52 protein-coding genes (2 of these 52 running past the window's edge) are annotated in these 56,872 nt (G+C 67.8%); 23 read left to right on the forward strand and 29 right to left on the reverse strand.

The window, feature by feature from the left end:
• Together AC07M8_RS11420 and AC07M8_RS11425 are read left to right on the forward strand one after the other, a co-directional pair.
• Positions 1–1,332, forward strand: the 3' portion of a protein-coding gene (locus tag AC07M8_RS11420) for an AMP nucleosidase (protein WP_495174457.1). Its footprint begins 120 nt before the window's first position; the window shows 1,332 of its 1,452 coding nt (coding positions 121–1,452); its start codon lies off the left edge, out of view; its stop codon occupies positions 1,330–1,332.
• Between the two features lie 88 nt (positions 1,333–1,420).
• Positions 1,421–2,020 (forward strand): hypothetical protein, encoded by a 600-nt coding sequence (locus AC07M8_RS11425; protein WP_495174458.1) that lies wholly within the window; start codon positions 1,421–1,423, stop codon positions 2,018–2,020.
• A gap of 179 nt (positions 2,021–2,199) precedes the next feature.
• Here the strand turns inward: AC07M8_RS11425 and AC07M8_RS11430 are convergent, their stop codons facing one another.
• Positions 2,200–2,961 (reverse strand): alpha/beta fold hydrolase, encoded by a 762-nt coding sequence (locus AC07M8_RS11430; protein WP_495174459.1) that lies wholly within the window; start codon positions 2,959–2,961, stop codon positions 2,200–2,202.
• A complete protein-coding gene (locus tag AC07M8_RS11435) occupies positions 2,942–3,388 on the reverse strand; it encodes a GFA family protein (RefSeq protein ID WP_495174460.1) in 447 nt (148 codons plus the stop codon). The genes AC07M8_RS11430 and AC07M8_RS11435 overlap by 20 nt, the downstream gene beginning before the upstream one ends.
• A 181-nt stretch (positions 3,389–3,569) precedes the next feature.
• Here AC07M8_RS11435 and AC07M8_RS11440 point away from each other — a divergent pair, with 181 nt between their 5' ends.
• Positions 3,570–4,193, forward strand: coding sequence for a YitT family protein (locus tag AC07M8_RS11440; protein ID WP_267393193.1), 624 nt, complete (start codon positions 3,570–3,572; stop codon positions 4,191–4,193).
• A gap of 48 nt (positions 4,194–4,241) precedes the next feature.
• Here the strand turns inward: AC07M8_RS11440 and AC07M8_RS11445 are convergent, their stop codons facing one another.
• Complete coding sequence (locus AC07M8_RS11445) at positions 4,242–5,312, reverse strand: aspartate-semialdehyde dehydrogenase (RefSeq protein WP_495174461.1); 1,071 nt, start codon at positions 5,310–5,312, stop codon at positions 4,242–4,244.
• 84 nt (positions 5,313–5,396) lie between these two features.
• Positions 5,397–7,649, reverse strand: a complete 2,253-nt coding sequence (locus tag AC07M8_RS11450) for a S9 family peptidase (RefSeq protein ID WP_495174462.1) — start codon at positions 7,647–7,649, stop codon at positions 5,397–5,399.
• Between the two features lie 178 nt (positions 7,650–7,827).
• Here AC07M8_RS11450 and AC07M8_RS11455 point away from each other — a divergent pair, with 178 nt between their 5' ends.
• The 4 genes from AC07M8_RS11455 (at position 7,828) to AC07M8_RS11470 (ending at position 11,550) form a co-directional block, all read left to right on the forward strand.
• Positions 7,828–8,487, forward strand: coding sequence for a DUF6975 family protein (locus tag AC07M8_RS11455; protein ID WP_495174463.1), 660 nt, complete (start codon positions 7,828–7,830; stop codon positions 8,485–8,487).
• Positions 8,488–8,682: 195 nt separating this feature from the next.
• The gene (locus AC07M8_RS11460; protein ID WP_495174464.1) at positions 8,683–9,531 is read left to right on the forward strand and encodes an AAA family ATPase; all 849 of its coding nucleotides are present in this window, start codon (positions 8,683–8,685) and stop codon (positions 9,529–9,531) included.
• A 232-nt stretch (positions 9,532–9,763) separates the two neighbouring features.
• A complete protein-coding gene (locus tag AC07M8_RS11465) occupies positions 9,764–10,303 on the forward strand; it encodes a CHAP domain-containing protein (RefSeq protein ID WP_495174465.1) in 540 nt (179 codons plus the stop codon).
• A gap of 71 nt (positions 10,304–10,374) precedes the next feature.
• Positions 10,375–11,550, forward strand: a complete 1,176-nt coding sequence (locus tag AC07M8_RS11470) for a vWA domain-containing protein (protein WP_495174701.1) — start codon at positions 10,375–10,377, stop codon at positions 11,548–11,550.
• A gap of 57 nt (positions 11,551–11,607) precedes the next feature.
• On the opposite strand, the gene AC07M8_RS11475 is transcribed toward AC07M8_RS11470, so the two are convergent.
• Both AC07M8_RS11475 and AC07M8_RS11480 read right to left on the reverse strand, forming a co-directional pair.
• Positions 11,608–11,772: a hypothetical protein gene (locus AC07M8_RS11475; protein WP_495174466.1), complete on the reverse strand. Its 165-nt coding sequence runs from the start codon at positions 11,770–11,772 to the stop codon at positions 11,608–11,610.
• A 94-nt stretch (positions 11,773–11,866) separates the two neighbouring features.
• Positions 11,867–12,952: an anhydro-N-acetylmuramic acid kinase gene (locus AC07M8_RS11480; RefSeq protein WP_495174467.1), complete on the reverse strand. Its 1,086-nt coding sequence runs from the start codon at positions 12,950–12,952 to the stop codon at positions 11,867–11,869.
• A gap of 166 nt (positions 12,953–13,118) precedes the next feature.
• Here AC07M8_RS11480 and rimO point away from each other — a divergent pair, with 166 nt between their 5' ends.
• On the forward strand, positions 13,119–14,459 hold the full coding sequence (gene rimO, locus AC07M8_RS11485) for a 30S ribosomal protein S12 methylthiotransferase RimO (protein ID WP_495174468.1): 1,341 nt from the start codon (positions 13,119–13,121) through the stop codon (positions 14,457–14,459).
• A 139-nt stretch (positions 14,460–14,598) separates the two neighbouring features.
• Here rimO and AC07M8_RS11490 read toward each other — a convergent pair whose 3' ends face one another.
• Positions 14,599–17,016 carry a membrane-bound PQQ-dependent dehydrogenase, glucose/quinate/shikimate family gene (locus tag AC07M8_RS11490; protein ID WP_495174469.1) on the reverse strand — a complete coding sequence of 806 codons (2,418 nt, stop codon included), beginning with the start codon at positions 17,014–17,016 and terminating at the stop codon, positions 14,599–14,601.
• Positions 17,017–17,185: 169 nt separating this feature from the next.
• Between AC07M8_RS11490 and AC07M8_RS11495 the strand changes: the two genes are divergently transcribed.
• The gene (locus AC07M8_RS11495; protein ID WP_495174470.1) at positions 17,186–18,556 is read left to right on the forward strand and encodes a serine hydrolase domain-containing protein; all 1,371 of its coding nucleotides are present in this window, start codon (positions 17,186–17,188) and stop codon (positions 18,554–18,556) included.
• Complete coding sequence (locus AC07M8_RS11500) at positions 18,553–19,920, forward strand: leucyl aminopeptidase family protein (RefSeq protein ID WP_495174471.1); 1,368 nt, start codon at positions 18,553–18,555, stop codon at positions 19,918–19,920. The genes AC07M8_RS11495 and AC07M8_RS11500 overlap by 4 nt, the downstream gene beginning before the upstream one ends.
• On the opposite strand, the gene AC07M8_RS11505 is transcribed toward AC07M8_RS11500, so the two are convergent.
• On the reverse strand, positions 19,908–20,654 hold the full coding sequence (locus AC07M8_RS11505) for an energy transducer TonB (RefSeq protein WP_495174472.1): 747 nt from the start codon (positions 20,652–20,654) through the stop codon (positions 19,908–19,910). The two genes, AC07M8_RS11500 and AC07M8_RS11505, sit on opposite strands and share 13 nt — an antisense overlap.
• 60 nt (positions 20,655–20,714) lie before the next feature.
• Complete coding sequence (gene tpiA, locus AC07M8_RS11510) at positions 20,715–21,467, reverse strand: triose-phosphate isomerase (RefSeq protein ID WP_495174473.1); 753 nt, start codon at positions 21,465–21,467, stop codon at positions 20,715–20,717.
• A gap of 125 nt (positions 21,468–21,592) precedes the next feature.
• On the opposite strand from tpiA, the gene AC07M8_RS11515 reads away from it, so the two are divergent.
• Both AC07M8_RS11515 and trpE read left to right on the forward strand, forming a co-directional pair.
• Positions 21,593–23,533, forward strand: a complete 1,941-nt coding sequence (locus tag AC07M8_RS11515; RefSeq protein ID WP_495174474.1) for a peptidylprolyl isomerase — start codon at positions 21,593–21,595, stop codon at positions 23,531–23,533.
• On the forward strand, positions 23,533–25,023 hold the full coding sequence (trpE, locus tag AC07M8_RS11520; RefSeq protein WP_495174475.1) for an anthranilate synthase component I: 1,491 nt from the start codon (positions 23,533–23,535) through the stop codon (positions 25,021–25,023). Before AC07M8_RS11515 ends, trpE begins: the two co-directional genes overlap by 1 nt.
• A 49-nt stretch (positions 25,024–25,072) precedes the next feature.
• On the opposite strand, the gene AC07M8_RS11525 is transcribed toward trpE, so the two are convergent.
• Entirely contained in the window at positions 25,073–25,507 is a 435-nt protein-coding gene (locus AC07M8_RS11525; protein ID WP_495174476.1) for a hypothetical protein, read from the reverse strand.
• A gap of 150 nt (positions 25,508–25,657) precedes the next feature.
• Between AC07M8_RS11525 and AC07M8_RS11530 the strand changes: the two genes are divergently transcribed.
• From AC07M8_RS11530 to lexA, 6 genes are all read left to right on the forward strand, one after another.
• A complete protein-coding gene (locus AC07M8_RS11530; RefSeq protein ID WP_495174702.1) occupies positions 25,658–26,242 on the forward strand; it encodes an anthranilate synthase component II in 585 nt (194 codons plus the stop codon).
• Positions 26,239–27,234 (forward strand): anthranilate phosphoribosyltransferase, encoded by a 996-nt coding sequence (trpD, locus tag AC07M8_RS11535; RefSeq protein WP_495174477.1) that lies wholly within the window; start codon positions 26,239–26,241, stop codon positions 27,232–27,234. Before AC07M8_RS11530 ends, trpD begins: the two co-directional genes overlap by 4 nt.
• Positions 27,231–28,007 (forward strand): indole-3-glycerol phosphate synthase TrpC, encoded by a 777-nt coding sequence (trpC, locus tag AC07M8_RS11540; protein WP_495174478.1) that lies wholly within the window; start codon positions 27,231–27,233, stop codon positions 28,005–28,007. The genes trpD and trpC overlap by 4 nt, the downstream gene beginning before the upstream one ends.
• Complete coding sequence (moaC, locus tag AC07M8_RS11545; RefSeq protein WP_495174479.1) at positions 28,004–28,480, forward strand: cyclic pyranopterin monophosphate synthase MoaC; 477 nt, start codon at positions 28,004–28,006, stop codon at positions 28,478–28,480. The genes trpC and moaC overlap by 4 nt, the downstream gene beginning before the upstream one ends.
• A gap of 57 nt (positions 28,481–28,537) precedes the next feature.
• Complete coding sequence (locus AC07M8_RS11550; RefSeq protein WP_495174480.1) at positions 28,538–29,728, forward strand: molybdopterin molybdotransferase MoeA; 1,191 nt, start codon at positions 28,538–28,540, stop codon at positions 29,726–29,728.
• Positions 29,729–29,798: 70 nt separating this feature from the next.
• A complete protein-coding gene (gene lexA, locus AC07M8_RS11555; protein ID WP_495174481.1) occupies positions 29,799–30,479 on the forward strand; it encodes a transcriptional repressor LexA in 681 nt (226 codons plus the stop codon).
• 298 nt (positions 30,480–30,777) lie between these two features.
• Here lexA and AC07M8_RS11560 read toward each other — a convergent pair whose 3' ends face one another.
• Positions 30,778–32,754, reverse strand: a complete 1,977-nt coding sequence (locus tag AC07M8_RS11560) for a ComEC/Rec2 family competence protein (RefSeq protein WP_495174482.1) — start codon at positions 32,752–32,754, stop codon at positions 30,778–30,780.
• A gap of 292 nt (positions 32,755–33,046) precedes the next feature.
• Between AC07M8_RS11560 and gltX the strand changes: the two genes are divergently transcribed.
• Genes gltX through AC07M8_RS11575 form a run of 3 tightly spaced genes read left to right on the forward strand, consistent with a single transcriptional unit; the run spans position 33,047 to position 35,979 of the window.
• Complete coding sequence (gltX, locus tag AC07M8_RS11565; RefSeq protein WP_495174703.1) at positions 33,047–34,474, forward strand: glutamate--tRNA ligase; 1,428 nt, start codon at positions 33,047–33,049, stop codon at positions 34,472–34,474.
• 12 nt (positions 34,475–34,486) lie between these two features.
• Positions 34,487–35,770 carry a citrate synthase gene (locus AC07M8_RS11570; RefSeq protein ID WP_495174483.1) on the forward strand — a complete coding sequence of 428 codons (1,284 nt, stop codon included), beginning with the start codon at positions 34,487–34,489 and terminating at the stop codon, positions 35,768–35,770.
• Between the two features lie 5 nt (positions 35,771–35,775).
• Positions 35,776–35,979, forward strand: coding sequence for a hypothetical protein (locus AC07M8_RS11575; RefSeq protein ID WP_495174484.1), 204 nt, complete (start codon positions 35,776–35,778; stop codon positions 35,977–35,979).
• A 3-nt stretch (positions 35,980–35,982) separates the two neighbouring features.
• On the opposite strand, the gene AC07M8_RS11580 is transcribed toward AC07M8_RS11575, so the two are convergent.
• Both AC07M8_RS11580 and AC07M8_RS11585 read right to left on the reverse strand, forming a co-directional pair.
• On the reverse strand, positions 35,983–37,347 hold the full coding sequence (locus tag AC07M8_RS11580) for a sensor histidine kinase (RefSeq protein ID WP_495174485.1): 1,365 nt from the start codon (positions 37,345–37,347) through the stop codon (positions 35,983–35,985).
• A gap of 2 nt (positions 37,348–37,349) precedes the next feature.
• A complete protein-coding gene (locus AC07M8_RS11585) occupies positions 37,350–38,450 on the reverse strand; it encodes a hypothetical protein (protein ID WP_495174486.1) in 1,101 nt (366 codons plus the stop codon).
• A gap of 334 nt (positions 38,451–38,784) precedes the next feature.
• Between AC07M8_RS11585 and AC07M8_RS11590 the strand changes: the two genes are divergently transcribed.
• Complete coding sequence (locus AC07M8_RS11590; protein ID WP_495174487.1) at positions 38,785–39,339, forward strand: hypothetical protein; 555 nt, start codon at positions 38,785–38,787, stop codon at positions 39,337–39,339.
• 4 nt (positions 39,340–39,343) lie between these two features.
• Here the strand turns inward: AC07M8_RS11590 and AC07M8_RS11595 are convergent, their stop codons facing one another.
• Entirely contained in the window at positions 39,344–40,525 is a 1,182-nt protein-coding gene (locus AC07M8_RS11595; RefSeq protein WP_495174488.1) for a hypothetical protein, read from the reverse strand.
• Positions 40,526–40,588: 63 nt separating this feature from the next.
• Positions 40,589–40,879 (reverse strand): Hpt domain-containing protein, encoded by a 291-nt coding sequence (locus AC07M8_RS11600; RefSeq protein ID WP_495174489.1) that lies wholly within the window; start codon positions 40,877–40,879, stop codon positions 40,589–40,591.
• Between the two features lie 82 nt (positions 40,880–40,961).
• On the opposite strand from AC07M8_RS11600, the gene AC07M8_RS11605 reads away from it, so the two are divergent.
• Positions 40,962–43,250, forward strand: a complete 2,289-nt coding sequence (locus AC07M8_RS11605; RefSeq protein ID WP_495174490.1) for a hypothetical protein — start codon at positions 40,962–40,964, stop codon at positions 43,248–43,250.
• A gap of 148 nt (positions 43,251–43,398) precedes the next feature.
• Here the strand turns inward: AC07M8_RS11605 and AC07M8_RS11610 are convergent, their stop codons facing one another.
• The 14 genes from AC07M8_RS11610 to nuoG form a co-directional block, all read right to left on the reverse strand.
• On the reverse strand, positions 43,399–43,554 hold the full coding sequence (locus AC07M8_RS11610; RefSeq protein ID WP_267393255.1) for a hypothetical protein: 156 nt from the start codon (positions 43,552–43,554) through the stop codon (positions 43,399–43,401).
• Positions 43,555–43,648: 94 nt separating this feature from the next.
• Positions 43,649–43,915, reverse strand: a complete 267-nt coding sequence (locus AC07M8_RS11615; protein ID WP_495174491.1) for a DUF1467 family protein — start codon at positions 43,913–43,915, stop codon at positions 43,649–43,651.
• 7 nt (positions 43,916–43,922) lie between these two features.
• The gene (locus tag AC07M8_RS11620; protein ID WP_495174492.1) at positions 43,923–45,560 is read right to left on the reverse strand and encodes a ribonuclease J; all 1,638 of its coding nucleotides are present in this window, start codon (positions 45,558–45,560) and stop codon (positions 43,923–43,925) included.
• A gap of 106 nt (positions 45,561–45,666) precedes the next feature.
• On the reverse strand, positions 45,667–46,476 hold the full coding sequence (locus AC07M8_RS11625; protein WP_495174493.1) for a type III pantothenate kinase: 810 nt from the start codon (positions 46,474–46,476) through the stop codon (positions 45,667–45,669).
• A gap of 32 nt (positions 46,477–46,508) precedes the next feature.
• Positions 46,509–47,213 carry a biotin--[acetyl-CoA-carboxylase] ligase gene (locus AC07M8_RS11630; RefSeq protein WP_495174704.1) on the reverse strand — a complete coding sequence of 235 codons (705 nt, stop codon included), beginning with the start codon at positions 47,211–47,213 and terminating at the stop codon, positions 46,509–46,511.
• A 2-nt stretch (positions 47,214–47,215) separates the two neighbouring features.
• Positions 47,216–48,661 (reverse strand): NADH-quinone oxidoreductase subunit NuoN, encoded by a 1,446-nt coding sequence (nuoN, locus tag AC07M8_RS11635; protein WP_495174494.1) that lies wholly within the window; start codon positions 48,659–48,661, stop codon positions 47,216–47,218.
• Entirely contained in the window at positions 48,661–50,190 is a 1,530-nt protein-coding gene (locus AC07M8_RS11640; protein ID WP_495174495.1) for an NADH-quinone oxidoreductase subunit M, read from the reverse strand. Before AC07M8_RS11640 ends, nuoN begins: the two co-directional genes overlap by 1 nt.
• Positions 50,187–52,316, reverse strand: a complete 2,130-nt coding sequence (gene nuoL / locus AC07M8_RS11645; RefSeq protein WP_495174496.1) for an NADH-quinone oxidoreductase subunit L — start codon at positions 52,314–52,316, stop codon at positions 50,187–50,189. The genes AC07M8_RS11640 and nuoL overlap by 4 nt, the downstream gene beginning before the upstream one ends.
• A 49-nt stretch (positions 52,317–52,365) precedes the next feature.
• Entirely contained in the window at positions 52,366–52,674 is a 309-nt protein-coding gene (gene nuoK / locus AC07M8_RS11650) for an NADH-quinone oxidoreductase subunit NuoK (RefSeq protein WP_495174497.1), read from the reverse strand.
• Entirely contained in the window at positions 52,671–53,282 is a 612-nt protein-coding gene (locus tag AC07M8_RS11655) for an NADH-quinone oxidoreductase subunit J (RefSeq protein ID WP_267393268.1), read from the reverse strand. The genes nuoK and AC07M8_RS11655 overlap by 4 nt, the downstream gene beginning before the upstream one ends.
• A 111-nt stretch (positions 53,283–53,393) precedes the next feature.
• Positions 53,394–53,879, reverse strand: coding sequence for an NADH-quinone oxidoreductase subunit NuoI (gene nuoI / locus AC07M8_RS11660; RefSeq protein WP_495174498.1), 486 nt, complete (start codon positions 53,877–53,879; stop codon positions 53,394–53,396).
• Complete coding sequence (locus tag AC07M8_RS11665; protein WP_495174499.1) at positions 53,876–53,998, reverse strand: hypothetical protein; 123 nt, start codon at positions 53,996–53,998, stop codon at positions 53,876–53,878. Before AC07M8_RS11665 ends, nuoI begins: the two co-directional genes overlap by 4 nt.
• Positions 53,999–54,009: 11 nt before the next feature.
• On the reverse strand, positions 54,010–55,029 hold the full coding sequence (gene nuoH, locus AC07M8_RS11670) for an NADH-quinone oxidoreductase subunit NuoH (protein ID WP_495174705.1): 1,020 nt from the start codon (positions 55,027–55,029) through the stop codon (positions 54,010–54,012).
• A gap of 26 nt (positions 55,030–55,055) precedes the next feature.
• A protein-coding gene (nuoG, locus tag AC07M8_RS11675; RefSeq protein WP_495174500.1) for an NADH-quinone oxidoreductase subunit NuoG crosses the window boundary here: on the reverse strand, positions 55,056–56,872 show its 3' portion. The gene runs 178 nt beyond the window's last position; the window shows 1,817 of its 1,995 coding nt (coding positions 179–1,995); its start codon lies off the right edge, out of view; the stop codon is at positions 55,056–55,058.

Here is a 56,872-nt window from a genome sequence, read left to right on the forward strand (position 1 = left end):
CGCCGCGATGGCTCGTTCGCCTACCCCGAGATCCACCTCACCTTCCGCGGCAGCGACGATCGCCCGGCGCCCTTGCGCTCGTTCGGCCGATTGGTGTCGCCCGGCGAGTATCGGATCAGCGTCACCAAGCCGGGGCTGTTCGCGGACTACCTCACCGAGCAATTGACGCTGTTGATCGAGGATTATGACGTCGATGTCGCGGCGGTGGAGGGGCGGCAGGAGATCCCCTTCCCCTATGTGCTCGATCCCGGCCATGCGCTGAGCCTCGACACTGTCTCGGCAACCGAGCTGGCGCGGCATTTCCCCGCCACCGAGCTTGCGCACATCGGCGACGAAATCGCCGACGGGCTGTGGGCGCCGCACGACGAGGTCCGCCCGCTGGCGCTGTTTGACGGGCTGCGCACCGATTTCAGCCTGGCGCGACTGCGCCATTATATGGGCACGCCCGCCGAGCACACCCAGCGCTTCGTGCTGTTCACCAACTACCATCGCTACGTCGACGAGTTCGTGCGCTGGGCCGCCTCGCAGCTGGGGCCGCGCGAGGATGGCAGCGCGAGCCGGTTCACCGCCTTGTCGGGCGCCGGCAACGTGATGATCGAGCGCGCCGAGGACGTCGACACGATCGTCTCCGACAGCGCGTGGCGGCGGCACCAGATGCCGGCCTATCATTTGATGGCCGACGACCGCACCGGCATTACCCTGGTCAACATCGGCGTCGGCCCATCCAACGCCAAGACGATTTGCGACCATCTCGCGGTGATGCGCCCCGAGGCGTGGCTGATGATCGGCCATTGCGGCGGGCTGCGCCCCAGCCAGCGGATCGGCGACTATGTGCTCGCCCACGCCTATCTGCGCGACGACCATGTGCTCGACGACGTGCTGCCGCCCGAGATCCCGGTGCCGGCGATCGCCGAGGTCCAGCAGGCGCTGGCGCGCGCCTCCGAGATCGTCTCCGGGCAATCGGGCGAGGAACTCAAGCGGCGGCTGCGGACGGGGACGATCGTTACCACCGACGATCGCAACTGGGAGCTGCGCTATTCGCGCTCGGCGCTGCGCTTCTCGCTGAGCCGCGCGGTCGGCATCGACATGGAATCGGCGACGATCGCGGCGCAGGGTTATCGCTTCCGCGTGCCTTATGGCACGCTGCTGTGCGTCTCCGACAAGCCGCTCCACGGCGAGCTCAAATTGCCAGGCCAGGCCAACCGCTTCTACGAGCGCGCGATCAGCGAACATATGCGGATCGGTATAGAAACCTGCGAGCAGTTGCGGCTCGAAGGCGCCAAGCTGCACAGCCGCAAGCTGCGCGCATTCGACGAGCCGCCGTTCCGCTGAGGCGCGGTCGGGCCGCCGGCGAGGATGTCGGGGAAACCATCGGCGGTTAATGCGTTACGGTAGCGAATCATTTCAGGGAGCTATAGCCGTGGCCGACGAGACCCCCGACACGCCCAAGACCGACACCCCCGCTACCCCGCGCCGGCGCGCGCCGCGCAAGGCGTCCACCGCGCGCAAGACCCCGGCGCGGTCGTCGGCCGGCAGCTCGCCGGTCGAAGCGGCCGAAGAGGCGGTAAAATCGGCGGTGGAGAAGACCGAGACCACGGCCAAGGCTGCCGTCAGCAAGGCGGAAGGCGCGTTAAGCTCGGCGGCGAAGGCCGTAAAGCCGCGCTCGACCAAGCGCGCGACGCCCCCGGTCGCATCACGCAAGCCGACGGCATCGGCGAGCAAGTCGGCAGGCGCCAAGTCGTCCGCCGCCAAGCCCGCGGCCGCGAAGGCACCGCGCGCCAAGACGAGCCGCAAGTCGCCGGCCCGCAAGCCGACCAAGGCCGGCAGCAACTGGGGCGTCGCCGCCATCGCCGGCGGCATCGCCGCAGCCGGCGCCGCGACCGCGGCTGCCCTGCTGGCGCTGCGGGGCAGCACGCCCAAGGTGCCGCTGCTCAGCGGCAGCGCGCATCAGCCCGACGGCACGGATTCGTCCAAGTCGTTCGAGGCCGGGATCGCCGACGAGAACAGCGTTCCGGAGTGAGATGGCGGGGCGACCGGTTCGGTCGCCTTGACGTCCATGGTGCTACGCGCCGCGGCGTGGCGGCGCGCGCGGCTTGTGGTGGGGCGCCTCGAGAAGACCCAGGCTTGCGCTGGAGTGACGAACGGGAGGAATGACCAGGTCGTTGCCGGTAAACGGCGGCTCACCATCACCGCCCTGCGCTATTCAGTCAGGAAATCCGCGATCTGCTGACCGAGCTCGGGCTTGGTAACTGCGCTCATGTGATTGCCGGGGATTACCGCGGCGCGAGCATGGCGCATCGCGGCGGCGAGATCGACGATCGAACCATTGTCGTCGTCATCGACGCCGGCGACCACCAGGCTTGGCACGGCGATCTGCCGGACCGCGTCGAGCGTGGTGTCGACGAAGGTGTCGAGCACGTGAAGCAGCGCCACCGGATCACCGCTTGTGGTCTTGAGGAACGCCTCGGTCAGCCACTCGCTGCTGCCGCGCTCGTGGCGGCCGAGATTGGTGAGCACATGGCGAAAGTAGTCGCCGCGGCCGGCGGTGTGGAGGATGCCGCGCAGCCCCATGCCGGACAACACCGCACGGCGCGGGGTGGCGCCGTTGGCGAGCATTCGCACACTGGTGCGGGCGCCGAGCGAGTAGCCGGCAAGATCATAGTCGGTGAGGCCGAGCTGCTCGACGAGCGCGAAGCCGTCGCGCATCAGCGCATCGGGCGGGTAGGCCGCGGCGTCATGCGGGCGATCGCTGGCGCCATGGCCGCGCAGATCGGGCATGATCACGCGAAAGCCGCGCGCGGCGATCAGCGCGGCATGGCCGTATTTGATCCAATTGACCTCGGCGTTGGAGAAATAGCCGTGGATGAGCACGAGCGGACGGCCCTCTCCCATCTCGCGCCAGGCGAGGCGGGTGCCGTCGAAGCTGGTGACGTAGCTCGGTTCAATCGGGGAGATGGCCAAGGGTCTCGATCCATTTGTTGCTGATGCGCTGGTTCTGGTCGGTCCGCTGCGTCGGAAGATCGCGCGTGTCCAGCCATTCCGGGTGCCAGCTCTCGACGCCCGAGTGGCTGACCGGGCGGAAGCGCGAGGGATCGTCGAAGCTGCCGACGGTCAGGTCCATCGCCGGATGATCGTCCGATTCATAGGTGAGCGGGGTGCCGCAGGCCGAGCAGAAGCCGCGCTGCGCGAACGGCGACGAGCGATAGCGCTCGGGCGGCTGGGTGGTCCAGGTGAGATCGGCGGTGTCGATGCCCTTGAGCGCGATCGAGATGCCGCCGGTGGCGCGCTGGCACATCCGGCAGTGGCACAGATAGGCGTCGGTATCGGCCACCCGCGCCGCATAGCGGATCCGGCCGCACTGGCAGCCGCCGGTCATGATCGTGGTCATCGCGTCCTCCTTGTCGCGAACAGGGGCCTGCTTGTACCGGACCGAGACGGCGGGCGGCGAGGAATTTGCTTCGCCCTGCTGCGGCAGGGCTGGATCGCGCCAGGCAAACGCGCCAGTAGTGATGGTTCGCCGGCAGAAGCGAGCGATCGGAGAGGTACTCGCCCCATATCACCGAGGTCCGATGCAGCCGCGCGCCGATTCCCTTCCCCTTGGACGTCCCCATAGCGTCGCCGAGGATGCCTATGCGCTGGTGATCGGCTGCGTGCTGCTGGTGCTGGGGCTGATCTTCCTCAAGGCGGCTGGGCTCGTCACCGGCGGCGTCGCGGGGATCGCGCTGCTCCTCTCCTATCTGGTGCCGCTGCCCGCGGGCGTGCTGTTCACGCTGATCAACATCCCGTTCTTCGTGTTCGCGCACAAGGTGATGGGCGGGCGATTCGCGGTGAAATCGATGCTGGTGAACCTCGGCATCGCCAGCTTCTCGGCGCTCTCGCGGGTATCGATCAGCGTCGTCGGCGTGCATCCGGCATTTGCGGCGCTGGTCGGCGGCACCGTGATCGGGCTCGGCATCCTGGTGCTGGCGCGGCACCAGGCGGGGGTCGGCGGCACCGGGGTGATCACCCTGTGGCTGCAGCGCACCCGCGGCTGGAACGCCGGGCGGACGCAGATCGTGCTCGACGTGCTGATCCTGGCGGCGGCGATCCCGGTGGTGAGCGGCAGGCAGCTTGCCTGGTCGGCGCTCAGCGCGGTGGCGATCAGCCTGATCCTGATCGCCTGGCACCGGCCGGGGCGGTACATCGGCCATTGAGCCGGCCATCGTCACCCCGGTGCAGGCCGGGGTGACGGTTGGCAACGCTCAATCGGTCGTGTCGTCTTCCAGCAGGTCGACGTCGAGCGCCGGCGTGTCCTTCTTGAGGTGGCGGCGGCCGAGCAGCTCGGCGATCTGCACCGCGTTGAGCGCGGCGCCCTTGCGCAGATTGTCGCTGACGCACCACAAGGACAGGCCGTTCTCCACCGTCGGGTCCTCGCGGACGCGGCTGATGTAGGTGGCGTCGTCGCCGGCGGCCTCGATCGGGGTGATGTAGCCGCCGTCCTCATGCTTATCGATCAGCATGATCCCGGGTGCCTCGCGCAAAATGTCCTTGGCCTCTTCGGCGCTGATCTCGTCGTGGAACTCGATGTTGACCGCCTCGGAATGGCCGACGAACACGGGGACGCGCACGCAGGTCGCCGACAGCTTGATCTTGGGGTCGAGGATCTTCTTGGTCTCGACCACCATCTTCCACTCTTCCTTGGTGGAGCCGTCGTCGAGAAAGCTGTCGATATGCGGGATTACGTTGAAGGCGATCTGCTTGGTGAACTTGTGCGCCACCGCGGGATCGCCGACGAAGATGTTGCGGCTCTGCTCGAACAGCTCGTCCATCCCGGTCTTGCCCGCGCCCGACACCGACTGATAGGTGGCAACGACGACGCGCTTGATGCGCGCGGCGTCGTGGAGCGGCTTCAGCGCCACCACCAATTGCGCGGTGGAGCAATTCGGGTTGGCGATGATGTTGCGCGCGGTATAGCTGTCGATCGCGGCGGCGTTCACCTCGGGCACGATCAGCGGCACGTCGGGGTCCATCCGGTACAGCGACGAATTGTCGATCACGGTGCAGCCGGCGGCGGCGAACTTGGGGGCATAGACCTTGGTCGCCTCCGAGCCGATCGCGAAGATCGCCATGTCCCAGCCCGTCGGATCGAAATGCTCGATGTTCTGGACCTTGAGCTTGCGATCAGTGTCGCCGTAATCGATCATCTCGCCCTGGCTGCGCGAGGAGGCGAGCACGGCGATCTCGTCCGCCGGGAAGTCGCGCTCGGCGAGGATGTTGACGACTTCGCGCCCGACGTTGCCCGTCGCACCGGCGACGACGATCCGGTAACCCATATTTCTTCTCCGTGGATGCGGATGCGCCGATAGACGCTCGGCTTCCGACATGAAACCCTTCGCCGCCTATCGGGCCGCGAACATTTATTTCGCGGGCTTGTTCTTCACGTTGCGGTCGAGGAACTCGAGGATGGTGTTCCAGACGTGCTGGCTGATCACCGGGCCGCCGACGCGGTGGGTGTAGCCGGGGTAGAACATCATTTCGAACGGCGTGTCCGTCTCCTGCATCCGCGCGACCAACTTGGTGCTGTTGTCGAGGAAGACGTTGTCGTCGGCCATGCCGTGGATCAGCAGCAGCGGGTCCTTGATGTTGGCGGCATCCTCGATCGCGGCCGAGGTGGCATAGCTCGCCGGGTCCTTGGCGGGATCGCCGAGGTAGCGCTCGGTGTAATGGGTATCGTACAGCTGCCAGTCGGTGACCGGCGCGCCTGACACCGCGGCGGCATAGACGCCCGGCGTCTTTTCCAGCATCTTCAGCGACATGTAGCCGCCGTACGACCAGCCATAGGTGGCGATCTTGGCGCCGTCGACGAATGGCAGCGACTTGAGGTAGTTGGCGCCGGCGAGCTGGTCCTCGACCTCGACCGTGCCCATCGCATGATAGATCGCATCCTCGAACGTCTTGCCGCGGTTGTACGAGCCGCGGTTGTCGATCTGGAAGAAGATCCAGCCCTGGTCGACCAGGAACTGCGGCAGCGCGCCCTGCCAGCCGCGGGTGACCTGCTGGCCGGTGCCGGGGCCGCCATAATGCTGGAAGAACACCGGGTATTTCTTGCCCGGCTCGATCTTGGGGGTGATCATCTCCCAATAGAGCGTAGTGCCGTCGACGGCCTTGATCGTCCCGAACTTGGTCTCGCGATGGCTGGCGAGATACGGGTAATAAGGGTGCCCTGGCACGACCGCATTCTCGTTGATCCAGGCGATCCGCTTGCCCTCGGTATCGGCCATATAGACCTGCGGCGGCTGGCTGGGCCCCGAGCGCGAGATGATGAAGCGGGTCGCGGCGGCGTCCATCGACGCGGCATGGGTGAAGCCGCGCTCGGTGAGGCGGGTGATGACGCCCGGATGGGCGATGTCGACCTGGTAGAGCTGCTGCTCGAGCACGTCGTCCTTGGTGCCGGTGAAATAGAGCCTGCCCTTGGCCTCGTCGACCCCGACCAGCCCGGTGACGACCCAGTCGCCCTTGGTGAGCTGGGTCCATTGCCCTGCCTTCCAACGGTAAAGATGGCCGAAGCCGTCGCGCTCGGAGCGCCAGATCAGGCTGCCGTCCTTCATGGCACGATAATCGTCCGACAGGTTGAGCCAGCTGCGCTCCCCCGATCTCTCGGTGAACATCACGTTCGCCTTGCCGGTGGCGGGATCGACGCGGAGCATGTCCAGCGTCTTCTGGTCGCGGCTCTGGCGCTGGACGAGCAAGGTCTTGCCGTCGGGCGTCCAGGCGACGCGGGCGAGATAGATGTCGGGGTCGGCACCGAGATCAACCTTCACCTCGCCCGAGCCATCAGGCTTCATCACATAGAGGGCGACGAGCGCATTGGGGGTGCCGGCGGCGGGATAGCGCTGGTCGTAGGTCTTGGTGCCGGCGGCGCCGATCGAGGCGCGGGTGGCGACATGGACCGGCGCCTCGTCGAACCGCTCGACGGCGATGTGGCGCTCGTCAGGGCTCCACCAATAGCCGGTAAAGCGATGCATCTCCTCCTGCGCGACGAAATCCGCCTCGCCGAAATGAACGGTGCCGCCGCCGCCGGTGGTGACGGCATGGGCGGCGCCGCCGGCGAGCGGCTGGGCGAACAGATTCTGATCACGGACGAAGCTGACATAGCCGCCGTGCGGCGACACGATCGGGTTGAGCTCGCCGCCGGGAGTGCTGGTGAGCCGGGTGACCGTGCCGTCGAGCGCGGCGAGATAGAGATCGCCGTCGAGGGGCACGAGGATGGTCTTGCCGTCGGGCGACCAGTCATAGGCGACGATGCCCTTGGAGCCGCCGATGCGCGCGCGCTCGCGCTGCATCTTCTCGGCCTCGCTGAGTTCGGCGCCAGAGCCGACCTTCTTGGAATCGACCAGCATGCGCTCGGCACCGGTGCTGGTGTCGCGCGCCCACAAGTCGCTGCGCTCCTTCTCGTCGGCGCGCGGCCGCAGGAACGTCAGCATCGAGCCGTCGGGCGACAGCTTGAGCGCGCGCGGCTGCGACCCGGACAGATCGGGGCTGCCGAACACCCGCGCCAGGGTAAGATCGCCGGTGGTCGCAGGGGCGGCGAGCCCCTGCCCTGCCCCGTCAGCGGCCATTGCCGACGTTCCAACCGAGGCCATTGCCAATGCCATCACCCATGCGCGCATCCCACGTCCTTCGCGACCCAACGTCCCGGCGTTCATAAGCCCCGGTTGGCCGACGTAAAGCCGGGTTCGGGATGGTTACCGCGCCGTACACCCTGTCTTTACGTGCTTCTGTATAGAAGCTGGCAGAGAGTGACGTTGCCGTCCGGGTTGGGGATGGCGAAGGATGAGCCGGGGTAGCATGTTGAACACTGTACAGACACGTCAGCACCATAGCGCCTGGGAGCTCGTCACCCGGCTGGGTGCCACGGACGGCAGTGCCGGCCACGCCCATCTCGCCCAGCTGATGGCGGCCAGCGCGCCGCATCGCGATCTCGCCGATGCGGTCCACGCCTTGTGCGACGTCCATGCCCAGCATCCCGGCATGCCCGCCGATGCGCATCTGTGCTGTGCCCAGCCGGATGCGTGCGAGTGGCTCGACGAGGTTGCCGCCGCCTTCGCCGGCGAACGCGCCTATCTTGCCCGGCTCGCCGCCGCCGCCGGGCCGCTGCCCTCGACCCCCGGCCAGGCCGAAAGCGAGGCGGCGATGACCGCCAGCCGCCATGCGCTCGAGATGCTCGCCCGTTCCGAGCGGCGCGGCTGCGCGACCGGCGCGGTGGCGGCGCTGGTGCTCGACTGGACGCCGATCCGCCATCTGCTCGATCGCACCGCGCAGCGCTTCGGTGTCGAACCGCCGCGCTGCACCTTGCCCCGCCACGCGACAACCGCGGCGAGCATCGAGCCGCTCGGCGCGACCCCGGCGACCGAACGCGCGATCACCTTCGGCGCCCAGCAGTTGTTCGCCCAGCATCGTGGGCTGTGGGACCTGCTCGAAGCCCGGGCGCACGCGCGCAACGGCTAAATGTGGCGGCGACTTGAGCCGGCCCACTTCCTCTTCGTCGTGGCTGCGGGTGCGAGTGTCTCTGTCCCGGTCATCCTCAAACGAGTTTGGCATGACGGCTAATATGGCGCGTTCGCCTCTGGTGTACCGCCGCCGCGTTCGCAGCTAGGACATGCCCATGGCGGCGACACGCGTCTGCCGCTGGTGGGGATGGTGATGAAGCGCTTCGACGGCACGCAACGCTATGTCGCAACCGAGGATCTCAAGGTTGCGGTCAATGCCGCGGTGACGCTTCGGCGGCCGCTGCTCGTCAAGGGCGAACCCGGCACCGGCAAGACGGTGCTCGCCTATGAGATCGCGCAGGCGGCACAGGCCGAACTGATCGAGTGGAACGTCAAGTCCACCTCCAAAGCGCAGCAGGGATTGTACGAGTATGATGCCGTCGCCCGGCTGCGCGACGGGCAGCTCGGCGACCCGCGGGTGCACGACATCGGCAATTACATCCGCCGCGGCAAATTATGGGAAGCGTTCACCCGGCCGACGCCCCCGGTGCTGCTGATCGACGAGATCGACAAGGCCGACATCGAATTTCCCAACGATCTGCTCCAGGAACTCGATCGGATGGAGTTCCATGTCTACGAGACCGGCGAGACGGTGCGCGCGGTCGAACGGCCAATCGTGGTGATCACCTCCAACAACGAGAAGGAGCTGCCCGACGCTTTCCTGCGGCGCTGCTTCTTCCACTATATCAAGTTTCCGGATCGCGCGACGATGCAGGCGATCGTCGATGTCCACTTCCCTGGTATCCAGCAGCTGCTCGTCTCGCGCGCGATGGACCTGTTCTACGAGGTACGCGAGGTGCCGGGGCTGAAGAAGAAGCCGTCGACCAGTGAGTTGCTCGACTGGCTGAAACTGCTGCTGCACGAGGACATGCCGCTCGCGGTGCTGCAGGACCGCGATCCGACCAAGGCGATCCCGCCGCTGCACGGCGCGCTGCTCAAGAACGAGCAGGACGTGATGCTGTTCGAGCGGCTTGCGTTCATGGCGCGCCGGCAAGGGCGGTGAGCCGGAGCATCCGCTAAAGCGCACACCATTGTTTGCTCCAGCCTCGGCCGCGGGTGCCCGATACCGTAGTGCCTAACAGCAGAGAACGTCAGTATTACTGAGGCTTGTTACGCTGCCGCAACGGCGGCAACATCTTGCCGCTTTCATCCTCGCTTTACCATTGTCGGCAACCCTGCAGTCACATGACGCCGGCTATCCCGCAGGAATGCGGAGATTTCTTTCCTCATGCGTGATGCGTGCAGCGGCAATGGCGGCGGCAACCTTGGTTGCCGCTCCCGCCAGTGCAACCGCGCTGCTCGACTATGTCGGCCAGTGCGTGCCGTTCGCGCGCGAGGCCTCGGGCATCCAGATCTATGGCGATGCGTGGACCTGGTGGGACAAGGCCGCCGGCCATTACGATCGCGGTCACGTGCCGCGCCCGGGATCGGTGATCGTCTTCGCGAAGACCGCGCGGCTGCCGCTGGGGCATGTCGCGGTGGTGAGCCGCGTCGTCGAGCGCCGGGTGGTGATGCTGACCCACGCCAATTGGTCGAGGCAGAACGGCGAGCGCGGCCATGCCGAGCAGGACGTAACGCTGTACGACGTCTCGCGCGACAATGACTGGAGCACCGTCAAAGTCTGGTATCGCGACAATGACGGGCTAGGTGGGAGCCTCTACCAGGTCGACGGCTTCATCTATGGCGGCCATCCGGCGCGCGGGCTGACCGCGAGCAACCCCGATTATGTCGGCGCGCTGATCGATGCCTATGTGCCGGGGATCGCCTCGCGCTGATCGACCGCGCCAGGGCTGTTCGCCCTCGTTTGGCTGTGGCATCCCTCAGGCTCCTCACAGCGCAGGCGCCGATGTTCCTCTCCTTCCTTGACGAGCTGCGCGCCGCGGGCATCGCCCCCAGCCTGAAGGAGCATCTGCTGCTGCTCGAGGCACTCCACGCCGAGGTGATCGAGCGCACGCCGGAGCAATTTTATTATCTCGCCCGCGCCACCTATGTGAAGGACGAGGGCCAGTTCGATCGCTTCGACCAAGTCTTCGCCCGGGTGTTTAGCGGCGTGGAGGGCAGCATCACCACGGCCGGCGACGTGCCGGTCGACTGGCTGAAGGCGATCGCCGAACGCTATCTCAGCGCCGAGGAACGGGCCGCGATCGCCTCGCTCGGCTCATGGGACGAGATCATGGCGGCGCTGCGCGAGCGGCTGGAGGAGCAGCACGAACGCCATCAGGGCGGCAGCAAGTGGATCGGCACCGGCGGCACCAGCCCGTTCGGCAACGCCGGCTATAATCCCGAAGGGGTCCGGATCGGTGGCGAAGCGCGGCACGGCCGGGCGCTGAAGGTGTGGGACCAGCGCGCGTTCCGCAACCTCGACAGCAGCCGCGAGCTCGGCACCCGCAACATTAAGGTCGCGCTGCGTCGCCTGCGACGGTTCGCACGCGAGGGTGCGGCTGACGAGCTCGACATCGACGGCACGATTCAGGGCACCGCGCGCCAGGGCTGGCTCGACGTGCGGATGCGCCCCGAGCGCCGCAATGCCGTCAAGCTGCTGCTCTTCCTCGACGTCGGCGGCTCGATGGATCCGTGGGTGACACTGTGCGAGGAGCTGTTCTCGGCGGCGACCAGCGAGTTCAAGCACCTCGAATTCTTCTACTTTCACAACTGCCCCTATGAAGGCGTGTGGAAGGACAATCGCCGCCGGTTCGCCGAGCGGACGCCAACCGCCGAGCTGCTGCACCGCTTCGGCAACGACTATAAGTTGGTGTTCGTCGGCGACGCGGCGATGAGCCCCTATGAGCTGACCCAGCCGGGCGGGTCGGTCGAGCACGACAACCCCGAGGCAGGCGCCACCTGGCTGCGGCGGCTGATCGAGACCTATCCAGCCGCGGTGTGGCTGAACCCGGTGCCGGCGGTGCAATGGGGCTATTCGGCGTCGACGACGATCGTCCGGGAATTGATCACGGACCGCATGTACCCGCTGACGCTCAGCGGGCTTGATGCGGCGATGCGCGAGTTGACGCGCAAGCGCTGACTAGCGGGCTGACGGCGGAGAAGTTGGCCCAACCCGCCGACCATTAACGACAGCCGCTCAGGCGGGGATGATCATCGCATTGGAGCGCAAGGCTTCGAGCTTGCGGGTATAGCTTTCGACCAGCAGCAGACGGCGCTCACGGGCTTCCGGCGTCAGCGCGCGACTGGCGGCGGTACGTTCAACACTCAGGCGGCGAAGATAGTAACGTACATCTGATTCCACCGACGTCCCTCCCCGGGTTATCGACTTGATCTATGTATATGACCATGATGCTACCAAACAATCGTTAACATCGTGCCCAGCGCCCATACGAGGCTTAAGTGCGGTGGATGCTGCCGCCGGGCAGCGGATGGGGCGCGCCGGTGGTGCCGGGGAAGCTGATCGGCAGCCCGGCGAGGGTGCGAACGGCCATATAGGCGAATCCTTCCGCCTCGAGCGCGTCGCCGTTCCAGCCGTGCGAATCGCTGGGTTCGGGAACGAGGCCGGTGCGCTCGGCGATCATCGCGAGCAGCGTCGGGTTGTGGCGGCCGCCGCCGGCGACCAGCAGGTGCCGCGGCCGCGCGGGAAGATGGGTGAGCGCATCGGCGACGGCGGCGGCGGTGAAGGCGGTGAGCGTCGCGGCGCCGTCGGCGGCGGACAGCCCGCGCACCGGCTGGATGGTGAAATCGCTACGATCGAGCGATTTGGGGCCGGGCGCGGCGAAGAACGGATGATCGAGCATCGCGGCGAGGATGCCTTCGTCCACCTGCCCGCTGGCGGCGAGCGCGCCCTCGGCATCGAACCGCGCGCCGGACTGCGCCTCCACCCAGCTGTCGATCAGGCCGTTCGCAGGGCCGGTGTCGAACGCGACCAGTTCGCCGCCCGCGCCGACATAGGTGATGTTGCCGACGCCGCCGAGGTTGAGCACCGCGACCGGCAGGTCGAGCCGGGCGGCAAGCGCGGCATGGTAGACCGGCAGCAGCGGCGCACCCTGGCCGCCGGCGGCGACATCGTTGCTGCGAAAATCGCTGACCACGGTGATGCCGGTGGCGCGCGCGAGCACGGCGCCGTCGCCAATCTGCCAGGTCCAGCCGCGATCGGGGCGGTGGGCGACGGTCTGGCCGTGATAGCCGATCACCGACACCTGCTGCGGCTCGACGCCGGCTTCGCGGAGCAGCTTGTGGACGGCAAAAGCATGGGTGCGATCGATCAGCTCGGCGGCGGCGACGAGATCGGGGCTGGCGCGCGGCTTGTCGAAGGTCAGCGCCAGCTGGGTAGCGGCGGCGAGCTGGGCGCGCGCGGCGTCCGAATAGGCCTCGCCGCGAAACGCCAGCGCACGCACCTGCGACTCGCCGTCGGTGTCGATCAGCGCGGCGTCGATGCCATCGAGCGAGGTGCCGGACATCAGGCCGATCGCGAGCATATGAGGTACCTTGGCTTGGTTGCGGAGAGGACCCCGCTACGCCGGTCCCATGGCCCTGCTCGTAGCGGCAAGCGATGCACTTGGACAGGCGCGGTGCGGCGAGCGGGGCGATCGTTCCGACGCAACTGGAAAAATGTCGCAATGTACCTTATGTGGGCGCGCTCTCATGGCAACCAAACTCCCCCTCCCGCCGCGCGTCGGCATGGTCTCGCTCGGCTGTCCCAAAAATCTGGTCGACAGCGAGCGAATCCTTACCCAGCTGCGGTCGGACGGCTATCAGATGTCGCCCGACTATGCCGGCGCCGATGTCGTGCTGGTCAACACCTGCGGGTTCCTCGATTCGGCCAAGGAGGAAAGCCTCGAGGCGATCGGCGAGGCGATCGCCGAGAACGGCCGCGTCATCGTCACCGGCTGCATGGGCAAGGAAGCCGAGACGATCCGCGCGCGCTTCCCGGGCGTGCTCGCGGTGACCGGCGCTCATCAATATGAGCAGGTGGTGGAAGCGGTCCATGCCGCCGCGCCGGCGAACCTGTCGCCCTATCTCGATCTGGTGCCCGATGCCGGGCTCAAGCTGACGCCGCGGCATTACAGCTACCTCAAGATTTCCGAAGGCTGCAATCACCGCTGCTCCTTCTGCATCATCCCCAGCCTGCGCGGCGACCTCGTCAGCCGCCGGCCCGACGCGATCTTGCGCGAGGCGGAGAAGCTGGTCGCCGCGGGCACCCGCGAGCTGCTGGTGATCAGCCAGGACACCTCCGCATACGGGCTCGACTTGCGCCATGCCTCATACCCGCTGAAGGCCGGCGGCGAGGTGCGCGCGCACATGACCGATCTCGCCCGCGAGCTTGGGCGGATCGCGCCGTGGGTGCGGCTGCACTATGTCTACCCCTATCCGCACGTCGACAACGTCATCCCGCTGATGGCGGAGGGGCTGGTGTTGCCCTACCTCGACATCCCATTCCAGCATGCCGCGCCTTCGGTGCTCAAGGCGATGAAGCGGCCGGCGAACGACGCCAAGGTGCTGAGCCGGATCCACGGCTGGCGCGACATCTGCCCGGACATCGCGATCCGCTCCACCTTCGTGGTCGGCTTCCCCGGCGAGACCGAGGCGGATTTCCAATATCTGCTCGACTGGCTCGACGAGGCGCAGCTCGACCGCGTCGGCGCGTTCCGGTTCGAACCGGTGGAAGGCGCCAGCGCCAACGCCCTGCCTGACCAGGTGCCCGAGGAGGTCAAGGAAGAGCGCTATGCGCGGATCATGGCCAAGACCGCGGCGATCTCGGCGGCGAAGCTCGCGGCCAAGGTGGGCCGGACGCTCGCGGTGATCGTCGACGAGGTCGGCGAGGAGGGCGCGACCGGACGGTCCTATGCCGATGCGCCGGAGATCGACGGCGAGGTGTTCCTGCGCGATGCGGCGCATCTCAGCGTCGGTGATATCGTGCCGGTCGAGATCGAGGATGCCGACGAGCATGACCTCTATGGGGTGCCGGTGAGCGCGGCCCACTGAACCCGCTGTCATCCTGAACTTGTTTCAGGATCCATGGCCCGAGCTGGCATCGGGCTTGCGGCCGGGTGTGGGCCATGGATGCTGAAACGAGTTCAGCATAACGGGAGTGGGGAAGCGGTTGCCCGCCTCCCCTGCCTAATCAGCTGTTCTTCGGCAGCGCCCAGGCAATCACCTGATCGCCGATCGGCGTTTTCATGAAGTGATGGCCACCGGTCATCAGCACGACATACTCGCGGCCGTTCTGTTCATAAACCATCGGCGTCGCCTGGCCGCCGGCGGGTAGCGCCTGCTGCCAGAGGATCTTGCCGGTCTTAAGGTCGATCGCCTTGAACAGATCGTCGGTGGCCGCGGCGACGAAGATCACGCCGCCCGCGGTGACCACCGAACCACCGTTGTTGGGCGTGCCGATCGTGAACGGCAGGTAGCTCGGGATCCCAAACGGCCCGTTCTTGCGCGCCGAGCCGAACGGCTTGTCCCAGATCGTCTTGCCGGTGGCGATGTCGATCGCGCGGATCCCGCCATAGGGGGGCTGCTTGCAGAGCATGCCGGTGAACGGCATCTGCCAGCCGGCGTTGACGTCCACCGCATAGGGCGTCTGTGCCTGCGGATCGCCGGCGCCCTCGGCATGCGGCTTGTCGCCGCGGCTGCCGTTGCCGCCCTTGTCCTGCTTGGCCAGCGCAGCATTCTGCTCGCGGGTGAACCAGCCCTTCTTGTCGGCCTCGGCACGGGGCACGAGGCGGACGTAATTGGGCATGTCGTTGTAGTTGGCGACGATCACGCCGCGCGCGGGATCCACAGCGACGCTGCCCCAATCGGTGCCGCCATTGTAGCCAGGATATTCGATCGAGTGACGGGCCACTTCGGGGGGCGTGAAGAACCCCTTGTAGCTCGCGCGCTTGAAGTTGATCCGGCAGATCATCTGGTCGATCGGCGACATGCCCCACATGTCATGCTCGGTCAGCGGATCCTTGCGCAGGGTCTGCCACAACGACACCATCTGGGTGGGCGAGCGCTGCTCGGGTTCGACACCGCCGCCGGGAGCCTTGATCATCGCGGTCGGGGTCAGCGGACGACCGGTCGCCCGATCGAGCACGTACATGTCGCCCTGCTTGGACGACACCAGCAGCGCAGGCGTGCCCTTATAGTCGATCAGCGTCGGCTGGCTGCCGAAGTCATAGTCCCACACGTCCTTGCGCACCGGCTGGAACTTCCAGCGCGGCTTGCCGGTGGTGACATCGAGCGCCACGATCGAGGTCCCGAAGTCATTCTCGATCGGCGAGCGCAACGTGCTCCAGTAATCGACCGTCGAGTTGCCCATTGGCAGGTAGACCAGGCCGAGCTGCTCGTCGCCGCTTGCCATCGTCCACATGTTGGGCGTGCCGCGTGACCATTCCTTGCCGGCCGGCGGGTAGCCGGTCCACTCCGGATGCTTCATGTCCCAGGCGAAGCGGAGCTTGCCGGTGACCGCATCGAAGCCCTGGATCACGCCCGAGGGCTCCCAGCGCTGCTGGCCATCGGTGGTCTGGTGACCGGTGACGGCGATCCCGCGGATGATCACCGGCGGCGAGTTGATCGAGACGAGGCCCGGGAACACATGGCCCATGCCGATCTTGGCATCGACCTGGCCGTTGGTGCCGAAGTCGGCGCACGGACGGCCGGTCTTGGCATCGACTGCGATCATGCGGGCATCGAGCGTGCCTTCGATGATCCGGGTGGCGCAGGCCGCGTCGGGCTTGGCACCGGGGACGGCATAATAGGTCACGCCGCGGCAGGCGGCGGTATAGGGGATCCACTCGTCGGCGACCTTGGGATCGAAGCGCCAGCGCTCCTTGCCCGTTGCCGCGTCCATCGAGATCATGATGCTCTTGGCGCTGCACAGGTACAGTGCATCGCCGACCTTGAGCGGGGTCGTCTCGGCGCCGTATTTGCCGATCCCGCCCGCGTCGGGCATGTCGCCGGTGTGGCTGAGCCACGCCTGCTCGAGCTTGCCGACGTTACTGGCGTTGATCTGGGTAAGCGGCGAGTAGCGTCGCGCCGCACCGGTGCCGCCGTAGGAGGGCCAATCGGCACCCGTCGCCTGCCCGGAAGGGTCCATCATCCCCAAGGAGTTCGGTGCCGGCAGCCCGGCGATCGCCTGCTCCTGCGTGCCGAGCACGGTGAACAGGATCGCGGTCGCCGCCACCACGCCGGCGATGCTGCCGCCAGCAAGCTTCCAGCGGTTGGCGGCGCGGGTCAGCGTCGGCATGACCAGCAGGGTGGCGATCAGCAGCACGATCGGTGCGATGATGCGCGGCACCAGCGCCCAGACCAGATTGCTGCGCGAATCGAAAAACGCCCACAGCACGGTAAGCAGGGTGATCGCGATATACAGATAGGCGCCGGCGAGGCGGCCGCGGATCATCAGCACCCCGGCGGCGAGCATCGCCACCCCGGTGATGAGGTAATAAAGCGATCCGCCCAAGGCCGCGAGCCAGGCGCCGCCGATGCCGAGCACCAGCCCGATCGCCGCTATCACCACACCCAATATGATTGCCGACCAGCTTCGCCGTTCGTGCATGCCGTTGTCTCCTTCTGTCGTCCCGGTGGCTGCCGATCGACGCTGGAGGGTCTTGATACGGCTTGCTTGCCAAAGCGAACCCCGTTTGGTCGGAACAGTTCCGTAACGGTTGCGCCAACGTTATGTTTCTGTTTTCGGTAGCGACATGATCGCTCGCCTTGCTCTAGCCATGCTGATTGCATTCCCCGCCCCTGCCCTGGCGCAGGCCCTGTCCGCCGACGATACCGCGCGCATCGATGCGCTGGTCGCCCGGTCGCTGCACGACACGGGCGTGCCGTCCGCCTCGGTCGCGGTGGTGCGCGGCGGCAAGATCGTGCTCGCCAAGGCCTATGGCAAGCAATCGGAAACCGCGAAGATCGCCGATCCCGCGGCGCTCTACCAAATCGCGTCCATCTCCAAGCAGTTCACCGCCGCCGCGTTGTTGTTGCTGGAGGACGAGGGCAAGCTCAGCCTCGATGATGCGGTGGGCAAATATGTGCCCGGTATCACCGATGGCGACACCATCACCATCCGCCAGTTGCTCAGCCATACCTCGGGCCTGCGTGATTATTGGCCGCAGGATTACAGCTTCAAGGCGATGGCGACGCCGGTCAGCCCGCGCGGGATCGTCGATCGCTGGGCCACCAAGGGCCTCGATTTCGCGCCCGGCAGCCAGTGGCAATATTCGAACACCGGCTATGTCGTCGCCGGCATGATCGTCGAGAAGGTGAGCGGCAAGCCGCTGCTAGATTTCCTCCAGGAGCGCGTGTTCCGACCGCTCGGCATCAAGGCGATCGATCAGGACAAGGCGATCGGGCCGGGCTTCCCGCAGGGGTACAAGCGCTATGCGCTGGGACCGGTACGGGTGGAGACGCCGGCGGCGCGTGGCTGGCTCTATGCGGCAGGCGAGCTGGCGATGAGCGCACAGGATCTCGCCAAATGGGATATCGCCCGGATGGACCGGACGTTGCTGCCCATCGACGACTGGGCGGCGCAGGAGACTGCGGTCAAGCTCACCGACGGCAGTTCGACGGGCTACGGCCTCGGCGTGTCGGTCGGCAGCAAGAACGGGCGCGGCTTCGTCGAGCATAGCGGCGAGGCGGTAGGCTTCTTGTCGGAGAACATCGTCTACCCGCAGGACAAGGTGGCGATCGTGGTGCTGGTCAACGCCTGGTTCGCCGATGCCCAGACCCGTATCGCCAACGACATCGCGCAGGTCGTGCTGCCCACCTCACCCGGCGACCCGGGCGACACGCGCGGGCTCGATAACGCCAAGGCGCTGTTCGCGCAGCTCCGCACCGGCACGATCGACCGCACGATGCTGACCGAGGATGCGAACTTCTATTTCACTCCGGCGGCGCTGGCCGATTACAAGACCAGCCTTGCCGCGCTCGGCGAACCGACCGGTTTCGTCCAGGTCGGCACCGCCAAGCTGCGCGGCGGCTTTGTCCATCGCGGCTATCGCATCAGCTATCCCGGCCGCACCCTGTCGGTGAGCACCTTCGCGCTGCCCGGAGTCGGCCAGCCCTATGAACAATTTCTGGTGAGCCCCGCGCAATGACCGATTTCGCCGCCCTGCTCCTCGCCGATCGCGGCCAGCCGGCGCACTCGATCGAACTGGTCGCGGCCGCCGATTACCCGGCGTGGCTCGCCGCCAGGCCGCCGCGGGTGCGGGCCGCGCTCGCCGCGCAGCGCTTCGCCGGCAAGGCGAGCACGCATGCCATCTATGCCGACGACGAGCTCCACGCCGCCGTGATCGCCGACGAGGCGGGCCCGTGGACGCTCGCCAAGCTGGTCGAGGCGCTGCCGGCCGGCACATATCGCGTGACCGGCGACTTGGGGGGCGCGGCGCTGGGCTGGCTGCTCGGCCAATACCGGTTCGAGCGCTATCGCGCCGCGGAGGATGCCGCGCCGCGGGTGTTGCTGACCCGCGACGCCGCGTCGCTCGACGAGACGGTGCGGCTGGCGGCGGCGACGGCGACCGTCCGCGACTTGGTCAACACCGGCGCGTCGGATCTCGGCCCGGCCGAGCTGGAGACGGTGGCGGAGGCGCTGGCCAAGCGGCACGGCGCGAGCCTGGCAGTGACGCGCGGCGATGCGCTCGCGCAGGGCTATCCGATGATCCACACCGTCGGCATGGCCGCCAGCAAGGACCGTGCGCCACGGCTGATCGAGCTCGAATGGGGCGATCCTGCTCACCCGCGGGTCGCGCTGGTCGGCAAGGGCGTGTGCTTCGACACCGGCGGGCTCGATATCAAGCCGTCGTCGGGCATGCGGCTGATGAAGAAAGACATGGGCGGCGCCGCGCACGCGCTGGCGCTGGCCGAGCTGGTGATGGCGGCGCGGCTGCCGGTGCGGCTTCACCTGCTGATCCCGGCTGTAGAGAATGCGATCGCGGGCAATGCCTTCCGCCCGGGCGACGTGCTCAGCAGCCGGCTCGGGCTGACGGTGGAGAATACCAACACCGATGCCGAGGGGCGGCTGATCCTCGGCGATGCGCTCGCCAAGGCCGCGGAAGGCAAGCCCGAGCTGATCCTCGACTATGCCACGCTGACCGGCGCGGCACGGGTCGCGCTCGGCCCTGACCTGCCGCCGCTGTTCACTGACGACGAAGCGCTCGCCGCCGACCTGCTCGCGGCGGGCGCGGCCGAGGACGATCCCCTGTGGCGGTTGCCGCTGTGGGACGGCTATGACGAGATGCTCAAATCCGACGTCGCCGACCTGGTCAACGCGCCCGACGGCGGCTTCGCCGGGGCGATCACAGCGGCGCTGTTCCTGCGCCGGTTCGTGCCGCGCGACATCGCCTGGGCGCACATGGACGTGTTTGCGTGGCGGCCGACTGCCAAGCCGGGCCGACCCAAGGGCGGCGACGCCTATGCGCTGCGGGCGAGCTTTGCGCTGCTAAAGGCGCGTTACCGGCGCTGATCGACGGGTCCCTCGCCGTTGATGTCCCATTCCTGTTCGCGCAGCACCGTCGAGGGCACCGGGCGGCCCTGGCCATCGCGCCACGGCCGGTAGCGGAAGCGCTGCTCGATGATCCGGCAGGTCAGCGCATCGATCTCGGCGTTGCCGCTCGAGCGCGCGATCCGGCAGTCGGACACATGGCCATCGGCCTCGACATAGAAGCGCATCGCCACCGTGCCGCGGAAGCCTTGCTGGCGCGCCCAGGGGGGCAGGTCGCCACCGCGAACGTTGCCGGCGATATGCCGTGGCGGCGTCTCGCGGCCACTGCCGTCGCCATCGCCGTCACCACCGGCGCCCGTGCCATCGCCCTCGCCGCCGGCCCCGGTACCCGGACCGAGCCGGTCGGCGGCACCTGAGGTCGACTGGATGCCGACCGACGGCAGCGGCGCGACCACGATCGGCGGCGGCACGGTGAGGATCATCGGCACCGGCGCCGTGATCTCGGTTGCCTTGGAGCGTAGGTTCGGGGGCGCGGCGGCACCGGCCGGGCGCTGCACCTTGCGCGGTGGCGGCACCGTCCTCACCGGCGGCGGCGTATCGGGCAGCACCACGAAGGTCGCGAGGGTACGATCGACTACGGCCCGCGGCCAATGCACCGCAAGCCCGAGCACCAGCACATAGCCGAGCGCGGCGACGACCGCGGCGGTCGCTAGCGCCGCACCGGTCCGTTCGCGAAGGCGTGGCGACAGCGTCATCGTTTCGACAGGTGGTTGGCGACCGCAGAAATTCAATGCGCCGCCTCCGGGGCGGTCGCGTCAGCCGATCGCGGCAGCGGCCTCGATGATCGGCACGAACGAGGCGGCGGCAAGGCTGGCGCCGCCGACCAGCGCGCCATCGACATTGTCGAGCGCCATGATCGCGGCAGCGTTGGTTGGGCTGACCGACCCGCCATAAAGGATGCGGATCGCCTCGCCGCGCTCGGCGCCGAGCAGCAGGCACAGCTTGGTGCGGATCACGCCGTGCATCGCCTCGATATCGTCGTGGGTGGGGGTGCGGCCGGTGCCGATCGCCCAGGTCGGCTCATAGGCGATGGTCAGCCAGTCCGCCGCGGCATCGTGCGGCACCGACAGCTCGATCTGCGAATCGACCAGGTTCGTTGCCCGGCCGACATCGCGCTGGCCTTCGTTCTCGCCGCAGCACAGGATCACGCCCAGCCCCTCGCGCCGCGCCGCCATTGCCTTGCCCCAGATGTCGTGGCTGCGTTCGCCAAAGGCGATGCGGCGCTCGGAATGGCCGACCAGGGTGAAGCTGGCGCCGGCTTCCTTGACCATCCCGGCGGAGACGCTGCCGGTGAAGGCGCCGGAGGCGGCGGCGTGGACATCCTCGGCGCCGATCCTGAATTGGGTGGCGCGGGCGGCGGCAGGCGCGATCAGGGTGAAAGGCACGGCGATCTCGACGTCGACCTGCGGATGGGCGAGCGCGGCCGCGGCAATCCCGTCGAGCTCGCCGAGCGCGGCCAGCGAGCCGTTCATCTTCCAATTGCCGGTCACCAACTTGCGTCGCGTCATGCCTACTCCCTTGCCGACCGGCCGTCGCGGGCCGCTCCGCGCTTCGATGACGACCCGCACGCTTGATGGCAAGGCGCGCGGCCCCTAAAGCACCCGTTCCACTGTCCGGGGCGATCGGTTCCTTCATGCTCAGCTTCTTCCGCCGCTTCACCCATTCGAAGCTTGGCGTGATCATCACCTTCATCGTCCTTGGCGTGATCGCGCTTGCCTTCGCGGCCGGTGACGTCACCGGTCTCGCTGGCAATGCCGCGGGCGGGCTGACCGGCAACAACGTCGCCACGGTAGGCTCCGAGAAGATCACCAGCGCCGGCCTCAAGGCGCGAGTGCAGAGCGAGCTCGAGGCAGCGCGCCAGCGCCAGCCGACCGCGACCATGGAGCAGTTGCTCGCGCAGGGCGGGTTGCAGGGCGTGCTCGAGCGCGAGATCAACACGCTGGCGCTCGAACAGTTCGCCAAGCGCAACGGCATGGCGGTGAGCAAGCGCTCGGTGGACGGCCAGATCGCCAGCATTCCCGGGCTGCAGGGCCCCAACGGCCAGTTCGATCCCGCGATCTACCAGCGGCTGCTCGGCGAGCGCAAGCTGACCGATGCGCAGGTCCGCAGCGACATCGCCCGCGACACGCTGTCGCAGGCGCTGATCCTGCCGACCATCGGCGCGACGCAGGTCGGCGAGCAGATCGCCCTTCCCTATGCCTCGCTGCTGCTCGAGAAGCGTTCGGGACAGGTCGGCTTCGTGCCGACCAAGGCGATGGCCGCCGGCGCCGCGCCGACCGATGCCGACATCCAGGCTTTCTATACCCGCAACCGCGCCCGCTATTCGCTGCCCGAGCGCCGGGTGATCCGCTACGCCCTCGTCACCCCGGCGATGATCGCCGCGCGCGCGGTGCCGACCGATGCCGAGATCGCCCAGGCCTATGCGCAGCAGCGCCCGCGTTTCGCGGCCAAACAGACCCGCACGGTCAGCCAGGTGGTGATCGCCGACCAGGCCGGCGCCAACGCGCTCGCCGCCAAGGTCAAGGCGGGTGCCTCAATCGCCGACGCCGCCCGCGCCGCGGGTCTCGAGCCGCTCACCCAGACCGGGATCGAGAAGCCCGCTTACGCGCAGACCGCGTCGCCGGCAGTCGCGGACGCAGTGTTCGCGGCGTCGCAGGGCGCCGTGATCGGCCCGGTGCGCGGCGCGCTCGGCTGGATCGTCGCCAAGGTTGACTCGATCAACCAGGTGGCGGGCAAGTCGCTGGAGCAGGCCCGGCCCGAGCTAGTCACCGCGCTCACCCAGCAGAAGAGCCAGGCCGCGCTCGGCGCGATCCATGATGCGCTCGACGATTCGCTGTCCAAGAACGCGACCTTCGACGAGGCGATCGCCGACCAGAAGCTGAGCCCGCTGACCACCCAGCCGCTGGTCGCCAACGGCACCAACCCGACGGCACCAGGCGTGGCCGCCGATCCGGCACTGGCCCAGATCGTCGCCGCCGGCTTCCAGGCTGCGGAAGGCGATGCCCCGCAGCTGGTGACGATGGGCCAGGACGGCAGCTTCGCGGTGGTTGCGATCGGCCGGGTGCTGCCCGCCGCGCCGCGGCCGATTGCCGAGGTGCGCGCCGCAGTCGCGCAGGATGTCGCCACCGATCGCGCGCGGGCCGCCGCCCGGGTGCTCGCCGCGACCATCCTCGCCAAGGTCAACCAGGGCACGCCGCTCGCCCAGGCGCTTGCCGGTACCGGTCGCGCGCTGCCGCCGACTCAGCCGATCACCGCCAGCCGCGGCGAGCTGGCCGATCAGCGTCGTGCCCAGCCGCCGCTGGTGATGCTGTTCAGCATGCGCCAGGGCACCGCCAAGATGCTCGAGGCGCCAGGCAATGCCGGCTGGTTCCTGATCAAGCTCGATCGCATCGAGCCCGGCAACGCCGCAGGCAAGCCCGACATCGTCAAGTCGACCCGCACCGATCTCGGCCGCGCGGTGGGCAATGAATATGTCCAGCAGTTCGCACGCGCGGTGCGGCTCAACGTCGGCAGCAAGACCGACGCCGCCGCCGTCGCCCGCGTCCGCACCGAGCTGAGCGGCGCCGGCAACTGATGACCCCAGCGGAGGTGGTCGCCGCCGGCCGGCCCGCGTTCGTGTGGCGCCAGCAGGTCGCCGACACCGAGACGCCGGTCGCCGCCGCGCTCAAGCTGATCGAGCCCGGGCGCGGCGATTTCCTGCTCGAATCGGTCGAGGGCGGGGAAACCCGCGGGCGTCACAGCCTGATCGGGCTCGCGCCCGACCTGGTGTTTCGCGCCCAAGGCCACGAGGCGACGATCAACCGCCGTTGGGCGCACGACCGCGACGCCTTTGAACCGCTCGCCCAGCCGACGCTGGAGGCACTGCGCGCGCTCGTCGCCGAGTGCCGTGGCGAGGTGCCGCCGGAACTGCCCCGCGCGCTCGCCTGTCTGGTCGGCTATTTCGGCTATGAGACGATCGGGCTGGTCGAGCAGTTGCCGCAACCCGATGCCGACCCGCTCGGCCTGCCCGACATGCTGTTCGTGCGGCCGACCACCATCCTGGTGTTCGATCGGCTCGCCGACACGTTGTTCCTGGTTGCGCCGGTGTGGCCTGACGCGCGCCGGCCCGCCGCGCTGCTGGTGACAGAAGCCGAGGAACGGCTCGACGCGGTGGCCGCGCGGCTGGCGACCGCCGCGCTGCCGGCGCCGCCGCTCGCCGAGCCGGTCGAGCTCGATTACACCCCCGCGATGGCGCCGGAACGCTATGCGGCGATGGTCGGCAGGGCGCAGGAGTACATCCTCGCCGGCGACATCTTCCAGGTGGTGCTGGCGCAGCGCTTCTCCACTCCGTTCGCGCTGCCGCCTTTCGAGCTTTATCGCTCGCTGCGCCGGATCAACCCCTCTCCCTTCCTCTACCATCTCGACCTGCCCGGTTTTGCGTTGATCGGCTCCAGCCCCGAGATCCTGGTGCGCGTGCGCGATGGCGCGGTAACGATCCGCCCGATCGCCGGAACCCGCCCGCGGGGGCGCACCGCCGCCGAAGACGAGGCCAATCGCGTGGAGCTGCTCGCCGACCCCAAGGAACGCGCCGAGCATCTGATGCTGCTCGATCTCGGCCGCAACGACGTCGGTCGCGCCGCGGCGCCTGGCAGCGTGCGGGTGACGAGCAGCTACGGCATCGAATTCTACAGCCATGTGATGCACATCGTCTCGAACGTGGTCGGCGAACTGTCGCCGTCACGCGACGCACTCGATGCGCTGTTCGCCGGCTTTCCGGCCGGAACCGTGAGCGGCGCGCCCAAGATACGGGCCTGCCAGATCATCGCCGAGCTAGAGCCCGAACGGCGCGGCGCTTACGCCGGCGGAGTCGGTTATTTCTCGGCCGACGGTTCGATGGATTCGTGCATCGTGCTGCGCACCGCCGTGGTGAAGGATGGCGTCATCCACGCCCAGGCGGGCGCGGGGATCGTCGCCGACAGCGTTGCAGTATCGGAGCAGCGCGAGTGCGAGGCCAAGGCAGGCGCGATCCTGGCCGCGGCGCGCGATGCGGTGGCGCGGGCGGCGACCGGGCGATTCGGACAATAGATCTTCGGGCGGGCTTGCTGCCCGCCCTCGCCTCGCCGGCGACCTAGGATCAGGGAACCTGGCTCGCGTCGGCCTGCTGGGCGCGGCGGTCGGCCGCCCATTGGCGGTTGGTCATCAGCGCGCAGCCGCTCTGGCCACCGCTGCCGACCGGCGAACAGGTGTCGGGCAGCCCGCCGGCAACCCGGCTGACCTCGTCGACGGTTGCGGCACGATTGGCCCAGCTCTGGTTCTGCGCGGGGATCGGCCCGCTGTTACGGAATTGCTTGGGGATGCGGTACGGCTGATCGAGCGTCGAACAGACGATGATCTCGGTGCTCGTGTTGGGCGGGCACTTCTGGCCGGCACCGAGCGTCACGCTACGGATGCGCTGCGGCGGGTTGCCTCCCTCGGCAGACACCGGATCGGCAGCGTTGGCGGTCGACGTCTGGGCAACGGCAACCCCGGGACATGCGATCAGCGCGGCGATCAGCAACGGGCGAAACATGGGTGGCTCTCCTTACAGGCCCTCCCAACGCGCGGGAGCCGGCCAGGCTCCCATGCGCTTAGCCGCGGCAACATTGCCAGGAGATTGCGCGGTTGCCGCGATTGCATGGCCAGAGATTGCACCGGCCGGCGCTTCGTTTATGGCGGCGCGATGATCCTCGTCGTCGACAATTACGACAGCTTCACCTGGAACCTGGTCCATTATCTGATGGAGCTCGGCGCCGAGGTGGAGGTCGTCCGCAACGATGCCATGTCGGCCGGCCAGGCGATCTCGTCGGGCGCCGAGGCGTTCCTGATCTCGCCGGGGCCGTGCACGCCCAATGAAGCCGGAGTGAGCCTCGACCTCGTCGCCGCCGCGGCCGATGCCGGTCGGCCGCTGCTCGGCGTCTGCCTTGGCCACCAGGCGATCGGCCAGCATTTCGGCGGGCTGGTGGAACGCGGCGGGCTGATGCACGGCAAGACCTCACCGGTGCTCCACGACGGCACCGGGCTGTTCGCGGACCTGCCCTCGCCGTTCACTGCGACCCGCTACCACAGCCTGATCGTCAACGACGTGCCGGCGCCGCTGGTGGTCAACGCCACCGCCGCGGACGGCAATGTCATGGGCTTCCGCCACGCGACGCTGCCGATCCACGGCGTCCAGTTCCACCCTGAGAGCATCGCAACCGAACATGGCCATGCGATGCTCGCCAATTTCATGCGGCTCGCCGGGCTGCCGGTCAAAGAGATCGCGTGACCACCTTGTCGCTATTGCCGGATCCGTCGACGCCGCTGTCGCACGAGAGCGCCGCCCAGGCCTTCGCCGACATCCTCGACGCCCGGGTGAGCGACGAGGCGATCGGCGAGTTCCTGCTTGCGCTGTCCGATCGCGGCGAGACCAGCATCGAGATCGCCGAAGCAGCGCGCGCGCTGCGCCAGCGGATGATCCCGATCGAGGCAGCCCCCGGTGCGATCGACGTGTGCGGAACGGGCGGCGATGGCCATCATACGCTCAACGTCTCCACCGCGGTGGCGCTGGTGGTCGCGGCCGCCGGCGTGCCGGTCGCCAAGCATGGCAATCGCGCCGCCTCGTCCAAGGCGGGCGCGGCGGATACGCTCGAGGCGCTGGGGCTCGATCTCGCTATCGCCGGCGCCACCGCCGAGGCGAGCCTGCGCGATCTCGGCATCGCCTTCCTGTTCGCCGCCAACCATCATCCGGCGCTGGGGCGGATCACCCCGCTGCGCCGGCGGATCGGCAAGCGCACGATCTTCAATCTGATGGGCCCGCTCGCCAACCCGGCGCGCGTCACCCGCCAGCTGATCGGCATCGCCCGGCCCGATTACACCTCGCTCTATGCCGAGGCACTGGCGCAACTCGGCACCGAGCGCGCCGCGGTGATCTCGGGCGAGGAGGGGCTCGACGAGCTCTCCGGCGCCGGGCCGAGCATCGCGGTGACGGTCGGCGACGTGGCCCTGCCCCGCACCATTACCCCCGACGACGCAGGGCTCGCCCGTCACCCGCTAGCCGCGATCCGCGGCGGCGATCCGGCCTATAATGCCGCGGCGCTGCGCGCGCTGCTCGACGGCCGGCACGGCGCCTATCGCGACGCGGTGCTGCTCAACGCCGCGGCGGCGCTGGTCGTCGCCGGCCACAGCCCGACGCTGGCCGCCGGTGCCGAGGCCGCGGCCCTTACCCTGGACCATGGCAGCGCCGCGGCCTTGCTCGATTCGTGGATCGCCTACCGATGACCATCCTTTCCCGCATCATCGAAACCAAGCGCGCCGAGGTTGCCGCGCGCAAGGCGACGACGAGCCTCGCCGATCTTGACGCGGGGATCGCCGCGGTGAGCAAGCCGCGGGGGTTCCGGGCAGCGCTCGATGCGCGCCCCGGCCACGCGCTGATCGCCGAGATCAAGAAGGCGAGCCCGTCCAAGGGGCTGATCCGCGAGGATTTCGATCCGCCGGCTCACGCCCGCGCCTATCAGGCGGGTGGCGCCGCCTGCCTGTCAGTGCTGACGGACGAGCAGTGGTTCCAAGGCAGCGACGACTATCTGGTCGCGGCACGCGCGGCGTGCACGCTGCCGGTGATCCGCAAGGATTTCATGGTCGATCCCTGGCAAGCAACCGAATCGCGTGCGCTCGGCGCCGATGCCATCTTGATCATCGTCGCCGCGCTCGACGATGGGCAAATGCGCGAGATCGAGGCCTCGGCGACCGAGTGCGGGATGGATGCGCTGATCGAGGTGCACGACGAGCATGAACTGGAGCGCGCGCTCAAGCTCAACAGCCGGTTGATCGGGGTTAATAACCGCGACCTGCGCGATTTCAGCGTCGATTTCCAGCGCAGCTACGAGCTGATCGGCAAGGCGCCCGAAGGCTGTACCTTCGTCGCCGAGAGCGGGCTCACCAGCCGCGCCGATCTTGACGCCATGGCGGCGCGTGGCGTGCATTGCTTCCTGATCGGCGAGGCGCTGATGCGTGAGCCCGATATCGAAGCGGCGACGCGGGCGCTGGTGGGATGAGCGGCCTCACCCATCTCGATGCCGGGGGCGCGGCGCACATGGTCGATGTCGGCGACAAGGCGCCGACGTCGCGCGAGGCGGTCGCGACCGGGCGGATCGCGATGAGCCCCGAAGCGCTCGCGGCGATCCGCGGCGGCACCGCGCAGAAGGGCGACGTGATCGCGGTCGCGCGGGTCGCCGGGATCATGGCCGCCAAGAAGACCGCCGAGCTCATACCCTTATGCCATCCGCTACCGCTGACGCGCGTCGCCATCGATATCGAGCTTGGTGACGACAGCATCACCGCCACCGCGACGGCGCGGACCGATGGCAAGACCGGCGTCGAGATGGAGGCGCTTACCGCTGTCTCGGTGACGCTGCTGACGATCTATGACATGGCCAAGGCGCTCGACAAGGCGATGGTCATCGATGGTGTGCGGCTGCTGAGCAAGGTCGGCGGCAAGTCGGGCGCATGGCACGCGCCACGCACCTGACCCGCCGCAGGGATCTGCCATGTTGACCCGCCGGCAATCCGCGCCCACCGCCAGAGCGTGACCCTGCTCCCCATCGCCGAGGCGCAAGCGCGCCTGTTCGCTCTCGCCACGCCCGTGGCCGCCGAGACCGTGCCGCTCGCCGCCGCCGCGGGCCGCTGGGCCGCCGCGGATGTACTCGCCCGCCGCACCCAGCCCGCGGCCGATCTGTCGGCGATGGACGGCTATGCGATCCGCTTCGCCGATCTTCCCGGCCCCTGGACGCTGGTCGGCGAGAGCGCCGCCGGGCGGCCCTATGCAGGCGGAATCGCTGCGGGGCAGACTGCGCGGATCTTCACCGGCGCGGCGATGCCCGCGGGCGCCGATACGGTGATGGTCCAGGAGGAGGTGAGCCGCGACGGGAATCGCATCCACCTTACCGGCGGAGGCCCGCCGGCGCTCGGCCGCAACACCCGGCAGCGCGGGCTCGATTTCCATGAGGGCGACCGGCTGATCGGCGCCGGCGAGCGGCTTACCCCGGCGCGAATCGCGGTGGCGGCAACCGGCGGGGTGGCGAGCCTCGCAGTCAACCGCCGCGTGCGGGTAGCCTTGGTCGCGACCGGCGACGAACTGGTCCAGCCCGGCGACACCAGCGCGCCGCACGATCCTGCTGCACTGCCAGAATCGAACCGGGCGATGCTGGCGGCGATGCTCGCCGATCTGCCGGTCGACATCGTCGATCTCGGTATCCTTCCAGACGATCTTGCGACGTTGCGCGATGCTTTTGCCGCCGTCGACGCGGACCTCCTCGTCACCACCGGCGGCGCCTCGGTCGGCGACCACGACCTGGTCCGGCCCGCGCTCGAGGCCGCGGGCGGGAGCATCGATTTCTGGCGGATCGCGCTGCGGCCTGGCAAGCCGATGATGGCGGGTCGGCTCGGCGCCACGGTGGTACTCGGCTTACCCGGTAATCCGGTATCCGCCTTCGTCACCGCGATCCTGTTCGTTAAGCCGATGATCGCCCGGCTTGGCGGCGCCACCTACCCGATGCCGCGCAGCAGCACGGCGATTCTCGGCGAGGACCTGCCCGCCAACGGCCCGCGCACCGACTTTCTGCGCGCCGAGATCCGCGACGGTCGAGTCTATGCCTCCACCATCCAGGATAGCTCGATGCTGCTTACCCTGGCGCGGTCGCACTGCCTGATCGTCCGTGCCACGGGAGCATCGCCGGCGGTGGCCGGCGACTCGGCGGAAATCCTCGTCATCGCCTGATCAGCGCGCTTGACGGACGTCAGGGCGTTCCCTAGAAGTTCCGCGTCTGTTCTGGCACGGAAGGACCGCCATGCTCACCCGCAAGCAGCACGAACTCGTCTGCTTCATTCACGATCGCCTTGAAGAGACTGGCGTGTCGCCGTCGTTCGAGGAGATGAAGGAAGCGCTCGACCTCAAGTCGAAATCCGGGGTGCACCGCCTGATCAGCGCGCTCGAGGAACGTGGCTATATCCGCCGCCTGCCCAATCGCGCGAGGGCGCTGGAAGTGGTCAAGATGCCCGAGCGCGGCGACCGCAAGGTAGCGACTCCGGCCACGCCACCGGCCCGCACCAGCAACGTTCGCGCGACGGCCCCGACGCCGGCCAATGACGTGATCGAGATCCCGCTACACGGCCGCATCGCCGCCGGCGTACCAATCGAGGCGTTCGAAGGCAGTTCGATGCTTGCGGTGCCGGCCGCGTTGCTCGGTTCGGGTGAACATTATGCCCTCGAGGTGTCGGGCGATTCGATGGTCGAGGCCGGCATCCTCGATGGCGATTTCGCGCTGATCCGCCGGACGGAAACGGCGCGCGACGGCGAGATCGTGGTGGCGCTGATCGAGGACAGCGAGGCGACGCTCAAATATTTCCGCCGCGAAGGTGCGATGGTCCGGCTTGATCCGGCCAACCGCGCTTATCAGCCGCAGCGCTATGCGCCGTCGCATGTACGGGTGCAGGGTAAGCTGTCGGGAATCCTGCGCCGCTACGATTGAGGGTGGTGGCACGGCCGATGGTTGATCGTGACGAAGTTGATGTAGTGGGGTGACGGAGCGGCAGGCTTGGTGCCCGGTGTCTCTTGAGCCCTGATCGTCGCTAATGCTGCTATCTCTCTAGTGTGCCGAGGCTGACACGATGGGGTAAGTGCGCGGCCAACCACCTCTTTACCCTGTTCTTCATCCTGAGCTTGTTGCAGCATCTATGGCCGACGCGTGCCGCACGCTCGCGAACAGCTCTGACCATGGATCCTGGAACAGGTTCAGGATGATCGGGGTATCCGGGCGGCAGTCGTGGTCACCGTGGACGAGGTGGCGACGAGCGGCGGCGGGGCCAGAATTCATAGTTCGGACGCGCTGGCGCAATGGTCGGCGCCACAAGCCAGGGGTGGCGGTCGCCACGCATGCGGACCGTTGCCACTTTTCCGGTTACCAGCGTTACCGCGACGCCGCCCGTCCGCGCCAGCACTGGCTTGTCGAGCCGCAGCCAGCGCGGCGTGCAGCGGCGCGGCAGCCAGCGCTCGCTGACGACGATATCGGCGCCGGCACAGGCGACGCTCAGATCCTCGGTTGGCACGGGATAGGCACTGCGGGTTGCCATGATCCGCCAGCTCAGGGCGCCGCGATGGGCATCGGTGATGCACAGATCACGGCTGCAGCGTGCCGCGGGCTGGTCGGCGAGCAGCAGCGGCTCGCCATCGACGCCGCCATTCTCGGCGAGCATGCTGCGGGTGTAATCGCCGGCGCGATCGCGGAGCAGCGCCAGCCCCGCGGGGGTGCGGATCGCCAGATGACGCCCGTCGCCAGTAACGAGCAGGTCCGGCGCCGGGGTGGTGAGCGCCCAGAGCGCGCCGGCGGCAAGCGGGGCCAGCCCGAGCGCCCGCCAGCGGGTGCGCCACAGCATCAGCCACAAGCCGCCGCCGATCATCAACCCGAAGGCGGCATCGGGCATCGCCGGCAACGCGACCGCGGCGCCTGGCGCTGCGGCGACGGTGCGCGCGATCCACAGCAGAGCCTGCAGCGCACCTTCGGCAAGCCACCACAGCGGCGCGCCGCCCCCCGCGAGATCGGCAAACAGTGCCAGCGCCTCCAGCGGCATGATCACGAAGGTAGTCAGCGGGATGGCGACGATATTGGCCAGCGCGCCATACAGGCCGGCCTTGTGGAAGTGGAACACGGCGATTGGCATCAGCGCGAGCTCGACGGCAAGCCCGGTGACGAGCAGCGAGGCGGTGCTGCGCGCCAGCGCGCGCGCCCTGCCCTCCTCACGCGCGGCAACCTGCGCCATCACCCATGGATGCTCGTGCAGCGCGACGATCGCGGCGATGGCGGTGAAGGATAGCTGGAAGCTCGGCCCCACCAGCGCCTCGGGCCACAGCAGCAGGACCACCAGCGCCCCCATGGCGAGCAGCCGCAGCGTCATCGCTTCTCGGCCGAGCGCCAGCGCCACCAGCACCAGCAGCGCGGCGACGCAGGAGCGGATCGTCGGCACCTGGCTGCCGGTCAGCAGGGTGTAGCCAATCGCCGCAAGCGCGCCGGCGACGCCCGCCACCACCGGCAGGCGGACCCGCAAGGCCATAATAGGAAACAGCGCCAGTAACCGGGTGACGAGCAACATGGTGGCGGCGACCGCGGCGGTGATGTGGAGACCGCTGACCGACAGCAGATGGGCAAGCCCCGCCCGCCGCATTGCATCGGCATCATCGGTCGCGATCGAGCCTTCGTCGCCGGTGGCGAGCGCCGCCGCGATCCCACCGGCGCTGCCGGGTAGCTGCGCCGTGATGTGACGGGTCAGCGCGGCGCGCAGTCCCGACCCGGAACCACCGGGGGTGATCACCCTGACTGGCGCAAAGCCGCGGCCGGTGGCCCCGATCCCCGCGAACCAGGCGACACGGGCATAATCATAGGCACCGGGCACCGCCGCCGCGGGCGGCGGCATCAGCCGCGCCTGGAGGCTGATCACGGCCTTGGGAGCAAGGCCGCCCGGTACGTCGGCCGCGGCAAGATTGACGCGGAGGCGAGGCGGCAGCGAGGCGTCCGCCGCCGGGGCCAGGGTCAACCGGACGAGCTCGCGCGCGGCGAGCGGCTCGATACCGAGGACCTTGGCCGTGAAGGTGGCGATCACCGGGCGGGCGAGCACCGGCGCCGCCACGCGATCGGCGCGCCACCAGACCAGCCCGATGCCAAGCGCGACGGTCAACGCCGCGACCGCGAGTGCCCGTGCCGCGCGACCATGGCGCCCGATTGCCAGCCCGCCGAGCCCGACCGCCGTCATCGTCGCGATCGCCTGCCGCCAGGCAGCCGGGCTCGGAAGGACGAACCACAGGCCGATCCCGATTCCGAGCGCGACCGGCAGCCAGAGGATCAGCTGATCACGCTCGGCTTCGAGCCAGGCTTCGAGCGACGCAGATGTCGCAGCGCGGGACCATGAGGGCCGCCACGGCGTTTGAAGGCGCCAGGGGCGCGTGCTAGGGGCCGCCACGGCTGACTTGGCCATCACCAGCGAAGATTGGGAGCAGGCGCGGTTGAGCGCAATAGTTGAAAACGCACCGGCAACGTCCGGCGACATCGATGCCCCCGTTTCGGGCGGCGGCGCGCGCATCGTCACGCGCTTTGCCCCCTCGCCGACCGGCTATCTTCATCTCGGCGGCGCGCGCACCGCCTTGTTCAACTGGCTGTACGCGCGTCACCACGGCGGCACCTTCCTGTTGCGGATCGAGGATACCGACCGGGTGCGCTCCACCCAGCCGGCGATCGACGCGATCCTTGCCGGGCTGACGTGGCTGGGGATCGACTGGGATGGCGACGCCGTGTTCCAGTTCGCCCGCGCCGATCGCCATGCCGCGGTCGCTCACCAGATGGTCGCGGCCGGCTATGCCTATCGCTGCTACATGACCGCCGACGAGATCGCCGCGCAGCGCGAGGCGGCACAGGCCGCCAAGAAGCCGGTGAGGATCCGCTCGCCGTGGCGCGATCGCGATGCCGCTGAGGCGCAGGAGGGCGCGCCATTCGTCGTCCGCCTCAAGGCACCACGCGAGGGCGCGGTGACGATCCAGGACCAGGTGCAGGGCGCTGTCACCGTGCAGAACGCCGAACTGGACGACATGGTGCTGCTGCGCTCCGACGGTACGCCGACCTATATGCTCGCCGTGGTGGTCGACGACCACGACATGGGCGTGACCCACGTGATCCGCGGCGACGATCATCTCAACAATGCGTTCCGGCAGCTGCCGATCTACCGCGCGATGGACGCGATCGAAGGCGGATGGCCGGACCCGGTTTATGCCCACATCCCGCTGATCCACGGCACCGACGGCGCCAAGCTCTCCAAGCGCCATGGCGCGGTGGGGATCGAGGCCTATCGCGACGAGCTCGGCATCCTGCCGGAAGCGTTCGACAACTACCTGCTGCGGCTCGGCTGGGGCCATGGCGACGACGAGATCATCAGCCGCGCCCAGGCGGTCGAATGGTTCGACCTGTCGGGCGTCGGCAAGAGCCCGTCGCGGTTCGATCTCAAGAAGCTCGAGCATCTCAACGGCCACTATATCCGCGAGGCGGACGACGCGCGGCTCGCGACACTGATTGCGCCGATCGGTCACTATGGTGATGTTTCGTTGCTGGAGCAGGCGATGCCGGTGCTCAAGGCGCGGGCGGCCAATCTCAACGAGCTGGCCGCCGGCGCCGGCTTCCTCTTCGCCCAGCGCCCGCTGGCGATGGACGATGCCGCAGCAGCGCTGTTAACCGACGACGCGCGCGCGCTTTTGGTCAAGCTTCATGCCGCACTTGACGCGGTGCAGCAGTGGGATCAGGAGGCCACCGAAGCAGCGGTTCGGCAGGTGTCCGAGGCAGAGGGCGTCAAGCTCGGCCAGGTCGCACAGCCGCTCCGCGCCGCTCTCACCGGGCGCAAGACCTCGCCCGGCATCTTCGACGTGCTCGCGCTGCTGGGAAAAGAGGAAAGCCTCGGCCGCATCGCGGACCAGACCACGAATCGCTAGGAAGGACGACCCATGACCGACGCTGCCAAGCTTTCCCTGGACGGCAAGGATTTCGACTACCCGGTCATGTCGGGGAGCGTCGGTCCCGACGTCGTCGACATCCGCAAGCTGTATGCGCAGACCGGCGCCTTCACCTACGATCCGGGCTTCACCTCGACCGCCTCGTGCCAGTCGAAGCTGACCTATATCGATGGCGACGAGGGCGTGCTGCTGCACCGCGGCTATCCGATTGGCGAGCTCGCCGAAGAGTCGAGCTTCATGGAAGTGGCGTACCTGCTGCTCAACGGCGAGCTGCCCAACCAGGGCGAGCTCACCACCTTCAACCGCACAATCACGCGCCACACTATGGTGCACGAGCAGCTCGCGACCTTCTTCCGCGGCTTCCGTCGCGATGCGCATCCGATGGCAATCCTGTGCGGCGTGGTCGGCGCGCTCTCGGCCTTCTACCATGACTCGACCGACATCCACGATCCGGTGCAGCGTACGATCGCTTCGCATCGCCTGATCGCCAAGATGCCGACGATCGCGGCGATGGCTTACAAGTACAGCGTCGGGCAGCCGTTCCTCTACCCCGACAATTCGCTGAGCTACACCGGCAACTTCCTGCGCATGACCTTCGGCGTGCCGGCCGAGCCCTATGAGGTGAACCCGGCGGTCGAAAAGGCGATGGACCGGATCTTCATCCTTCACGCCGATCACGAGCAGAATGCCTCGACCTCGACCGTGCGCCTCGCCGGGTCGTCGGGCGCCAACCCGTTCGCGTGCATCGCCGCCGGCATCGCCTGCCTGTGGGGTCCGGCGCATGGTGGCGCAAACGAGGCGGCGCTCAACATGCTGCGCGAGATCGGCACGCCCGAGCGCATCCCCGAGTTCATCGCCCGCGCCAAGGACAAGAACGATCCGTTCCGCCTGATGGGCTTCGGCCATCGCGTGTACAAGAACTACGACCCGCGCGCGACGGTGATGCAGAAGACGGTGCGCGAGGTGTTCGATGCGCTCAAGGTCAACGATCCGCTGTTCGATACCGCGCTGCGGCTCGAGGAGCTGGCGCTCAGCGACGATTACTTTATCGAGAAGAAGCTGTTCCCGAACGTCGACTTCTACTCGGGCGTGATCCTTTCGGCGATCGGCTTCCCGACCTCGATGTTTACCGTGCTGTTCGCGCTTGCCCGTACCGTCGGCTGGGTGGCGCAGTGGAACGAGATGATCACCGATCCCGATCAGAAGATCGGCCGTCCGCGCCAGCTGTACAACGGCCCGACCCAGCGGTCGTACACCCCACTCGGCGAGCGTTGAGACCCGTGGCCCGGCTCCGCCCGATCATCCTCGCCGTCGGCGTGCTGTGCACGCTGATGGGGCTGCTGTGGATCGGCCAGGGGCTGGGCTACGTCCATTGGCCGCAATCGAGCTTCATGCTCGACCAGCGGCCGTGGGCGGACCGCGGCGCGGCGCTCGCCGTGCTAGGCCTGCTGATGATCCTGGTCGGGCGGCGGCTGCGCCGCTGACGCTCAGCCCCCGGCCGAATGGTCGATCGGCAGCGTCAGGGTGAATTGAGCACCCTCGCCTGGCCTGCTCTCGACCGTCAGCTCGCCGCCCATCGCTCGTGCCAGGCGCCGCGCGATATAGAGGCCGAGGCCGTTGCCGCCCGACTCGGTGGTATCGACCCGCTCGAACTTGTCGAAGATGCGCGCCTGGTCTTCGACGGCGATGCCCTTACCCTGATCGGCGACAACGACCTCGGCCACGGTGCCGATATGACCGGCGGTGATCGCGACGACGCTGCCGCCCGGCGAATAGCGCACCGCATTACCGATCAAATTAACCAGGATCTGCAGCGTCCGGCGGAAGTCGCCGAGCGCCGGCACCTTGATCGTGGCGAGTGGCTTGGCGATCGCGACCCCAGCATCGTCGGCGCGCACCACGAGCAGTCCGGCTGCCCGGCGAGCGACATCGGCGAGATCGATTGGCTCGGCGACTAGCGCGAAGTCGGGGCGCTCGACCGCCTGGAGATCGACGAGATCGTCGACGAGGCCGAGCAGATGGCGTCCGGCGTTGGCGATGTCGGAAGCGTAATCGACATAATCCTGCTGCACCGGGCCTTCGGCGGCGGCGTTGATCGTATCGGCATGCGCGACGATCCGCGCCAGCGGCGTGCGCAATGCTTTGTCGAGGCCTTGGGTAAAAGCGGGCGAGATCGCCGGCGACCGCGGCGCGGCGGCAGCGGCATCGGTTTCGATGCGCGCGGTGCCGACAAAGCCGGCGAAGTCCCCCATGGTATCACGACGGACCGCCGCAGCGAGGATCACCGCGCGGTCGCTGCCGCGCAGCCGCGCCCGCTGCTCGGCCAGCGGCTTGCGGCGGGCGACCGCGTCGAGCAGCGGCAGCGTGCCGTCACCATGTTCGGCGAGCGATACCAGCGCGGTAAGCGGCTTGCCGAGCAGCTCCAGCGCATCGATGCCGAGCTGGCGCGCGGCATCGATCGAGACGAAGGTCAGCAGCAACGCTGCATCGGTTTCCCAGCGCAGCTCGCCGTCGCCCCGCTCGTGCGCACGCTCGGTGGCGGGTGACGGCGCCGCCACCCTGAGCTCGCGCCAGCCGCTGATCGCGAGGCGGACGCTGTCGCCATCAGGCTGGGCGCGGACCCACAGATCGAGATCCGCGTCGACATCGGCGATCGTCACCCCGCGCGAGACGATGATGCCCAGGCGACGGGCCAGCCGCGCAATCGTCGCCAGCGCCGGAACGGCAAGCGGCGCACCGATCATTCCCCCGGCACGCTCGTTCAGCGCCTCCAGTGCCGGGTCGGCGGTGGTGACGCGCCCCTCCGCATCGATCATCGCGTGCGACACGGGCACGTCAGGCAATCCGTCCATCTTCACCAATTGCTTTCCCGGGTCAGGGCGTCGATCGCCGCGCGAAGATCGTGATGGAGCGTGAGCGGTGCCAGTGACGAGCGGGCGGCCTCGACCGGAACCGCCGCGATAGCATCGATTTCGTCGGCGAACTGCTCGATGTTGCGGCGCGGATCGGCGTCGGCGAGCGCCAGCGCGATCTGAGCGATGGTCGCTCGATCAAGCGCGGCGGCGCGAAGCGCCAGCCACAGCCGATCGCCCTCGGGTTCAAGCAGGATCTCGCGTGCGACGTCGAATTCGAGGTCGATGGCACGGCCGAGCACGGCGATGAACAACAGCAGTCGCCGATCGGCAAGCGCTTCAAGCAACAGCGGGCCGAGTTCGTCGGCACGGGCATCGATTGCGGCCGCCAGCCGCATCGCCACCGCTTCGACCCGTGCGCCCTCGTCATGCGCGCCGAGGCTGCGATGCGCTGCCTCAACAATCGCACGATCCACCGCCGCATCCTCGCCGATCGCGGCAGCGGACGCCTCGCGAATGCAGGCGGCCGACCACCAGACCAGTTGGTGATGGCGCTCGGCGGTGAGATCCCCCACTCCCGGCGTGCCGTTGTCGCTGGCAGACCGGCGCCGCGCCTCGGCGGCAAGCAACGCCCGCGCCGCCGCGGCGACGATGCTGTCGTCGACATCGGCGAGGCGGATCAGCAGGCTCGGTCGGTCAACGACAGCATGATGGATCGGCAGCGCCTCGGCGATGAGATCCGCGCGCACCCTGGCGAGCAGCTCGTCCATCAACCGACGGTCACGGAGCAGCCCGGCGCGCGCCAGCCGGCGCACGACCTCGTCATGGTTCTGGAGCAGCGCCTCGGCGCGGGCATCGGCACCGCGACCGGCGAGGATCCGCGCGGCGTGGCGGCGAATATCGGTCTCGACCGCGCCCACGGTCGCGGCGAGCACCGCCGCCACCGCGTGGCGGGTGCGCTCGTCGAGCCGGGCATCGTCGGCAAGGAAGAAGTCGGCGATCGTTCCCGTCAGCCGCGTCGCCGCCCGACCGGCCGCGCCACGCGCGGCGGCAAGCCGCGCATCGAGAGAGGCGCGATCCAGCGGAGGTGGTCCGGCCGACATGATCTCGTTCCTAGCCCGGCCGTCGTTAAGGCGAGACTAACCGTCGGCGCACCGACAGGCCCGAAAATCCGCCGTCTTCCACGTGTCTTCCCCTTGGCGCACGCCTGCGACGCCGATGATCGAGCGGCTACCATCGGCCAAGCGGGCCGGTTGGCACAAGCGGGAACTGAGCTTCACGGGGACGGTTTGATGGAAAACTGTCCCTGTCAGGAACACTTGCGGCGCCGGTCCCATCGGGTCAATGCGGGGAGTAATCAGCGGGCGGCGCTGCATCTGTCATCTTTTTCCCCCGCCAAGCGTTACTTCATGGCGTCAGGAGCCGAATGAGGGAGCGATGTTCGACCAATTCGACGCCAAATACCCTACTCCGGCGCACGCCGCCGCGGCCGAACGGCACGAGCGCGAGCGGGTTCAGGCCAACTTTCGCCGCAACCGGCGTACGGTGCTGCAGGATCGCGCGGCCAAGGTGACGATCGCAGCGGCGTTGGCCGGTGCCGTTGCGGGTGCGCTGATGCTGGGTGCGGGCCTGCGACATCGCGCCGAACCCCGGGCCGTTTCCCCTGCAGCCATCGACCAGGCCGTGCCGGTATTCCACCCTGCCCCGCCGGCGCAGCGACCGAGCGAACTTGCCGAGACGTCGCGCCTCACAAATCCGGCCAGCGTGCCGACGCTTCGCCACGCCAAGCGGCGTGCGACCATCACGCCGGCCCGAGTGGCGACACCCGAGACGAATGCCGAAGCAGGTTCTCCTCGTCCGGCCGGTTCGCCGTGGATCGCCAAGCCCTTGCAGGGCGAGGCACTCAGGCTTGCGTTGATCGAGGATCGCAGGCGAACGATCGAGCTTAATGACGCCGAATTAAGCCGCCTCGCGAGCAAGCCCACGAGATGACGGTTCAGCGGCGGCTACGAAGGCGCTCGATCGCCGCGTACAGCGTGGTCGTGGCGTAGGCGCACGCTGCCCCCAGGCCGAGGTAAGGTGCGAACAGCAACGCCCCGAGCCATAGCAGGAGGAGGTAGGCAATGGCGCTGCCCCACCACGACCGTCGCGGCACATCGCCGAGCGCACGCTCACCCAGCATTCCAACCGCAACCAGGACGAGCGCGAGCAAGGTCGGCACCGTATCGCCAACCCGTTGCGCCTCGCTATGACCATAATTCAAGGCTGCGATCGCGGGCAGGACCACCTCGGCAACACGCAGCGTGGCGGACGGCCCTGGCTCATCGCGCAGATCGCCCAGCATCGCGCCGAGCGTGAAGCCGATCGATCCCAGCAGCGTGAGCAGCAACCCCGCCACCGGGAAGGAGAAAGCAAGGAGAAGCATGCCGACCAGCCCGACACCGCCGGCGGCTGCGCCAATCGCCAGCGTCGGCACCGCGCGCGGCACCAGCAGCGGGATCACCGCGCGCGCCAGCGGGGCGGTGACGAACCGCTCGAACCAGCCGTTGCGGCCGGACACCATCGCCGCCATCACCGATCGGCTGCGCCCCTCCAGCATCGCGGCGCCGTGCCCGATGCCATGGCCGCCTGCCACGGCGCTGTCGGGCAGCATGATGTGGACGGCGCGTGCCTGCGAGGCGAGCCGGACCAAGGTTGATTGCATGTCATAATCACGCGGCAGCGCGGCCAGTTCGGCGATGCGGCGCGGATCGAGCCGGGCGACGCCGGCCCAGCTGGTGTTCCCGCCCACCCGCTCGTAGATCGATCCTGCCTCCTGCTCGGGCAACACCAGCAAGGCGTCATTGCCCTCGCGCGCCATCACCGTCACCACCTCGAGCGAGGTGGTGAGGCCGTCGGCGAGCATCACCAGCTTGGCCAGCGGATGCAGCTTCTCATGCGCCTCGGCAGCGGATCTCACCGTATCCACCGCGACCCCGCGCCGGCCGATGCGGTTGATCGCGCCGAGCAATTCGGGGGTGAGCCGCGACACCACGATGACGAGTTGCGACGCGCCCGCGCCGATCAGCAGCCGCGCCTGATATTCGATCAGCGTGACGCCGCCGAACGGCAGCGTCGCGGTGAGCATCGCCGGCCGATCGTCCGCATCGTGAATGGCAAAGAGGAGGCCGGCAAGCATCCGGCCGCTGTTACGGGGTAGCGCCCGTGATGCAAACCCGTTCCGTCCGCCAACGGACGGCGTTCAGAGCCGCTCGATCGCCCGGCGAAGCTTGGTGAGCATAGGCCGATCCATCGGCAGGTCGGCGGCCTGCATCGCCAGCGCCATCAGCCGCACCGCGCCGAAGCTCGCGGCGAGCCCGCGCAGCCGCGAGGCGGCGTCGCGCCAGGCATCACGGTTCTCGGCGCGCGCCATAGCGTCGACGGCACGCTGCGTGCTCTCGACGAAGGCCAGCCGCAGCTCGGCGATCAGCCCGGGCTCGTCACCGACGGCGGCTGCCAGATTCGCGTCTATTGCTCCGGGATCATAGGCCATACCGCCCGTGTAAAAGCGGTCTGCTTAAGCAAGTGTTGCGTGGGGGCTTTGTCGTTACGGCAAAGCCGGGTAGGTTCGGGGCATGAACGGGGGTTCCATGATCGTCGACATGCGGGGCGAGGCCCATCAGAGCGAGCGGCCGCACGAGCCGAGCCTCAGGCACATCATCAACGAATCGCGCGAGAACAGCATGCCGTGGGACGATGAACCCGAACCCCAGGGCCTGAGCTGGCTGGCACCGGCCGCGGCGCTGATCGTGTGCCTCGCCTGGATCGGCGGCATGCTGTGGGTTGCGCGCGATGCGCTGGCCGGTTTGCCACCGGTGGCGCTCGTCGAATTCATCGCCGCGCTCGCGGTGATCCCGGCGCTGGTCGGGATCGTTTACCTGCTGACGCAGCGCACCAGTCGCGCGGAGGCGCTGCGCTTCGGCCGGACGGCGCAAGCGATGCGCGCCGAGGCCGCCAATCTGGAACGCGCCGTCGCCGGCATCTCGCGCTCGCTGGACGACAATCGCCAGGCGGTCGCCGAGCAGATCGGTGCCCTGATGGCGATGGGCGACACCGCGAACGAGCGGGTCGCCGCGATCGGACGCAGCATGGCCGTGGAGATCAGCCAGGCCGATGAGCATGCGCAAGGATTGTCGCGAGCCGCAGGCGACGCGCAGGCGAGCCTCGGCGTGCTGCTTGCCTCGCTGCCGCGTGCCGTCGCCGAAACCGCCGAGATGCAGCGCTTGCTCGAGGCGACCGGCCTCGCCGCGAGCGAACAGGCCGCGGGCCTCGATGCCCAATTGCTTGCGCTCGCCGATCGCGGGCGCGAGGCGGATTACGTGGCCGGCGGTGCGGCGCAGAAGCTTGCCGCGCATATCGTGCGGATGGAAGCGACCAGCGAGACCGCCGGCGAGCGGCTGGAGGCGGTCACCGGGGCGATGTCGGGCGAGGTTGATGCGCTGCTCGGCCGCACCGCCGAGGCGGTGGACGAATCGCGCAAGGCGATCGCCATCCAGGGCGATGCTATGCTGGCAATGCTGCGCGCCAACCAGGCCGCGCTCGACCATGCCGCCCGCGACAGCGCCGAAGCGATGGCTGAGCGGATCGCGGGGATCGAGGACGTGATCGACCGCGTCACCGCGCGGCTCGGCGAGCAATATCATGCGAGCGACGCGCTGCTGACCGGGCTCGACGAGGGGATCGGGCGGGTGGAGACCCGGCTCGACGTTTTGCACAGCGAGGGCACCCACCGCTCGCAGATGCTCGCTGCCTCGATCAGCGCGCTCGGCGGTTCGGCCGATGCGATGACCGAGGCGCTGCGGACCGGCCAGGATGTCGCCAGCCGCACCATCAGCACCACCGAGTCACTCCTGATCGCGCTGGACGCCGCGGCGCGCGAGATCGACGAAACCCTGCCCGACGCCCTTGCGCGGCTCGACGCCAAGATCGGTGCCAGCCAGCAGGTGGTGGTACAGGCCAAGCCCGAGCTGCTGGCGCTGGTCACCGCGGCGGAGAGCACCCACGACGCGATCGAGGCGATAGCCGGGGTGATAGCGGAGCAGCGTCGTACGCTCGACCAGCTGTCCGGTGGCCTGATACAGACGCTGAGCGATGGCCGAGCCAAGGCCGATGCGCTCGGCATGATGGTGGAGGAGGCGATCGGTCGCACCCACCAGTTCGCCGATGATGCCGCGCCGCGGCTGGTGGATGCGCTGCTGCGCGTGCGCGAATCGGCCAATATCGCCGCGGACCAGGCGCGCGAGACGCTCGCCAGCGTCATCCCCGAGGCTGCCGAAGCGATGGAAGCAGCGACCGGCGAGGCGATGCGCCGCGCCACCACCGACACGGTGACGCGCCAGGTGCGCGCGATCGAGGAGGCGACCGGCGACGCGGTGGAGGCCGCGACCCGCGCCACCGAGCAGCTCGCTCGCCAGGTTCAGGCGATCGTCGCCCAGACCGCGACGGTGGAAGCACGCATGGTAGACGCGCGCGCCGAGCGCGAGGAAGCGGCGAACGACAGCTTCGCGCGCCGTGCCTCGCTGTTGATCGAGGCGCTCAACTCGGCGGCGATCGACATCACCCGGGCGCTGGCGCCCGACGTGTCGGACAGCGCTTGGGCCGCGTATCTCAAGGGCGATCGCGGCGTCTTCACCCGCCGCGCGGTGCGCATCCTAGAGCCGGGCGACGCACGTGAGATCGCCGATCTGTATGACGACGACGCGGCGTTCCGCGACGCGGTCAACCGCTACATCCACGATTTCGAGGGCATGCTGCGCGGCATCCTCGCCGAGCGCGACGGATCGCCGCTGGGGGTGACCTTGCTGTCGTCGGATATGGGCAAGCTGTACGTGGCACTGGCGCAGGCGATCGAGCGGCTGCGCTGAGAACAGCGGATTTTCGCGCGGCAGTGAAGCGTGGCGGGAAGCCGCAAGGATTAGGCCGTCATCTCAGCGGAAGCTGACATCTCCACACCAGAAGGGCCGCCCATGAGCCGAGAAAGACCCCAGCCTTCGCTGGGGGAACAGCTATTGCTTAGAACAGCCGGGGTAACGCCTGACCTGCGAGCTCCGCCTCCACCGATTCGATCGCTGCGGAGATCTGCGCCGCGACCAGCGGCACGCCGGCGGCATCCATCAGGCTGAGCGCACGGTTGAGCAGGTCGAGGGTGCAGAGATAGGTCTGTGGCATGGACTTGGTCGATCAATAAGAGAGGCTTCGCGTAGGCCGAACGGACGTTCGCCGCAATGATCCAGCCGGAAAGCCTATGTTCCCGAAGGTTTGCTTAACGCGGTCCGAGCACGTTGATCATCTCAGGCGTGAGCCAGCCGAAGCGGTAGTTGGCGAGGAACAGTGCAAACAGCAGCGTCGCCACGATCGTCACCCGCCCGGCGATTCGGCCGAGGCGGAACTCGTGTGGCGCGCTGTCCGCCTGGCCGGGGACGATCACGCCCCCGGCCTCATGGGTGGTGCGGACCCCCCAGGGCAGGACCAGGAAGACGGAGAACGCCCAGAAGAGGACGTAGATCGCGAGCATCGAGGTCCAGCGCACGGGCGGCTCAGGCCTGGATCACCAGCACATCGACGATCGGCTTCTTGCCGGTCCAGCGCGTCGCGATCTTGCGCACCGCAAGGCGCACGTCCTCGCGGCGGCGGTCGAGCTCGCGCTTGCCGCCCTTGAGCGCCTCGGCAGCGGCGTCGATCGCATCCTCGACGAAGGCGGCGCGGTCTTCCTCGACCGGCACGCCCTGAACACGGACTTGCGGGGTGCCGACCATCCGGCCGTCACGACCGATCGCGACCGCGACCGAGATCTGGCCGTTGAGCGCGAGCTTGCGGCGCTCGTTGATCGTCGAGCCGTCCGCCGGCAGGATCACGTCGCCATCGAGCACCAGGCGGCCGACGCCGGCCTTGCCGACCTTCTCGGCCTTGCCCGGGAGCAGGCGGACGATGTCGCCGTCGCCCTGGACGATCGCCTGGGGAATGCCCTCGGACAAGCCGAAGCGGGCATGCTCCATCATGTGGCGCATCTCGCCGTGAACGGGGATCAGCACCTTGGGGCGCATCCACTTGTACATTTGGGCAAGCTCAGGCCGCCCAGGATGGCCCGAGACATGGACATGCGCCTGGCGCTCGGTGATCATCTGCACGCCCTTGGCGGCGAGGATATTCTGGATGCGGCCGATCGCGACCTCGTTGCCGGGGATCTGCTTGGACGAGAAGATCACCGCATCGCCCTGCTCGAGCTTGATGGTATGGCTGCCGTCGGCGACGCGGGCGAGCGCGGCACGCGGTTCGCCCTGGCCGCCGGTGGCGACGATCAGCACCTTGTTGCGCGGCAGCCGCATCGCGGTCTCCGGGTCCACCGTCTCGGGGAAGTCGCCGAGATAACCGGTGGCGCGCGCCACCTTGAGGATCCGATCGAGCGAGCGGCCGGTGACGCAGAGCTTGCGACCGGTCTCGCGCGCAACTTCGCCGAGCGTGTGGAGGCGCGCGGCGTTGGAGGCGAAGGTGGTGACGAGCACGCGCCCCTTGGCGCTGGCCACCGCCTTGGCGATGCCGATGCGGACACTGGCTTCGGAGCCCGACGCCTCGGCGTTGAAGATATTGGTCGAATCGCAGACCAGCACGTCGATGCCCTTGTCGCCGATCGCACTCAGTTGCTCAGGACTGGAGGGCTTGCCGATCACTGGGGTGGGATCAAGCTTCCAGTCGCCGGTGTGGAACACGCGGCCGACCGGCGTCTCGATGACAAGCGCATTCGGCTCGGGGATCGAGTGCGACAGCTCGACGAAGTCGATGCCGAACGGACCCACCTGGATCTTCTTGCCAGGCTGAACGATGCGCAGCTTGACCCGGTTGGCGATGCCCTCCTCTTCCAGCTTGCCGCGGATCAGGCCCGCGGTGAAAGGGGTAGCGTAGAGCGGCACGCCAAGGTCTTCGGCGAGATAGGGCAGCGCGCCGATGTGATCCTCATGGCCGTGGGTCAGCACGATGCCGACCAGATCGTCCAGCCGGTCCTCGATAAAAGCGAGATCGGGGAGGATCACGTCGATGCCGGGATAAGCGGCATCGGCGAAGGTGATGCCGCAATCGACCATCAGCCACTTGCCGGCATGACCATACAGGTTGACGTTCATGCCGATCTCGCCGGAGCCGCCGAGAGCGCAAAACAACAGTTCGTTCTTGGGAGTCATTGATTTCCTTACTACGTCCCGGCCGATGCCGGGCTTGAGGACGCGTGCGGGCATGGCACGAGACCTGCGGCCGATTGATGGGCCAGATGGGAGCCTGATTTAAGCCTCAGGCTGAGGCGATCTTTGTGTTGATATGGGCCTTCTCGGCCATGATCGCCAGCCCCTGGATGGTGAGATCGGGCTCGATCACGTCGAACACGTCGGTGTGACGCTCGAACAGCGTGGCGAGACCACCGGTGGCGATGACCTTGACCGGCCGGCCGACCTCCGCCTTCATCCGCGCGACCAGCCCCTCGATCATCGCGATATAGCCCCAGTAGATGCCGATCGTCATCTGATCGACGGTGTTGCGGCCGATCACGCTATCCGTCGCCGGCGCCTCGATCGCGATCCGCGGCAGCTTGGCGGCGGCGCTGACCAGCGCGTCGAGCGAGAGGTTGATGCCAGGCGCGATGATACCGCCTTTGTAGGCGCCGCTATAGTCACTGACATCGAAGGTGGTCGCGGTGCCGAAATCGATGACGATGAGATCGCCTTGGTGCAGCGCGTGCGCGGCGATGGTGTTGACCGCACGATCGGCGCCCAACGTCTGAGGCTCGTCGACATCAATGACGATGCCCCATTCCACCGGCGCACGCCCGGCGATCAGCGCCTCGGTCCGGAAGTATTTGCTGCTGAGCACCTGGAGGTTGTGCAGCGCGCGCGGCACCACCGTGGCGACGATCACCGCGCTAACCTGCGAGCGGTCATAGCCCTCCAGCGCCAGCAATTGGCTGAGCCACACCGCATATTCATCGGCGGTGCGGCGCGGATCGGTGGCGATCCGCCAGCGTGCCTTGATCTCGCGCGCGCCCCGCTGCGGGTCGACCAGCGCAAAGACGACATTGGTGTTGCCGGCATCGATCGCGAGCAGCATGGATCAGTTCCCTTCCCTTGGGCCGGGCGTCCTCACAGCAGGAACACGTCCGCAGCGTGAATGACACGCCGCTCCCCTGTCGCCAAGCGCAGGATGAGCGCGCCATCGGCGTCCAGCCCGTCGAACAGCCCCTCGATGGCCCCGCCATCGGGCAGGCGCGCCGACAGCGCTGTGCCTGCCGGATGGGCCGCAGCGAGCCAAGCGTTGCGGATCGGGCCGAGCCCCTCGCTGCGCCACCGCGCCAGCCACCGCGCAACCAATTCCGCCAAGGTCTCGATGAAGTCAGCGGGCGCGACCATCGCGCCATGGTGTGCAAGGCAGGTTGTCGCACGGTCGGGCAGATCGGGATGATGCGCCAGATTGACGCCGATCCCGATCACCACTGCATCGTCGGCGCGCTCGAGCAGTATGCCCGACAGCTTGGCGCCAGCGACGAGCAGGTCGTTCGGCCACTTGAGTACGGCCGCGCCCGCATCGTTGAGGTACACGGCCACCGCTTCGTGCAGCGCGACCGCCGCGGTCAACGCGAGGCTGGCCGCTGCCGGATCGGTGGGGCGCAGGCGCACCAGCGTGGAAGCGGAAATATTTCCCGGCGGCGAGGTCCAGGCTCTGCCCTGCCGGCCACGGCCGGCGGTCTGCCGCTCGGCCCGAAGCCACAGCCCCTCCTCGGCGCCGGCGCGCGCGAGGAGCAGCATGTCGGCATTGGTCGATCCCGTCTCGGCGACGGTCCGGGTGATGGTCAGAACAGCGCCCGCGCGGCGGTGAGCGTCCAGACGCCGAGCGGCGCGAGCACGATCCAGCCGACCGGCGACACGAAGGTGGCGGCGATGGCGATCATTCCGCCCTCGACCATCGAGCCGTCGCGCTGAAACTCGGGCGCGGGATCGTCGAAGTACATCACCTTGACGACGCGCAGATAATAATAGGCGCCGATCACCGAGGCGACGAAGCCGATCACGGCAAGCGGGTACAGCCCGGCGGCCACGGCAGCGTTGAACACCGCCAGCTTGGCGTTGAACCCAAGCAGCGGCGGGATACCGGCGAGGCTGAACATGAAGATCGCCATCGCCGCCGCGAGACCCGGACGCGTGCGCGACAGGCCGGCCAGGCTCGCCAGCGTCTCGACCGGCTGGCCGGTGGCATCGCGCATCTGCAGCACGACTAGGAAGCCGCCAAGCGTCATCGCGATGTAGATGGTCAGGTAGAACAGCACCGACGCGACCCCCTCGGGCGTGCCGGCGGCGAGGCCGACGAGCGCGAAGCCGACGTTGTTGATCGACGAATAAGCCAGCAGCCGCTTGATGTTGGTCTGGCCGATCGCCGCCACCGCGCCGAGAATGATCGAGGCCAGCGCCGCGAAGATCACGATCTGACGCCATTCGCCGGTCGCCGGGCCCATCGCTTCGACGGCGACGCGCACGGCGAGACCCATCGCCGCGACCTTCGGGGCCGACGCGAAGAACGCCGTCACCGGGGTGGGCGCGCCTTCATAGACGTCGGGCGTCCACATGTGGAACGGCACCGCTGAGATCTTGAACGCCAGGCCGGCGAACACGAAAACCAGGCCGAACAGCAGGCCGAGCGAACGCGGGCCGGCATAGGCGGTGGCGATGCCGCTGAACAAGGTGGTGCCGCTGAACCCGTAGACCAGGCTGATTCCGTACAGCAAAATGCCGCTCGCGAGCGCACCGAGGATAAAATACTTCAGCCCCGCCTCAGCCGAACGGATGTCGCGACGCATGATGCTGGCCAGCACATAAGCGGCGAGGCTCTGCAACTCGAGGCCCACGTAGAGCGTCAGCAGATCGGACGCCGACACCATCATGCCCATGCCCGCAGCCGAGAGCAGGATCAGCACCGGATATTCCGGCCGCAGATCGTCGCCCGTGGTGCGCTGGAAGAAGTTGGGCGCGAGCAAGATCGCAACGGCGGAGGCGATGAAGATCAGTGTCTTGGCGAAGCCGGCGAACGCATCGGCGCGATACAGCCCGTCGAACGCCGAGCCACCGCTGGATGCCGGCCCGAGCAGCGCGACGCCGGCGCCCGCGAGGACGGCGACCGCAGCCCAGGAGATGGCCCTGGTCGATGCCGGGCCACCCCAGGCGGCGACCAGCATCAGCACGATCGCGCCCACCCCGAGGATCACCTCGGGCAGGGTCATGGCGAGGTTAGCGGCGTAATCCATCAGTGTGCGCTCTCATCGGCGGCGGCATGAACCGCGGCGGGCCGGCCTGCGGTGGGTTGGGAATCGCTATGCGGCGTCGCGCGGTCAATCCGGGCGAGCAGCACGCCGACATCCTTGCGCATCGGCGCCATGAAGCTCTCGGGATAGACGCCCATCCACAGTGCGACCGCGGCGATCGGGGCGAGCAGCCACAGCTCGCGGCCCGACAGATCCTTCATCTCGCGAACGTCGTCGGCCTTGATCTCCCCGAACACAACGCGGCGGTAGAGGTAGAGCATGTAGGCGGCGCCGAGGATGATGCTGGTGGTGCAGAGCAGCGCCGTCCAGGTCGAGACCTGATAGGTGCCCATCAGCGACAGGAACTCGGCGACGAACCCGCTGGTCCCCGGCAGGCCGATCGAGGCCATGGTGAAGAACAGAAAGAACAGGGCATAGCGCGGCATGTTGATCGCGAGGCCGCCGTAGCGCGAGATCTCGCGGGTATGGAGGCGATCGTAGATCACGCCGACGCACAGGAACAGCGCGCCCGAGACGAGGCCGTGGCTAAGCATCATGATCATCGCGCCCTCGAGCCCCTGCCGGTTGAAGGCAAAGAGGCCGATGGTGACGATCGCCATGTGCGCGACCGAGGAATAAGCGATCAGCTTCTTCATGTCGCTCTGCACCAGCGCGACCAGCGAAGTGTAGATCACCGCAATCGCCGACAGCGCGAAGATCAGCCAGGTGAGCTGGCCCGACGCCTCGGGGAACATCGGCAGGCTGAAGCGCAGGAAGCCGTAGCCGCCGAGCTTGAGCAGCACGCCGGCAAGGATCACCGACCCGGCGGTCGGCGCCTGGACGTGGGCGTCGGGCAACCAGGTGTGGACCGGCCACATTGGCATCTTGACCGCGAAGGAGGCGAAGAAGCCGAGCCACAGCAGCGTCTGGATATGCGCCGGGAAATCGTGGTTCATCAGCGCGGGGATGCTGGTGGTATGGGCCTGGCCGACCATGTAGATCATCGCGACCAGCATCAGCAGCGAGCCGAGCAGCGTGTACAGGAAGAACTTGTACGACGCGTAGATCCGGTTCGCGCCGCCCCAGATACCGATGATCAGGTACATCGGAATGAGGCCGGCTTCGAAGAAGATGTAGAACAGGTAGAGATCCTGCGCCGCGAAGGTGCCGATCATCAGCACCTCGGTGAGCAGGAACGCCGCCATATATTCCGGCACGCGCGTCGTCACCGAACGCCAGCTGGCGCCGATGCAGATCGGCATCAGGAACACGCTAAGCATGATCAGCAGCAGCGCGAAGCCGTCGATGCCGAGGTCCCAGCGGAACACGCCGAGGTTGGCGCCCTGCTCGACGAACTGCCACTGCGCGCCGCCGATGTCGTAATTCGCCCACAGCAGGATGCCGAGCGCGAAATCGATCAGGGTGGCGGCGAGCGCCAGCGTCCGCGCCGCCGAGGCCGACACGAACAGGCAGACGATGGCGGCGATCGCGGGGATCGCCAGCATCACGGAGAGGATGGGGAAGCCGCTCACTTCGTGATCGCCCAGGTAACGGCCGCGGTAAGCCCGATCAGCATGACGAAGGCATAGGTGTAGACATATCCCGTCTGGAACCGGCCGGCGACCCGGCTGGAGAGCTGCGCCACCCAGGCGGCGCCGTCAGGCCCGAACCGGTTGATCGTTTTCTCGTCGCCGCGATGCCACAGCCAGCGGCCAAGCGCGAAGGCGGGACGGACGAAGATCAGGTGATACAGCTCGTCGAAATAATATTTGTTGAGCAGGAAGCGGTAGAGGATCCGGAACTGGCTCGCCACCGCGACCGGGAAGCCCGGATTCGCGATATAGGCATACCAGGCGGTCAGCAGCCCGAGCAGCATGGCGATGGTCGCCGACAGCTTGATCATCACCGGTACGCCATGCATCGCGTGCATCAGATGCTCGCGGAAGGCGATGTTGCCCTTCCAGAAGGTCTCGCCCGAAGTCGGCTCGATGAAATAGCCGTGGAAGACGAAGCCGGCCGCGATCGCACCGATCGACAGCAGCACCAGCGGGATCAGCATCGGCGGCGGGCTCTCGTGCGGATGATAGCCACCAGTGCCAGCCGGCAGGTCCTGCTGCGCCGGGCCATGCTCCGACGGATGATCGCCCGAATCCTCGGCCGTGGCGGGGTTGCCATGGGCCTCGTCGGCGTGATGCGCGTCATGGCCATGGCCGTGGGCATGATCGTCATGACCATGGCCGTGCGCATCATGCACCGCGTGCTGGATATGCTCGGACGCGGCCCAGCGCGGCGTGCCCCAGAAGGTGAGGAACATCAGCCGCCACGAATAGAAGCTGGTGATCGCCGCGACCGCGACGCCGACGAACCACACGCCGGGCTGCCCCGCCGCCCAGGCGGTTTCGATGATCGCATCCTTGGAGTGGAAGCCGGCAAAGCCGATCTGCGGCAAGCCGAGGATGCCGGGAATGCCGACGCCGGTAATCGCGAGCGTGCCCATCATCATCGCCCAGAAGGTGAGCGGGATGCTTTTACGCAGGCCACCGTAATAGCGCATGTCCTGCTCGTGGTGCATCGCGTGGATCACCGAACCCGCGCCGAGGAACAGCAGCGCCTTGAAGAAGGCGTGGGTGAACAGGTGGAACATCGCCGCGCCATAGGCGCCGACGCCGGCGGCGAAGAACATGTAGCCGAGCTGCGAGCAAGTCGAATAGGCGATCACGCGCTTGATGTCGGTCTGCACCAGGCCGACGGTGGCCGCGAACAGGCAGGTCGCGGCGCCGACGGTGGTGACGACGTGGAGCGCCGTGGGGCTCATCTCGAACATCGGCGACAGGCGGCAGACCATGAACACGCCGGCGGTGACCATCGTCGCCGCGTGGATCAGCGCCGACACCGGGGTCGGGCCCTCCATCGCGTCCGGCAGCCAGGTGTGGAGGCCGAGCTGCGCCGACTTGCCCATCGCGCCGACGAACAGCAGCAGACAGAGCACGGTCATCGTATCCAGGCGCATGCCGAGGAAGCCGATGGTGGAGCCCGCCATGGTCGGCGCGGCGGCGAGGATCGCCGGGATCGAGACGGTGCCGAACACCAGGAAGGTGCCGAAGATGCCGAGCATGAAGCCGAGATCGCCAACGCGGTTGACCACGAAGGCCTTGATCGCGGCGGCGTTGGCGGAGGGTTTGCGGAACCAGAAGCCGATCAGCAGGTAGGAGGCGAGACCGACGCCTTCCCAGCCGAAGAACATCTGCACCAGCGTGTCCGCGGTCACGAGCATCAGCATCGCGAAGGTGAACAGGCAGAGATAGGCGAAGAAGCGCGGCTGATCGGGGTCCTCGCTCATATAGCCCCAGCTATAGAGGTGGACGAGCGCCGAGACGCTGGTGATCACCACCAGCATCACCGCGGTGAGCTGGTCGACGCGGAGCGACCAGGCGACGGTCATGTCGCCGCTGGCGATCCACTCGAATACCGGCACGACATGCGCGGTGCTGGTGCCGGCGAGGAAGCCGAGGAAGATCGGCCAGCTCAGCGCGCAGCTGACGAACAGCGCCCCCGTGGTGATCAGCTTGGCAGGCGCAAAGCCGATCGCCTTATTGCCGAGCCCCGCGATGGCGGCGGCGAGCAGCGGCAGGAATACAATGAACAGGATCGAAGTCACCGACCGGCCTTCCGCTTGCGGGAGGTATTACGCGTAGCGTGCAAGGACATCACCCCTTCATCCGGTTGACGTCATCGACCGCGATCGTGCCGCGGCCACGGAAATAGATCACCAGAATGGCGAGGCCGATCGCCGCTTCGCCAGCCGCGACGGTGAGCACGAACATCGCGAACACCTGGCCGACGAGGTCGTGCAGATAGGCCGAGAAGGCGACCAGGTTGAGGTTCACCGCGAGCAGGATCAGCTCGATCGCCATCAGGATGACGATGATGTTCTTCCGGTTGAGGAAGATGCCGAGCACCCCCATGGTGAACAGGATCGCCGCGACGACCAGATAGTGGATAAGGCCGATCGTCACAGCTGGACCCCCTGCCCGACTTGCGGTTGCGTGTTGCGCGTCGCGTCCTGCGGACGGCGCGCGTTCTGCCGGCTGATGTTCTGGCCCCGGACACCGCCACGCTGGCGATGGGTGAGCACGATCGCACCGATCATCGCGACGAGCAGCACAAAGCCGGCGCCTTCGAACACGAACAGATAGCGCGTGTAGAGCAGATTGCCGATCGCCTGGATGTTCGGCACCGCGGCATCGACCGGCGCGATCCGCTGCGCGACCTGTACGCCGCCAGCGGTCCATGCCTTAAGGCCGATCACGATCTCGATCAGCAGCCCGGCGGCGAGCGCCAGACCGAGCGGCAGATAGCGTGCGAAGCCCGCGCGCATCTCAGCAACCTCGATGTCGAGCATCATCACCACGAACAGGAACAGCACCGCGACCGCGCCGACATAGACGATGACGAGCAGCATCGCGATGAACTCGGCGCCGACCAGCACCATGAGCCCGGCGGCGTTGAAGAAGGCGAGGATCAGCCACATTACCGAATGAACCGGGTTGCGCGACGAAATCGTCATCGCGCCCGAGCCGATCACGATAATCGCGAACAGGTAGAAAGCGAGAGCCTGGATCACAGCGTCACCGCCACCACGGCAGGCGCCATGGTCCGTTCGAGGTTGGGCTTGAAGCACGAGATCCCGGCGGGCGCAGGGATGACGGAAGTGGAAAGAACCATGCGCGGGCGCCTAGCGGTACGGCGCATCGGCGGCAAGGTTCGCCGCGATCGAACGCTCCCAGCGATCGCCGTTGTCGAGCAGCTTCGCCTTGTCGTAGATCAGCTCTTCGCGCGTCTCGGTGGCGAACTCGAAGTTCGGCCCCTCGACGATCGCGTCGACCGGGCATGCCTCCTGACACAGACCACAGTAGATGCACTTGGTCATGTCGATGTCGTAGCGCGTGGTGCGACGGCTGCCGTCGTCACGCGGCTCGGCCTCGATGGTGATCGCCAGCGCCGGGCACACCGCTTCGCACAGCTTGCAGGCGATGCAGCGTTCCTCGCCATTGGGATAACGGCGCAACGCATGCTCGCCCCGAAATCGCGGCGACAGCGGATTCTTCTCATAGGGATAGTTGATCGTGGCCTTGGGCTTGAAGAAATACTTCAGCGTGAGGGCATGAGCCTTCACGAATTCCCAAAGCGTGAACGATTTGACGAGCTGAGCGACGCTCACGATCCGTATCCTATCATTCGGTCGATCAACACGACCACCAAGCCGATCACCACGCCCGCAAGGGCCCGGTTAAGCAGCGCGCCGGGCCGCAGCCCCGCGCGTTCGATCGCTGTCTGCATCCGGGCGCCGATCACATCGGTACCCGCATCAGCATCAGCACGCCCGATACCAGGAACACCCAGAACAGCGACAGGGGCAGGAACACCTTCCAGCCGAGCCGCATCAGCTGGTCATACCGGTAGCGCGGCACGGTCGCCTTCACCCAGCTGAACAGGAAGAAGAAGAATGCCATCTTCAGCAGCAGCCAGATGATGCCCGGCACCCAATAGAGGAAGCCGATGTTGAGCGGCGGCAGCCAGCCACCCCAGAACAGCGTCGCGTTGAGCGCGCACATCAGGATGACGTTGGCATATTCGCCGAGCCAGAACAGCGCAAAGCTCATCGAGCTATATTCGGTCTGGTAACCGGCGACGAGCTCGCTCTCCGCCTCGGTGAGATCGAACGGCGCGCGCTGCGTCTCGGCGAGGCTGGAGATGAAGAACATCACCGCCATCGGGAACAGCAGCGGGTTGATCCAGAAGCCGTTGATCCAGCCGAGGCCATGGCCCTGCTGGGCGACGACGATGTCGGACAGGTTGAAGCTGCCTGACCACATCACCACCGAGATCAGGATGAAGCCGATCGCGACTTCATAGCTGACCATCTGCGCGGCCGCGCGGAGCGCCGAGTAGAAGGGATATTTGGAGTTGGACGCCCAACCCGACAGGATCACGCCGTAGACGCCGAGCGACGAGGCCGCGAGCACGTAGAGCAGGCCGACGTTGATGTCGGCAAGCACCACGCCCGCCTGCCACGGGATCACCGCCCAGACGATCAGCGCCACCGTGAAGGTGATGATCGGCGCGAGCAGGAACAGCCCGCGGTTGGCCGCCGAGGGCACGATGGTTTCCTGGAGGAACACCTTGAGGCCGTCGGCAAAGCTCTGCAGCAGGCCGAACGGGCCGACCACGTTGGGGCCGCGGCGCAACGCCATCGCCGCCCAGATCTTGCGATCGGCATAGATGATCATCGCCACCGCCAGCATCAGCGGCAGCGCGATCACCAGGATGCCGATGATGGTCGCGACGAACCACGCCCAGCCATACGGCATGCCGACCGTGTAGGTGAAGAAGTTGGTCACTCCGCGGCCTCCGCGAACTCTTCGCCATGGATCAGCTCGGCCGAGCAGCGCTGCATCGTCGGCGATGCGCGGCAGATCGCGTTGGTCAGGTAGAAATCCTTGATCGGGTAGCCGGCAAGATCGCCCTGCGCGGCGCCGTCGAGCGACGGCGGGTTCCAGGCGAAGGTGGCAAGCCCGGGGCTGCGCAGCGCCGGAACCTCGGTCGCCATCGCCTCGCGCAGGCCGGCGAGGCTGTCGAACGGCAGGGTGTGGCCGAGCACTTCGGACAATGCACGGAAGATCGTCCAATCCTCGCGCGCATCGCCGGGCGCGAACACGGCCCGCTCGCCACGCTGAACGCGACCTTCGAGGTTCACCCAGGTGCCCGATTTCTCGGCATAGGTGACGCCCGGCAGGATCACGTCGGCATGGCGCGCACCCTGATCGCCATGATGACCGACATAGACCTTGAACCCGGCGAACTTGGTGAAGTCCACCTCGTCGGCGCCGAGGAAGAAGGTGAGCTTGGCATCGGCAAGGTCGGCGATGCCGCCCTTTTGCGCATAGCCGAGCATCAGCCCGCCCATCCGCGCCGCGGCCATGTGGACGACGTTGAAGCCGTTCCAGCCGTCACGCACCAGGTTGAACTCGCTCGCGAACTTGAGCGCAGCGCCATGGCCGCCCTTCAACGCGCCACCGCCGACGATGACCATCGGCTTGGCGGCGTTGCGGAACAGCTCCGCCGCGGCCTCGGGCAGGTTGCCGAGCAGCGACAGCTCGCTGCCGAGCCACTCGACCTTGTAGGTCAGGTCGGTCTCGGGGCCGATCGCATAAACCTTGGCGCCCTTCTTGATCGCCTTGCGGATCCGGGTGTTCACCAGCGGCGCTTCCCAGCGCAGGTTGGTGCCGACCAGCAGGATCGCATCGGCCTGTTCGACGCCGGCGATAGTGGTGTTGAAGTTCACCGCGGCGAGGCTGGACGTATCATAGTCCATGCCCGTCTGGCGGCCTTCAAGCAGCGTCGAGCCCATCGCGCCGAGCATCGCCTTGGCGGCGTACATCGTCTCGCAGTCGAGCTGGTCGCCCGCGACCGCGGCGACGCTCGACCCGGCGTTGACCGCCTTGATCGCCGCGAACGCCTCGTCCCAGCTGACGGGCACGAGCTTGCCGCCCTTGCGGATGAACGGCTTGTCGAGGCGGCGGCGGACCAGACCGTCGACATGGTGGCGCGTCTTGTCGCTCGCCCACTCCTCGTTGACGTCCTCGTTGATGCGCGGCACGCAGCGCAGCACCTGGCGGCCGCGGCTGTCGAGGCGGATGTTGGTGCCGACCGCGTCCATCACGTCGATCGCCAGCGTCTTCTTGAGCTCCCACGGCCGCGCCTCATAGGCGTAGGGCTTGGAGGTCAGCGCGCCGACCGGGCAGAGATCGACGACATTGCCGCTGAGCTCGCTCGTCACCGCCTGCTCGAGGTAGGAGGTGATCTGCATGTCCTCGCCACGATAGATCGCGCCGATCTCCTCGACGCCGGCGACTTCCTCGGCGAAGCGCACGCAGCGGGTGCACTGGATGCACCGGGTCATGATCGTCTTGACGATCGGGCCCATGTACTTCTCGGTCACCGCGCGCTTGTTCTCGGTGTAGCGGCTGTGGCCCTTGCCATAGGCGACGGACTGATCCTGCAGATCGCACTCGCCGCCCTGATCGCAGATCGGGCAATCGAGCGGATGATTGATCAGCAGGAATTCCATCACGCCCTCGCGTGCCTGCTTGACCATCGGCGAGGTGGTGAACACCTCCTGGTTGTCAGCAGCCGGCAGCGCGCAGGAGGCCT

The sequence above is a fragment of the Sphingomonas sp. GW821-FHT09E03 genome (assembly GCF_059416225.1).

Bases quoted from the DNA above. Each gene is read 5' to 3' on its own strand.
- AC07M8_RS11435 (WP_495174460.1), bottom strand. From the start codon at position 3,388: ATGACCACGATCATGACCGGCGGCTGCCAGTGCGGCCGGATCCGCTAT.
- AC07M8_RS11440 (WP_267393193.1), top strand. From the start codon at position 3,570: ATGCAGCCGCGCGCCGATTCCCTTCCCCTTGGACGTCCCCATAGCGTC.
- AC07M8_RS11445 (WP_495174461.1), bottom strand. From the start codon at position 5,312: ATGGGTTACCGGATCGTCGTCGCCGGTGCGACGGGCAACGTCGGGCGC.
- AC07M8_RS11450 (WP_495174462.1), bottom strand. From the start codon at position 7,649: ATGCGCGCATGGGTGATGGCATTGGCAATGGCCTCGGTTGGAACGTCG.
- AC07M8_RS11455 (WP_495174463.1), top strand. From the start codon at position 7,828: ATGTTGAACACTGTACAGACACGTCAGCACCATAGCGCCTGGGAGCTC.
- AC07M8_RS11460 (WP_495174464.1), top strand. From the start codon at position 8,683: ATGAAGCGCTTCGACGGCACGCAACGCTATGTCGCAACCGAGGATCTC.
- AC07M8_RS11465 (WP_495174465.1), top strand. From the start codon at position 9,764: ATGCGTGCAGCGGCAATGGCGGCGGCAACCTTGGTTGCCGCTCCCGCC.
- AC07M8_RS11470 (WP_495174701.1), top strand. From the start codon at position 10,375: ATGTTCCTCTCCTTCCTTGACGAGCTGCGCGCCGCGGGCATCGCCCCC.
- AC07M8_RS11480 (WP_495174467.1), bottom strand. From the start codon at position 12,952: ATGCTCGCGATCGGCCTGATGTCCGGCACCTCGCTCGATGGCATCGAC.
- rimO (WP_495174468.1), top strand. From the start codon at position 13,119: ATGGCAACCAAACTCCCCCTCCCGCCGCGCGTCGGCATGGTCTCGCTC.
- AC07M8_RS11490 (WP_495174469.1), bottom strand. From the start codon at position 17,016: ATGCACGAACGGCGAAGCTGGTCGGCAATCATATTGGGTGTGGTGATA.
- AC07M8_RS11495 (WP_495174470.1), top strand. From the start codon at position 17,186: ATGCTGATTGCATTCCCCGCCCCTGCCCTGGCGCAGGCCCTGTCCGCC.
- AC07M8_RS11500 (WP_495174471.1), top strand. From the start codon at position 18,553: ATGACCGATTTCGCCGCCCTGCTCCTCGCCGATCGCGGCCAGCCGGCG.
- AC07M8_RS11505 (WP_495174472.1), bottom strand. From the start codon at position 20,654: ATGACGCTGTCGCCACGCCTTCGCGAACGGACCGGTGCGGCGCTAGCG.
- tpiA (WP_495174473.1), bottom strand. From the start codon at position 21,467: ATGACGCGACGCAAGTTGGTGACCGGCAATTGGAAGATGAACGGCTCG.
- AC07M8_RS11515 (WP_495174474.1), top strand. From the start codon at position 21,593: ATGCTCAGCTTCTTCCGCCGCTTCACCCATTCGAAGCTTGGCGTGATC.
- trpE (WP_495174475.1), top strand. From the start codon at position 23,533: ATGACCCCAGCGGAGGTGGTCGCCGCCGGCCGGCCCGCGTTCGTGTGG.
- AC07M8_RS11525 (WP_495174476.1), bottom strand. From the start codon at position 25,507: ATGTTTCGCCCGTTGCTGATCGCCGCGCTGATCGCATGTCCCGGGGTT.
- AC07M8_RS11530 (WP_495174702.1), top strand. From the start codon at position 25,658: ATGATCCTCGTCGTCGACAATTACGACAGCTTCACCTGGAACCTGGTC.
- trpC (WP_495174478.1), top strand. From the start codon at position 27,231: ATGACCATCCTTTCCCGCATCATCGAAACCAAGCGCGCCGAGGTTGCC.
- moaC (WP_495174479.1), top strand. From the start codon at position 28,004: ATGAGCGGCCTCACCCATCTCGATGCCGGGGGCGCGGCGCACATGGTC.
- lexA (WP_495174481.1), top strand. From the start codon at position 29,799: ATGCTCACCCGCAAGCAGCACGAACTCGTCTGCTTCATTCACGATCGC.
- AC07M8_RS11560 (WP_495174482.1), bottom strand. From the start codon at position 32,754: ATGACGGCGGTCGGGCTCGGCGGGCTGGCAATCGGGCGCCATGGTCGC.
- AC07M8_RS11570 (WP_495174483.1), top strand. From the start codon at position 34,487: ATGACCGACGCTGCCAAGCTTTCCCTGGACGGCAAGGATTTCGACTAC.
- AC07M8_RS11580 (WP_495174485.1), bottom strand. From the start codon at position 37,347: ATGGACGGATTGCCTGACGTGCCCGTGTCGCACGCGATGATCGATGCG.
- AC07M8_RS11585 (WP_495174486.1), bottom strand. From the start codon at position 38,450: ATGTCGGCCGGACCACCTCCGCTGGATCGCGCCTCTCTCGATGCGCGG.
- AC07M8_RS11590 (WP_495174487.1), top strand. From the start codon at position 38,785: ATGTTCGACCAATTCGACGCCAAATACCCTACTCCGGCGCACGCCGCC.
- AC07M8_RS11595 (WP_495174488.1), bottom strand. From the start codon at position 40,525: ATGCTTGCCGGCCTCCTCTTTGCCATTCACGATGCGGACGATCGGCCG.
- AC07M8_RS11600 (WP_495174489.1), bottom strand. From the start codon at position 40,879: ATGGCCTATGATCCCGGAGCAATAGACGCGAATCTGGCAGCCGCCGTC.
- AC07M8_RS11605 (WP_495174490.1), top strand. From the start codon at position 40,962: ATGAACGGGGGTTCCATGATCGTCGACATGCGGGGCGAGGCCCATCAG.
- AC07M8_RS11610 (WP_267393255.1), bottom strand. From the start codon at position 43,554: ATGCCACAGACCTATCTCTGCACCCTCGACCTGCTCAACCGTGCGCTC.
- AC07M8_RS11620 (WP_495174492.1), bottom strand. From the start codon at position 45,560: ATGACTCCCAAGAACGAACTGTTGTTTTGCGCTCTCGGCGGCTCCGGC.
- AC07M8_RS11625 (WP_495174493.1), bottom strand. From the start codon at position 46,476: ATGCTGCTCGCGATCGATGCCGGCAACACCAATGTCGTCTTTGCGCTG.
- nuoN (WP_495174494.1), bottom strand. From the start codon at position 48,661: ATGGATTACGCCGCTAACCTCGCCATGACCCTGCCCGAGGTGATCCTC.
- AC07M8_RS11665 (WP_495174499.1), bottom strand. From the start codon at position 53,998: ATGCAGACAGCGATCGAACGCGCGGGGCTGCGGCCCGGCGCGCTGCTT.
- nuoH (WP_495174705.1), bottom strand. From the start codon at position 55,029: ATGCCGTATGGCTGGGCGTGGTTCGTCGCGACCATCATCGGCATCCTG.